Here is a 54630-nt window from a genome sequence, read left to right as displayed (position 1 = left end):
CGGCGACCGGTCAGGCGTCCGGCGGCTCGACGAGCCGGTGCCGGTAGGCCAGCGCCACGAGCTGCGCGCGGTCGCGGGCACCCAGCTTGGTCATCGCCCGGCTGACGTGCGTCTTCGCCGTGGCGTGGCTGATGGAGAGCGCGGCGGCGATGTCGGTGTTGGACAGGCCATGGGCGACCAGCCCGACGATCTCCTTCTCGCGGGCGGTCAGCTGGTCGAGCGCGTCCGCGTTCAGCCGCGGGGGCGTGGCCCGGTCGGTGAGGCGGGCGATCAGCCTGCGGGTGAGCCCCGGCGAGAGCAGCTCCTCCCCGCCCGCGACGACGCGGATGCCGCGCAGCAGCTGGACCGGCTCGGTGTTCTTGATCAGGAAACCCGCGGCGCCCGCGCCCAGTGCCTCGACGACGTACTCGTCGTGGTCGAACGTGGTGAGGATCAGCACGTGGCAGCCGGCGAGGCCGGGGTCGGCGGCGATCTCGCGGGTGGCGGCGAGCCCGTCGACGCCGGGCATCCTGATGTCCATCAGCACCACGTCGGGGCGGGTCTCGCGCGCCAGCCGCACCGCGGTGGCGCCGTCGGCGGCCTCGCCGACCACCTCCATCCCGGGCTCGCTGTCGACCAGCACCCGGAACCCGCCGCGGACGAGGGCCTCGTCGTCGGCGATGAGCACGCGGATCGGCTCGTCCACGCCGGTCATCATCGCGGACCCGGCACGGGCAGCTCGGCGTGCACCTCGAAGCCGCCCTCGGGGTGCGGGCCGGCGGCCAGCCGGCCGGACAGCGCGCGGGCGCGTTCGCGCATCCCGTCGATGCCGTGCCCGCCGGCGGTGTTCGCGCCCGCGCCGGAGCCGTCGTCGCGGACCCGCACGCACAGCCGGGACGGCTCGTGGGTGACCGTCAGCCGGACCGTGCGCGCCTGCGCGTGGCGCAGGACGTTGGTCAGCGCCTCCTGGACGATCCGATAGGCGGCCAGGTCGACCGGGGCGGGCAGCGGCCGCGGCACCCCCTCGACGCGCACCTGCACCCGCACGCCCGCGGCCTCGAGCGGGGCGACCAGCTCGTCGAGCCGGTCGAGCCCGCCGCGCGGCCCGCGCGGTTCTCCGTCCCCGGCGTCGGCGCGCAGCACCCCGAGGATCGTCTTGACGTCGGTGAGGCTCTCGTCGCACACCTTCTTGATCGCGGCGAGGGCCTCGCGGGCCTGGCCGGGCCGCTGGTCGATCACGTGCAGGCCGACGCCCGCCTGCACGCTGATGGCGGCCATGGCGTGGCCGAACACGTCGTGCAGCTCGCGCGCGATCCGCAGCCGCTCCTCGGCGGCGAGGCGGCGGGCCCGCTCCTCGCGGGCGGCGGCCTCGCGGGCGAGCTCGGCGCGGGTGGCCGCGAGCAGCGAGCGGTAGTACCCCACGGCCGTGCCCGCGCTCGCCGCCGTGGCCGCGAGCAGCACCGCGATCGGGACCACCCCGACCGTCTCGGTGTCGCCGAGCACCACCCGGATCGCGAGGATCTGCACCAGCGCGGTCGGCACGGCGACGGCGACGCCCCACCGCCAGCCGCGGGCGGCCGCGAGCGTGGCGCAGCCGACCAGCGGCACCAGCGTCACCAGGTGTCCGGCGTACCCGCCGAGGTACCAGGCGAGCGGGACCGCGTTGAGCACCGCGAACACCGCGACCGGGTACCGGCGGCGCACGGCGGTCGCGGCGGCGGCCACCAGGGCGAGGGCGACCATCCCGAGGTCCACCCGCCCGGCCTCCACTCCGGCGCCGACGAGGAGCGCGAGCGCCACGGCGCCGCCGAGGACCGCGTCGGCCACCGCCGCGCGGTCCCGGTCCACCACCCGCATGCCGTCGACCACCCTCCCGTCGGACCGGTCCCATCCTGCGCGGTCCGACCGCGGGCGCGCATCGGCGCGGCGTGGTGTCCCGCGGCTACCACCAGCGGCTGACCGTACGCCCGGCGGAGCAGCCGGGAAACACCTCCGCAGCCCGACGCGCGCGGCCCGCAGCGCAGACAGCATCGGAGCCGTCCAGCCGAACGAAGGGAACCCCGATGACCAGCTCCGTCCTGCTGTCCACCGCCGGCTACATCCTCGGCGTCGGGCGCACCGTGCCCACCACCGCCGCCGTCCTCGCGCTGGTCGGCGTGATCGCCGCGGCGTTCGCCCTCGCCCGCTCCCGCCGCAGGCCCGCCGTCCTCGGGCTCGTGCTGGGCGCCGTCGGGGTGGTCGTCGGCGGCCTGCACGGCGCCAACGCCGCGGGCGGCCTCGGCACCGGCAACGGGCTCGCCGGCGCCGTCATCGCGGTGGTGCTCGGCCTGGTCGCCGCCGCCCTCGCCGGGCTCGCGCTGGCCCGGGTCGCGGCCCGCAGCCGCGGGTGATCCCATAATCGCTGCGATCACACCGCAGACGACGGAGGGCTCGATGGCGCGCTGGCGCAACCGGCCGGAAGGTTCCACCTGGGGCGACTTCGGGCCCGACGACCACCTCGGACGGCTCAACCTCATCGGGCCCGAACAGGTCCGCAAGGGGGTGGCCGAGGTCCGCGACGGCGTCACGTTCTGCCTGTCGCTGCCACTGACCCTCCCCGGGCGAGCCGTGGTCAACCCGAACCGCCTCCCGCCGGTCCTGCGGCCCGCGCTGCGCTCCGGCGCCATCGGCTTCAACTGCAACATGAGCGTCGCCATCCCGGGGGCCAGCGACGTCATGTGCGACGACCTGGTCGTGCTGCACACCCAGTACTCCACGCAGTGGGACGCCTTCGGCCACGCGGGCTCGCACTTCGACGCCGACGGCGACGGCACCCCGGAGCGGGTCTACTACAACGGCTGGCGCGCGGACGTCGACGTGGTGGGCCCGGACGACCCGGATCTCGCGGGCATCCGCAGCCTCGGCCGCCTCGACGGCGCGGCCGACGGCGAGGCGTCGACCTCGAACGCGGGCCCGGTCGACATCAGCCACATGGCCCGCCACGGCGTGCAGGGCCGGGCGGTGCTCGTCGACCTCGAGGCCCACTACGGGACGCAGCGCACGGTGGTCGGCCACGCCGAGCTCTCCCGGGTGCTCGAGGCCGACGGCGTCGTCGTCGAACCCGGCGACATCCTGGTGCTGCACACGGGGTTCACCCGGCTGATCGCCGAGCAGGGCGGCAACCCCGACCCCGACTCCCTCGACGTGTGCGCCGTGCTCGACGGCACCGACCAGGACCTGCGCGCCTGGATCCGCGAGAGCGGGATCGCCGCGATCGCGGCCGACAACTACGCCGTGGAGTCGTTCCCGCCCGACCACGAGCTCAACGACGAGCCCGCGCTGCCGCTGCACGAGCTGTGCCTGTTCCGGCTGGGCGTGCACCTGGGCGAGCTGTGGTGGACGAGCGACCTCGCGGCCCACCTGCGGCAGGCCGGCAGGTCCCGCTTCCTGCTCACCGCCCCGCCGCTGCACCTGCCGGGTGCGGTCGGGTCGCCGGTGACGCCGATCGCGACGGTCTGACCGGGGCTTGCCCCGCGGCGCTCCGGCGGGTACGACGCTGGTCGGGGGAAGGAGCCTGCGATGACCGAGCCGGAGTACCTGCGCACGCTGTTCTGCATCGGGGTGCGGGACGCGTTCTTCGCGGCGGGCCCCGACGAGCGCAAGGCGGTGTTCGAGGCGTCGCAGGCGGCCTTCGACGACCTCGGCGGTCGGTTCGGCGTGCGGGTGCTCGGCACGATGGACGACGACCAGTCGATGGTCGGCCCGTCCCGGGGCTACCCGTGGACCTGCTACATCCTGGCCGACGTCCCGGACTACGCGACCGTCGCCAAGGTCTGCGGGATCATCCGCGAGCACCCCGTCGGCGACCACCAGCTGTGGCACTACTTCACGATCGAGGCGCGGGTGGGCCGGCCGTTGTTCTTCGGCAACGCGTGATGGGGCGGGTCGCGGTCGTCACCGGTGCGGGGCGTGGGATCGGCGCCGCCGTCGCGGCGGACCTGCACGGGCGCGGGCACCGGGTGGCGCTGATCGACGTCGACGCGGCCTCGGCGGCCGCCACGGCGGAGCGGCTCGGCGAGCGCGCCGCCGCGTTCCCGGCCGACGTGCGCGACCCCGACGCGGTCCGGGCCGCCCTCGCCGCCGTCCGCGAGCGGTTCGGCACCCCGGAGATCCTCGTGAACAACGCCGCCCGCACCGTGCCGCGGCCGGTGTGGGAGATCGAGCTCGACGAGTGGGACGACGTGCTCGCCACCAACCTGCGCAGCGTGTTCGTGCTGACCCGCGAGCTGGCGCCCGCGATGCGCGAGCGCGGGTGGGGCCGGATCGTGAACATGGCCTCGCTCGCCGGGCAGCAGGGCGGGCTCGTCGCGGGCGCCCACTACGCCTCGTCCAAGGCCGGGGTCCTCGTGCTGACCAAGATCTTCGCGAAGGAGCTGGCGGCGTCCGGGGTCACCGTCAACGCGGTCGCCCCCGCGGCCACCCGCACCCCGGTGATGGACGACATGGACCCCGAGCAACTGCGCGCCGCCGCGGCCGCCATCCCGGTCGGCCGGTTCGGCCGCGCGGAGGAGGTGGCCGGGCTCGTCGGCTACCTCTGCGGCGAGGACGCCGGGTTCATCACCGGCGCCACCTTCGACGTCAACGGCGGCGTGTTCATGCGGTAGCCCGGAACAGCGGCGGCCGCACATCGGTTGGACGAGGGGCAAGACACCGATACGAGGAGGCGATCACGATGGCGACCGAGCGCGCGATCCTGGCGGGCGGGTGCTTCTGGGGGGTGCAGGAGCTCCTGCGCTCACGGCCCGGGGTCGTCTCCACCCGGGTCGGCTACTCCGGCGACGACAGCACCCCGAACGCCACCTACCGCAACCACGGCGACCACGCCGAGGCCGTGGAGATCATCTTCGACCCGGACGTGCTGTCCTACCGGGAGCTGCTGGAGTTCTTCTTCCAGATGCACGACCCGACCACGAAGAACCGGCAGGGCAACGACATCGGCCGCAGCTACCGCTCCGCGATCTTCTACACGACCCCGGAGCAGGAGCGCATCGCCCGCGAGACGATCGCCGACGTCGACGCCTCCGGGATCTGGCCGGGCAAGGTCGTCACCGAGGTGGAGCCGGCGGGCGACTTCTGGGAGGCCGAGCCGGAGCACCAGGACTACCTGCAGAAGCACCCCTACGGCTACACCTGCCACTACGTGCGGCCCGACTGGGTGCTGCCGAAGCGGGCCGCCGCGTCCGGGCAGAGCTGAGACGTCGGCTACACCAGCTTCTCCAGCGTCGCCCGGGCACCGGCCTCGTACAGCGAGTCGAGGTGCTGCCGGTAGACGCTGGTGAAGCGCTCGTCGTCCACGAGGTCGCCGAAGACCTCGCGGTCGGCGAGGAACGCGAGCCGGTCCTCGCGCTGGCGGCGGGCGGCGGCGGTGAGCCGGTCGGCGAGGCGGTCGACCACCTCGATCGGCTTGCCCTCCTCGTCGACGCCCTCCGCGTAGCGGGCCCAGCTCGCCACCACGGCCGCCGAGCGGGTGAACTCGCCGCCGGTGGCGAGGTTGTGCCGGATCACCGGTAGCAGCCACTTCGGGATGCGGTCGGAGCTCTCGGCGCACAGCCGCGCGACCGTGTCCTTGACGTGGGCGTTGGAGAAACGGGCGATCAGGTTCGGCTTGTACTCGGCGAGGTCGACGCCGGGCACGGGCTCGAGCGTCGGCGTGGCCTCCCGGTCCATGTACGCGAGCAGGAAGTTCGCGAACAGCGGGTCCTGGCAGACGTCGTGGACGTACCGGTAGCCGGCGAGGTAGCCGAAGTAGCACAGCGCCTGGTGGCTGGCGTTGAGCAGCCGCAGCTTCATCAGCTCGTACGGCTCGACGTCGGCCACCAGCTGCACGCCCGCGTCCTCGTACGGTGGGCGACCGAGCGGGAAGGAGTCCTCCAGCACCCATTGCGTGAACGGCTCGCACACCACCGGCCAGCGGTCCTCGACGCCGAACCGGCGCGCGATCTCGGCCCGGTCGTCGTCGGTGGTGACCGGGGTGATGCGGTCGACCATGCAGTTGGGGAACGCGACGTTGTCCTGCACCCACGTGCCCAGCTCGGGGTCGCGCAGGGCGGCGAACGCGCCGAAGCTCCTGCGCGCCGCGTCCCCGTTGCCCTGGATGTTGTCGCAGGACATCACCGTGAACGGCGGGATGCCGCGCTGCCTGCGGCGGGCGAGGCCCTCGATGATCAGGCCGAACGTCGTGCGGGGCGCCGCACCGGGCTGCAGGTCGCCGACCACGTCCGGATTCTTCGCGTCGAACTCGCCGGTGACGGCGTTGAGGTTGTAGCCGCCCTCGGTGACGGTCAGCGAGACGATCCGCGTGGCCGGGTCGGCCAGCTTCTCGATCACCGCCTCGGGGTCGTCGGGGGCGAAGAGGTAGTCGACGATCGAGCCGATCACGCGCGGCTCGAACGTCCCGTCCGGGTGCTTGATCACCAGCGTGTACAGGTGGTCCTGCGCGGCGAGCGCGTCGCGCATCCGCCGGTCGCCGGGCAGCACCCCGACCCCGCAGATCCCCCAGTCCAGCGCCTTGCCCTCGTTCATCAGGCGGTCGAGGTACATCGCCTGGTGGGCGCGGTGGAAGGCGCCCACGCCGAAGTGCACGATCCCGGCCCGAACCGACGAGCGGTCGTACGTCGGGACCGCGACGCCGGGGCCGAGCGACGCCAGGGCGGCAGCGCTCAGCGCCGTCCGGGCCGGCTCCACGGACAAGGCTCCTCCTAGAGGCTGCGGAACGACTCGGATTGTTCGCACCGCGCCTGGGTGAGGTCAAGGAGAATCGTCAAATCGTGCACCGCGGTGCTCATATGAGCGGCGTCTCGCCGGCCTCTCGGCGACGCCGCACACCGTGCGGGGCCACCCCTCGAGCAGGCCGTTCGCAGGCAGGCCGCGGGCGGGCTCGAGACCAACTGGCGCGCCCCGAGCCGGGTAGGGCCCGGGTACGGCCGCCGAAGCCGACCACGGAACTCGGTGGTGAACCCGACCCAAGCCACCCGGAGCGACACAACCCCGCCACCGGGGCACTCGCGGCCGAACAGCGCTGGAAGAGCGAAGCCGGGACCGGCGAGGTGATCCGGCGCGCCCTGCCGGCCTAGTCGTCCAGGAGGTAGTCCTTGAAGTCCTCCCGGTCGGCCTTCTTGTCGCCGGTGATCACGTAGTACACCATGCCCGCGTCCGAGACGTCGCCGTTGCCGACGAGGTCGAGCCGGGAGTACAGCCACTCCCAGTTGTCGTCGCCGCTGTCTTCGAGGAAGTCCCAGAAGTCCATGTCGGTCGGCCCGAGCCCGTTGTTCTGGTCGGGGATCTCGACGCGCTCGCAGCCGAGGTCGATCAGGTCCTCGTAGTCGTGGCCGCCGTGGTCGGTCTTCGCGTGGGTCTGGTTGAAGCTGTCCTCGCCGTGGGTGATGCACTCGACGTGCTCGACGGCGTCGGGGTCGGCCCTGTCCAGCGCCATCCAGACCGTCTCGATCGGGCCCGCCAGGGCGATCGACAGCTGGTCGTCCTCGGTGGAGGCGTTGATCTCGTTCACCAGGTTCTGGATGCCGGCCTCGAGCTGCTCGGGGTCGCTGTCGTCGAAGAACCGGGACTCGTCGAAACCGAAGCGCCTGGCGCCCTCCTGGACGCTCTCGGTCATGTTCTCGAGGTGCTCGTCGGAGGAGTCCCAGATGTGGTTGTTGTAGTCGAAGTGCACCAGGTTGGGCTGCAGGTTGCGGTGCGCGATGATCGCCAGTGCCATCGGCGCCGAGGCCCAGTCGTCGTTGTCGTGCTGGTTGCCGTCGGCGGAGATGGCGATGCGTCCGACCTCGGGGTCGTAGGTGCTCTGCCCACCCCCCTGGGCCTCGCCCGGCGACGCGGTGCCCAGGCCCCCGTCGGCGCACTCCTCGGTGCCCGGCTTGTACACGGTGCAGCGGTTGCCGCCGTTGCTGGGCTCCTGGCTGCCACCGCACGCCGCGACGACGGCGGTCGCCGTGAGCACGGCCAGGACCGCGGCGAGACGGTGGGACCGACGACGGACGGGCAACGTGCCTCCATACCTGCGTAGCGATGGTGTCGGAGCGAAGGTGGCACAGCCTCCCTGTGAGGGCGCTGAAACTCCACCTTCCCGTGATCTGTTGGGATGGCGAGGTGCGGATGAACCCCTGGACGGTCGGGGCGAGCGAGTCCCCGATCGGTACGGCCCACGCCCTCGTCGAGCGCAGGGCGGGAAAGCGCGAGCTGATCGACCTGTCGCAGGCGGCGCCCCAGTACCCGGCCGCGCCCGAGGTGCTCGAGCACGTCGTCGCGACCGCCCGCGACCCGCGCGGCGGCGACTACGTGCAGATCGCGGGCCTGCCGCACCTGCGCGAGGCGTTCGCCGCCGAGCTGTCGGAGGCCTACCGCGGACAGGTGCGGACCGAGCAGGTGATCATCACCGCGGGCTGCAACCAGGCGTTCTGCCTCGCCGCGTCGGCGCTCGCCGCGCCCGGGGACGAGGTGGTGCTCACGCTGCCGTACTACTTCAACCACGACATGTGGCTGAAGATGTCCGGGATCACACCCGTGTACCTCGAGCCGGGTCCCGACATGGTGCCCACGCCGGAGGCGGCGGAGGCGATCATCACGCCGCGGACCCGGGCCGTCGTCGTGGTGACGCCCGGCAACCCGAGCGGCGCCACCGCCTCCCCGGAGCGGATCGCGGCGCTCGCCGAGGTGGCGGCGCGGCACGACGTCGCGCTGGTGCTCGACGAGACCTACCGGTCGTTCCGCGACACCGAGGAGCCGGCGCACGCGCTCTTCGCCGACCCGGGGTGGGACCGCACGGTCGTGAGCCTGCACAGCTTCTCCAAGGACTTCGCCATCCCCGGCTACCGGGTCGGCGCCCTCGTCGCCTCCCCCGAGCTGGGCCGGGAGGTCACGAAGCTGCTCGACTGCGTGGCGATCTGCGCGCCGCGGATCGGGCAGGAGGCCGCGTGGGCCGGCCTCACCAAGGCCGGGCCGTGGCGACGGGAGCGGGCCCGCGAGATCGCCGAGCTGCGCCACTGGTTCACCGCGCTGATGGCCGACCGGCCCGGCGGGTTCGAGCTGCTGTCCGTCGGCGGCCTGTTCGGCTGGGTCCGCCACCCGTTCCCCGGCCGCCCCACCGAGGACGTCGTGCGCGAGCTCGTCGTGGAGTACGACACCCTGGTCATCCCGGGCACCGCGTTCCTCCCCGACGACCGAGGCACCTTCCGCGTGAGCCTCAGCAACGCCGACCGCGACGCGCTCACCGACTTCGCCGAACGCCTCACCGCGCTCAGCGCGCGATCAGCTCGCTGATCCGCTCCGGGGCCAGGACGAGGTCGGCCAGCAGCAGCGCGCTGCCCACGAGGCCCGCGCCGGCGCCGAGCCGGCTCGGCACGATCTGCAGCCGGGCGGTGGCGAGCGGCAGCGACCGCCGGTAGACGTGCTCGCGGATGCCGGCGAGCAACGGGTCGCCCGCCCGGGCGGCGACCTGGCCGCCGAGCACGACGACCCGCGGGTTGAGCAGGCTCACCGCCTCCGCGACCGCGCCCCCGAGCAGCCGGCCCGCGCGGCGCAGGAACCGGGTGGCGTCCGGGTTGCCCGACGCGGTCAGCTCCAGCGCGTCGTCGACGCTCTCCACGTCGTGGCCTGCCGCGCGCAGGTCGCGCACCAGCGCCCACCCGCCCGCGTACGCCTCGAGGCACCCGACGTTGCCGCAGCGGCACACCGGCGGCGGCTCGTCCCCGTGCCCGGCGAGCTGGACGTGCCCGATGTCGCCCGCCGCCCCGTCGGCGCCGCGGTAGACCTGGCCGCCCGCGACGATGCCCGACCCGATCCCGGTGCCGACCTTGAGCATGAGCAGCGCCTCGGCGTCGGGGTGGACGACACGGTGCTCGCCGAACGCCATCGCGTTCACGTCCTTGTCCACCATCACGTGGCACCGGTAGCGGGGCGCGAACCAGCCGCGGATGTCGAACCGGTCCCAGCCGGTCATGATCGGCGGGCTGACGACGAGGCCCGCCGCGAAGTCGACCGGGCCCGGTACGTCGAGCCCGATGCCGTGCACCGCGTCCGGCCCGCGCCCGGCCTCGGCGAGCATGTCGCGGAAGAAGCCGTCGATCACCTCGAGGACCGCGTGCGGGCCCTCCGCGACGTCGATCTCGCGGGTGCGCTCGACGGTGACGGTGCCCGCGAGGTCGCACAGCGCGGCCCGCAGGCCGGTGGCGCCGACGTCGGCGACGAGCAGCACACCGCGGCCGCGGTGGAAGACGAACGTGCCGGCGGGCCGGCCCCGCCCGGGTGACTCCTCGCGCTGCTCCCCGGCCGGGACGACGAAGCCGTGCGCCAGCAGCGCGTCGAGGCGCTGGTTCACCGTCGACCGGGACAGGCCGGTGCGGTGCATCACGTCGGCCCTGGTCTGCGGCCCTCCGCTGCGGAACAGCGCGAGCACATCCCCCACCGACTGCACGGCGCCAGGCTAATAGAGCATCCGTCAGTCAGAAACCCCCCGATTTTCGGTTGACAGAAGTCATAAATCGCGGTCTCATGCGGGGGTCGGTCACAGCGGTCCGGCTGGGAGGAACAGTGATCCAGATCCGAGCGATGCGCCCCCGGAGGCCCGCCCTGGCCGCCGCGGCGCTCACGGCAGGTGTCGCGATGGCGCTGTCGGCCTGCGGCGGCGGTGACGGCGGGGGCGCGGGCGAGGGCGCCGGGGAGGAGCCCGCCTCGGTCGCCGCGGTGATCAAGGGCCTGGACAACCCGTTCTTCCAGGCGATGGAGAAGGGCATCACCGACGGGGGCGCCGCCGCGGGCGTGCGCACCGAGGTGCAGTCGGCCACGTCGATCACCGACACCACCGGCCAGGCCGACAAGCTCACCGCCCTCGCGGGCCAGGACTTCGACTGCTACATCGTGAACCCGATCTCCGGCACCAACCTGGTGCAGGGCCTCGCCCAGCTCGCGGCGTCCGGCAAGCCGATCGTCAACATCGACAGCCCGGTCGACCCGGCGGCCGCCGAGGCGGCGGGGATCAGGCTCGCGACGTACATCGGCACCGACAACTTCGCCGCGGGACAGCTCGCGGCCGAGCAGATGGCGAGGCTGCTGCCGGACGGCGGCTCGGTGGCGATCGTCGGCGGCATCTCCGGCGACGTCACCAGCTCCGAACGCGTCGAGGGCTTCCGGTCGGGCCTGCCCGAGAACATCACGGTGCTGCAGGAGGTGGCCGCCAACTGGGAGCGCCAGGAGGCGCTCACCCAGGCCACCACGATCATCGGCGCCAACCCGGACGTGAAGGGCTTCTTCGCCGCCAACGACGACATGGGCCTCGGCGTCGCGCGCGCCGTCGCCAACGCGGGCAGGACCGGGCAGATCTCCGTGATCAGCGTCGACGGCAACCCGGACGCCCTCACCGCCGTCGCGAACGGGGAGCTGGCCGCCACCGTCGCGCAGTACCCGTACGTGATCGGCAAGCTCGGCGTGGACGCCTGCGCCGCCGCGGCCCGAGGCGCAGAGCTCCCGCAGGAGGTCGACGCGCCGGTCCAGCTCGTGACGAAGGACAACGTGCAGCAGGCGATCGACTCCGCCCCCGAGCCGCCCGCGCCCTACGACAACCCGTTCGCGTCGAGGTGACAGCGGCAGGATGACCGGCACTGCGGAGATGACCAGCACCCGAACCGCGCAGCGAACGGGCATCGCGGCGTTGCGCGACCCCGCGCTGTGGGCCGACCGGGCCGCCGCCGTCGGCCTCGTGGCGCTCGTGCTCGTGTTCCAGCTGCTCGACCCGGGGTTCCTGGCCATCGGGAACGTCCGCTCGATGCTGCTGGCCTCGGCGATCCTCGTCGTGCTCTCGATCGGGCAGGCGTTCGTGGTCGCGACCGGTGGCATCGACCTGTCGGTCGCCTCGACGATGACGTTCGCGGCCGCGCTGTTCGGCTACGGCTTCGCCCACGGCTGGGGCCTCGCCCTCTGCTGCGTGGTCGCGGTCGCCGGCGGCGCCGTCGTCGGCATCCTCAACGGGATCCTGATCGGCTACGGGCGGATCACCGACTTCGTGGTCACGCTCGGGGCGCTGTCGGCGGCGTCCGGGGCCGCCCTGGTCATCGCCGACGGCAAGCCCGTCACCGTGGTCGACGCCGGGCTGCTCGCGCTGTCGGCGCGCGGGATCGGCCCGATCGGCTGGTCGGTGATCGTGGCGGCCGTGCTCGCCGTCGTCGGCCACGTGGTGCTGTTCCGCACCCGCATCGGAACGCACGTGCTGGCCGCTGGGGGCAACCCCGAGGCCGCCACGGCCACCGGCATCAGCGTCGCGCGGATCAAGGTCTTCGTGTACGCCGCGAGCGGGCTGCTCGCGGGCATCGCGGCGATCCTGCTGGTCTCGCGGGTCGGCGCGGCCGAACCGGCGTCGAACACGTCGTTCCTGCTCAACTCCGTGGCCGCGGTGGTGCTCGGCGGGGTCAGCCTGGCCGGCGGCCGCGGCGGCATCGTGGGCCCGGTGCTCGGCGCGCTGCTGCTCACCGTGCTGTCCAACGGGCTCACGATGCTCGGGGTCTCCCCCTTCTACCAACCCGTCGCCGTCGGCGTGGTCGTCGTGGCGGCGGCGTTCCTCACGAGGTGGCGCCGATGACCCCCATCCTCGCCGTCGAGGACCTGTCGCTGGCGTTCGGCAGCGTCCAGGCCCTGCGCGACGTGACGCTCCAGCTCGCGCCCGGTGAGATCACCGCGCTCGTCGGGGACAACGGCGCGGGCAAGTCCACCCTGGTGCGCTGCCTGTCCGGCGTGTACCGGCCCGACAGCGGCCGGATGCTGCTCGACGGCACGCCGGTGCAGTTCCGCTCCGCCGAGGACGCCCGGCACGCGGGCATCGAGACCGTGCACCAGAACCTCGCGCTCGTCGAGGACCTCACGGTGTGGCAGAACCTGTTCCTCAACCGCGAGCTGACCCGCGGCCCGTTCCTCGACCGCGCCGCGATGCGCAAGCGGGCGCAGGAGATGGTGGCCGAGCTCGCGGTCAACGTGCCCGCCGTCGGCGCCCGGGTGCGGCGGCTGTCGGGCGGGCAGCGCCAGGCCGTGGCCATCTGCCGGGCCGCGGGCTTCGACTCCCGGCTCGTGATCATGGACGAGCCGACGGCGGCGCTGGGCGTGCAGGAGACCGAGCGGGTCGAGAACCTCATCCGCGGCCTGCGGGACTCCGGCCGCTCCGTCCTGCTGATCAGCCACGACTTCCAGCAGGTGCTGCGGCTGTCCGACCAGGTGTGGGTGATGCGCGCGGGCCGCTGCGTCGCCGGCAGGCGCACGAAGGACACCACCGGCGAGGAGATCGTCTCGCTGGTCACCGGCGCGCTCGCCGCCTGATTTTGAAAGGATCTTCCCCGTGACCAACCCGATCGGTGTGCACGCTCTGGTGTGGGTGGGCGACACCACCCCCGAGGCGATCAGCGAGGCGGTGCGCCGCACCAAGGAGGCCGGCTACGACCTGCTGGAGCTGTCGCTGCACGACGCGAAGCGGCTCGACACCGCCGCTGCGCGGGCGGAGCTGGAGGCGGCGGGCCTCGGGATCGCGTGCTCGCGCGGGCTCGCGTTCGACGCCGACATCTCGAGCACCGACCCCGCCGTCGTCGACCGGGGGGCTCAGCTGCTCGCCGACTCGCTGACCACCACCCACGAGCTCGGCGCCACGATCCTCACCGGGGCGCTCTACAGCGCGCTCGGCAAGTACTCCGCTCCCCTGACCGACGCCGGGCGGGCCAACGTCGTGCGGGTCCTGCGCGACCTGGCCGCGGAGGCGGCGAAGCTGGGCATGACGCTCGGGCTGGAGATCTGCAACCGCTACGAGACCCACGTGATCAACACCGCGCACGACGCGCTGCGGCTGGCCGACGACATCGGCGCCGACAACGTGGTGATCCACCTCGACACCTACCACATGAACATCGAGGAGGACGACCTCGTCCGCCCGGTGTACGAGGTCGGCGACCGGCTCGGCTACGTGCACATCGGCGAGAACCACCGCGGCTACCTCGGCTCGGGGCACCTCGACTTCGGCGCGTTCTTCCACGCCCTCGCCGACGTCGGCTACGACGGCCCGATCACGTTCGAGTCGTTCTCGTCGGCCGTGGTCTCGCCGGGGCTGTCGAGCGACCTGGCCGTGTGGCGGAACCTGTGGTCCGACGGCGCTCACCTGGCCGCACACGCCCGCTCGTTCATCGCGGGCCAGCTGGCCGCCGCCCGGCCGCGGTGAGGTTCTCCGACCTGGTCGCCCGGGCCGCCGCGCTCGCCGAGGGCCCGGGCCGGGCGATCCTCGGGATCACCGGCAGCCCCGGTGCGGGCAAGTCGACGCTGGTCGAGGCGCTGCTGCGCGAGCTCGACCCGGAGCGGGTGGCGCACGTGCCGATGGACGGGTTCCACCTCGCCGACGTCGCGCTGCGCGCCATCGGGCGGCTGGACGCGAAGGGCGCGCCCGACACGTTCGACGTCGGCGGCTACGTCGCCCTGCTGCGGCGGATCCGCGCCGACGCCGAGGACGTGATCTACGCGCCCGCGTTCGAACGCGACCTGGAGCAGCCGCTCGCCGGCGCGATCGCGGTGCCGCGCAGCGCCCGGCTCGTGCTCACCGAGGGCAACTACCTGCTCGTGCCCTCCGGCCGCTGGCCCGAGGTGGCCGAGCAGCTCGACGAGGTGTGGTTCTGCGACCCGCGCCCCGAGGTGCGGCTCAACCAGCTCGTCGCCCGGCACGTCCGGTTCGGCAAGGCGCCCGACCAGGCGAAGGCCTGGGTCGCCTCGGTCGACGAGCCGAACGCGCGGCTCGTCGAGTCCACCCGGGACCGCGCCGACCTGGTGATCCCCGCCGAGGTCCTGGAGAAGCTCACGCCCGCCTGAGCCCGCCCCGCGGCGCGGTCACGCCTCGCGGTCGGCCGCGGGCAGGCGCTGGCGGGGCAGGTCGTCGCGCAGGTCGTCGTCGGCCGCCGGCACGGTCGTGGCGAACACGGCCGCGCGCCGCTCGGCCTCCTCCCGCGTGTCCGCGTAGGCGACGTGGTCGGCCACCCCGGGCACGAACGTCCGCGCGCCCAGGGTGAGGACGGGGGCGAGGGCGTCGCCCACCCCGGTGCGCTGCCACCCGACGACCCGCCCGATGTGGGGCTCCATGCGGCCCGCGACGACCACGATCGCGAACAGCGGGTACGGCTGGGTCACGAAGTCGCGGATCACGACGGGGTGGCGCAGTTGCGTCGCTGGGCTCGGATGGTGGTGCTCCCTTCTCCCGTCGGCGGTGGTGCGCCCGGCCGCTCCCCAGACCGATTCGGCGCGAAACCTACCCCGGCGCCGAACGCCGCCGACGGCTAGCACGAACTCCGCAATCCGGTGCTCCGATCGGAGCCGCGCCGCCGAGCGGCCCGTACTGTGGGCGCATGTACCTGCAGCTCGCCGTCGCGCTCGCGCTGGCCTCGGCGGTCTGCTACGCGCTCTCGGCCGTGCTGCAGCAGCGGGAGGCGTCCCGGCAGCGGGCCGGCGGGGTCACGCTCGTCGTGCGGTTGGTCCGCCGCCGGCCCTGGTGGGCCGCCATGGCGGCGACGGTCGCGGGCGCCCTGCTGCACCTGGGCGCGGTGGGCGCCGGACCGCTGGTCGTCGTGCAGCCGCTCGGGGTGTCCACGCTGGTCGTCGCGCTGCTCATCGGGTGGTGGCTGAGCCGCACACCCGTGCCGGCCCGGTCGTGGGCGGGTGCCGCCTGCGTCGTCGGCGGGTTGCCCGCGGTGCTCGCCGCGGTGCCCCACGAGGGGCTGCCCGCCGGGCAGCCGACCGGGGCCGCCCCCGGGTTCTGGCCCGTCGCGGCCGTGCTGGGGGCGGTGATCGCGGCCGCGCTGACCGCCGCGCTGCTGCTGGGCGCCGGCCGCCACCCGCGCGGGGCGGCGATCGCCTACGCCGTGGGCGCCGCGACGTGCTTCGGGTTCACCTCGGCCACGGCGAAGACGATCTGGCTGGGCCAGTTGGGGGTAGCGCGGATCGCGATCGGGTGCGTCGCGGTCGGCCTCGGCGTGGTGCTCGCCCAGCACGCCTACCGCGACGGTGGGCTGGGGGCGCCGCTCGCGGTGCTGACCCTCCTCGACCCGTTCGTCGCGGGGTCGGTGGGCGTGTTCGTGCTCGGGGAGCCGTTCGGCACCACGCCGCTCACCCTGGCGATCGGGGTCGTGGGCGCCGTCGCCACGTCGATCGGGGTCGCGCTGCTGTCGGCCCGACCGGCCCCGGCCCGAACGGACGCACCGCCGCGGGAGCCGGTCGGGGAGGCCGACGAGCTCGCCGCGTGATGCCCTCGATCGGCTGAATCCGCGCCCGTCCGGCCCTCGGCACCGGCGCGGCCACCGGGACGGGACGTACGGTCCGCGCGCGGACACCGTCGGTTCGCGGAGGGATTCGGCGATGACCACGTTCAGCAGGCGCAGGCTGCTGGGGGCGGGCGCAGCGGCCGCGCTGTCCCCGGCCCTGTCCGCGGCGCTGTCCGCGTGCAGCGGCCCCACGCCCGACCGACGCCCGTCGAGCGGCGCGCAGACCGGGCCGGAGGAGACGCGCACGCTCGACGAGCTCCACGCCGACGCCGTCGCGGAGGGCGGCCGGCTCGTCGTCTACGCGGGCGGGGACACCGCGACCCAGTACGACGCGACCGTGCGGGCGTTCCGGGCCCGCTTCCCCGGCGTGGTGCCGGAGGTGGTCGTCGATTACAGCCGCTTCCACGACGTCAGGATCGACAACCAGATCGGCACCGGCTCGCTCGTGCCGGACGTGGTGCAGCTCAACGCGCTGCACGACTTCCCCAGCTGGAAGGAGGAGGGCCTGCTGCTGCCGTACGAGCCGGCGGGCTTCTCCGCGCTGCACGACGGCTTCAAGGACCCGGACGGCACGTGGGTCGCGATCTCGGTCGACGCCTACAGCTTCTCGTACGACGCGGCGAGCGTCGGCGCCGCCGCGCCCCGGACGCCCACCGACCTGCTCGACCCGCGCTGGCGGGGCCGGATCGCGGCCGCCTACCCGCAGGACGACGACGCCGTGCTGTTCCTGTACCGGCAGTACGTGCACGAGTACGGCTGGGACTTCGTGGCGGGGCTCGCTGCGCAGGACGTCCGGTTCTCCCGCGGCGCGGCCACGGCGGCCGCCGCGGTCGCCGCGCGGCAGAAGGCCATCGCGATCGGCGTTGCGGGCTCGCCGATCGCGGCGCCGGGCGCGTCGACCCGGTGGGTCGCCACCGAGGAGACCCCGTTCCTGGCGTGGGGCCAGCGGGCGGCGATCCTCGCCGGCGCGGCGCACCCGGCCGCGGCGAAGCTCTGGCTGAACTGGCTGCTGTCCCCCGACGTGCAGCGCGCCTCGACCACCGGCTGGTCGGTGCGCACCGACGTCGCCCCCGCGGACGGGCTCCGGCCGGTCTGGGAGTACCCCAACGCCCACGTCGAGCAGTACGACCAGTTCCTGGCCGACCGCGCCGAGGTCGAGCGCTGGCGGCAGACGTTCACGCTCCACTTCGGGGAGCCGCAGGGCCCGCCCAGCCCCGGCCGGCTCGGGCTGCACCCGGGGCGGCCGGTCGCCTGACGCCGGGCGGCCCCGGTCAGGCGCCGACCCGGGCCCGGGCCTCGGCCGCCATGACGATGATCTGGGTGCAGTCCTCCAGCGGGATCTGCGTGCTGTCGAGCACCAGGTGGTAGTGCTTCGGCGACGCGGGATCGGTGCGGTAGAAGTGCTTGACGTAGGCGGTGCGGGCTCGGTCGTTGCGCTCCATCGCCTCCCGGGCCTCCCGCTCGTCGACCCCGAGCATGGCCATCGCCTGCCGGACCCTGCGCTCGGGCGGACCGTCCAGGCGCACGTGCAGGGCGGTGGGGTGGTCGCGCAGCACGATCGCGGCCGCCCGCCCGAGGATCACCCCGCCGTGCTCGCGGATGCCCGCCCGGATGGCGCGCTCGGTGCACGCCTGGAACTGCACGTCGGGCAGCAGCGCGCCGGGCGGCGGCGTCACGCCGATCATCCAGTCCGCCGACGCGGGCGCCGCGGCCGACAGGACCCGGGTCAGCCAGCCCTGCACCTGCTCGTCCCGGCTGAGGGCGTCCTCGATCGGGACCTGGAGGTCGTTCGCCACCGCGACGGGGATCGCCCGGTCCAGGAATGGCACGCCGAGCTTCTCGGCGACCGCGGGACCCACGACCGCGCCACCGGCGCCGTAGCTCGCGGAGATCGTGACGACGTGGCGCATGCCGGCCTCCCCGGAAGACCTGGGAGGACAAGGCTAGAGCACCGGGCGGCGCCCGGCAGTCGACGACGTAGCCCGCCCGGGCGAACCGGCCCACCGCCCGGCCTCGAGGTCCTCGGAGAGGTCGCGCTGGTGGGTCGGGTTGATCAGCAGCTCCTCGACGACCGCGCGCTGCGGGAGGGACGCGGCGAGGAGCACGGCGGCCGCGACGTCCTCGGGCAGCAGCATCGTCGCGCGCTCCTGCGCCGACGGCCGCTTCGGGCGGTTGTCCAGGATCGGGGTGTCGACCTCCCCGGGCAGGATCGCGGTCGCCCGGACACCCTCGTTGCGGTAGGTCGCGTTGAGGTACTGCATGAAGTTCACGACGCCCGCCTTCGCAGCGCCGTAGGCCGGGCCGCTGAGCAGGCCGGGTCGGATCGCCGCCACCGACGACACGGTGATCACGGTGCCGGCGCCGCGCGCGAGCATGTCCGGCAGCACCGCCCTGGTCAGCGCGAACACCCCGGTCAGGTTGACCCGCACGACGTGGTCCCACTCCTCGTCGGACAGCCACTGGGCGTTGCGCACCTTCGACGCCACCCCGGCCACGTTGACCAGCACGTCGACCGGTCCGACGCGCTCACGCACCCCGTCGACGAGCGCGGCCACCTGCGCCGGGTCGTCGACCGACGCGGGCTCGACGTGCGCGGTGCCGCCCGCGGCCGCGATCGTCGCCGCGACCTCCTCCAACGGTTCGCGACGCCGCCCCACGAGCACGGTCACCGCGCCCTCGGCGGCCAGCGCGACGGCGGTGGCCGCCCCGATCCCGCTGCCGGCCCCGGTGACCAGGCAGACCGTGTCCTTCAGCCCGTCTCTCAGCGCATTCATGGTTCCCTCCACCTACCGTCGCGCGGATGGCCATTCGAACAGATCACCGCACGGTGAACCGCCGCGCACTGGCCGTCGGCGCGGGTGTGATCGTCCTCGCCGGTGGCCTGGTGTGGCTCGTCCTGGCCGTGCTGCGGCCCGCGCCGCAGGCCACCGCGACCGCGATCGACCTGCGGAGCTGGAAGCTCACGCTCCCCGTGGCCGGCGAGGACGGCGACGCCGAGGAGGTCGAGCCCGCCGCCGTCACCGAACCGTGGCTGACCGCCGGCCCCGACGGCAGCCTCACGTTCTGGGCGCCCGCGGCGGGGGCGACCACGAAGAACGCCAAGAGCCCCCGCACGGAGCTGATCAGCCTCGAGGAGTTCTCCGCGGGCGAGGAGCGGCGCAGCCTCACCGCCTCCCTCGCCGTGTCCCAGGTGCCGTCGGACTCCGAGGAGATCATCCTCGGGCAGATCCACGGCGCGGGCGAGATCAAGTCGGTGCCGTACGTGATGCTCCGCTACACCGCCGGCTCGCTCGAGGTCGAGGTCAAGAAGGAGCAGAAGGGCGATGCGAAGCAGACGTTCCCGCTGCTGTCCGGGGTGCCGCTCGGCGAGCGCTTCGACGTCGCGCTCACCGACAACGGCGACGGCTCCATGACGTTCACCGCGAGCCACGGCGGCACCACCCGGGAGGCCACCGCCGAGGTGCCCGACGCGTTCCGCGGGGAGCCGGTGCGGTTCCAGGTCGGCGACTACCAGCAGGCCGAGTCCGCGACCGGCGCCGACGACGGCGGGCGGGTCACCTTCTCCTCGATCGCCCAGAACTGATCACAGGGCCCGGCGATGAGTTCCGGGCGCGGCCCGGGTCAGGACTCCATGACCGCACAGGAGCCCACCGCCGTCACCAACCTCGACAGCTACGGCCACGGGCCGCTGCCGTGGCGCCGGCCCCGCGACCTCATGCCCGAGGCCTTCACCAAGGTGGAGACACCCGTCTTCCTCGGCACCGCGGGGCCGGACGGCCGCCCGCACGCCGCCGGCATCGGCCCGGCCTGGCACGACGGCGGGATCTACTTCGTGAGCGGGCCGGGCACGCGCAAGTCGCGCGACCTGGCCGCCAACCCGGCCTGCTCGATCTCCGTGCGGCTGCCGGGCATCGACCTGGTGCTGGAGGGCGAGGCGCACCGCGTCACCGACGCCGCGGTGCTCGAGCGGGTCGCCGCGGTCTACGCGGCCGGGGGCTGGCCCGCCGAGCCCGACGGGGAGGGCGGGTTCACCGCCCCGTTCTGCGCGCCGAGCGCCGGGCCGCCGCCGTGGCACCTGCACCGGTTCACGATCCGCACGGCGGTGGGCGTGGCCTTCGTCGAGCCGCACGGCGCGACGAAGTGGATCTTCTGACCGGCGCCGGCTCAGGTGAGCACCGCGACGATGCCGAACAGCACCGGCACGCTGGCGAGCGTCGTGCTCAGGGCGGCGTCCCGCCCGAGCACGACGCCCTGCTCGAACCGCACGGCGTAGGCGAACACGTTCTGCGCCGTCGGCAGCGCGGCGCAGACGACCACGGCGAGCAGCGCGTGGCCCTCGAGCCCGAGCAGGAGGCCGACCAGCAGCGCCAGCACCGGGTGCACGACGCACTTGAGCAGCAGCACCGTCGCCAGCAGCGGCGCGGTCTCCCCCGCGCCCGGCCGCTTCGCCCCGCACAGCGAGATCCCGAACGCGAGCAGCATGCCGGGCACCGCGAGGTCGGAGATCAGCTCGATCGGGGCGAGCACCGGCTCCGGCGGGAGCACCCCGGTGGCCGACGCCGCGAGGCCCGCGGCGGTGGCCAGGGCGATCGGGTTGCGCAGCGGCGCGGTCACCAGCCGCCAGCGCGGCGTGCGGGCGCCGTCGACCCGCTCCGAGAGCACCCCGAGCACCGTGGTGAAGAACGGGGTGAGCACCGCCAGCTGGAACACCAGCACCGGGACGACCTCGGTGACGTTGCCCAGCGCGTAGGTGGCGACGGGCAGCCCGAGGTTGCCCGCGTTGACGTATCCGCTCGCCATCGCGCCCACCACCGTCTCGCCCGCCGGCCTGCGCAGCAGCAGCCCGACGGGGAGGTACAGCAGGCACGCCAGCACGCTCGTCACCGCCGTGACGACGAGGCCGGCGGAGAACACCGCCGTCACGTCCGTGCGGGCGAGCGTGCTGAACAGCAACGCGGGCGAGGCGACGAAGAACGCCGCCCGCGAGAGCACCTGGGTCGCCGCGGGCCCCAGCACCCCGGTCCGGCCGACCACGTAGCCGACCGCGACCACGACCCCGATCACGATGAAGGCGTCCAGGACGCCGTTCACACCACAGTCACGTCTGACCAGGGTAGGGCTGTGACGGGGGTCAAACGACGCCGCGGCCCGGGCGCCGGTGGATCAGCCTCCCCAGATGTCCTCCAGGAACCGGTCCCGGGCGCGCATGTCGACGAGCCAGTCCTGGGCCTGCGCGGACGTGGCGCCCGTGTGCTGCCGGTAGATGTCCGCGAGCGCGGCCCGCACGCCCGGCGCCATGGTGTTGGCGTTGCCGCACACGAAGATCGCGGCGCCGCGCTCGACGAGGTCCCAGACCTCGTCGTGGCGGTGCAGCATCTCGTGCTGCACGTACTTGCGCCCGTCCTCGGGGCGGGTGGAGAACACGGTGCGCACCGTCGTCCCCGCGAGCTTGGCCAGCTCGCGCAGCTCGTCGGCGTAGAGCTGGTCGTGCTGCGGGTCGCGGCAGCCGAAGAACAGCATCGAGGGCGCCACCGCGGTGCCCTGCTCGGCCGTGGCGGCGCGGTCCTGGAGGAACCCCCGGAACGGCGCGAGCCCCGTGCCCGCCCCCACCATGATCATCGGGACGGCCGGTTCCGGTGGCCGGAACGGGATCGTGGGCTCCCGGACGAACGTGAACACCGTGCTGTTCGGCGCGAGCGAGGCGAGGTGGTTCGAGCAGATGCCGCGGAACTCGCCGCCGCCCCCGCGCGCAGGCGCGCGCAGCACGCCGGTGGTGATGCTGCAGACCCGGTCGTCCACCAGCGGCGAGGACGAGATCGAGTAGTACCGGGGCCGCAGCGGCGGCAGCATGTCGAGGAAGGCCTCGAACGGCAGTGCGCAGGACGGGTACTGCTCCAGCAGGTCGAGCTGCGAGCGGTACGGGTGGAACACCTGCTCCCGGTACCTGCGAGTGCTCTCCTCGTCGTCGCCGACGAGGGCGAGCAGCTCGGCGCGCTGGGCCGGGTCCTCGGTGTGGCGCGCCATCGTCTCGATGTCCGAGCGGGACGCAACGTCCTGCAGCTCGACGCAGCTGCCGAGCACGCCGAGCAGCGGGGCGGGCTCCTCGATCGGCAGGTGGGTGTGCGAGCCGCTGTTCGGGATGATCGTCACGTACATCCCGGCGTCGAGGGTGAACCGGCGCATCACGCGCTGGATGAGGTCGATGCTGTTGCGCGGCAGCACGCCGAGGTGGTCGCCGGTGCGGTAGGTCGTGCCCTCCGGCAGGGCGACGTCGATGTGCCGGGTGGACCGGGGCGCGGTGAGCCCGGCGAGCTCGCGGTTGGCCCGCACCACGGACGGCTGCGCCCGGTAGGACATGATCACCGGGTTGGTGAGCTGCCGGTTGACCAGCGAGACGGTGAGCCGCGGCCCGGCCGACACCGGGGCCGCTACGGCGTCGGGCAGCGAGAACGCCCGCGCCAGGTCGGCCCACAGCCCGCCGTGCCAGCCCCGGTAGGCGGCGTCGAAGTCGGAGCGGGCGTCGCCCTCGCCCCGCGGGTGCACCCGCTGCGCGCCGAGCGCCTCCAGCCGGCCGTCCACCGCGGTCGGCACCGCCTGGTAGGTGGTGGCCCACTCGCTGTTGCCGCAGCCGAAGACCGTGTAGCGCACGCCCGCGCAGGCGTCCGGCTCCCGCGCCGGGTCCTGCAGCCAGGCGCAGAAGCGCGCGGCGTTCTCGGGGGGCAGCCCGTTGTACGAGGCGCAGACCACGATCGTCGCGCCGTCGGTGGGCAGCCCGGAGACGTGGTCGTCCAGGGCGCCGACGGTCACCGCGAAGCCGCGCTCGGTGCCCTCCCGGCCGAGCTTCGTGGCGATGCCCTCGGCCGTGCCGAGGTTGGAGCCGTACAGCACGTACAGCGGGGTGTCGTGCCGGTCGACGGCGAGCACCGCGGGGGCCTCGGTGGCGGCGGGTGCGGTGACCCGCCGGCCGGTCGGCGCCTCCGCGGGGTGGTCGATCGGGCGATCCGACCGGGGCCGCACCTGGATGTGGAAGTCGTCCGGCTTGATCGTCAGCGTGGTCTTGATCTTCAGCTGGTAGTGGTGGGGGTCGGCGAACTCGAACCGCTGCAGCAGCATGCCCAGCACCAGGACGGCCTCCTGCAGGGCGAACTGGCGGCCGATGCACGCCCGCTGTCCGGTGCCGAACGGCTTGAACACGTTGGGGCCCAGCGCCGCGAGCCGCTCCGGTGCCACGTGGTCGGGGTTGAACTCCTCGGCGTCGTCGCCCCACACGCTCCGCGCCCGGTGCAGCACCGGGATGATCGTCGTGATCGGCGTGCCGGCCGGGATCGCGTAGCGCCCGCCGATCACCGTGTCCTCCCGCGGCGCGCGGGTGAACGCGGGGGCGGTCGGCCACAGCCGCAGGGTCTCGTTGAGGATCTGCGACACGTAGCGCAGCCGGTGCACCTGCTCGAACGTCGGCCGCAGCGTGCCGCCGAGGACCTCGTCGACCTCGGCCCGCGCCCGCTCGACGACCTCGGGGTGGTGGAGCAGGTGGTAGAGCGCGAACGACAGCAGCCCGCTGGTCGTCTCGTGGCCCGCCACCAGGAAGGTGATGCACTGGGCGCGGATGTTGTCGTCCGGCAGGCGCTCCCCCGTCGCCGGGTCGACGCCGGAGAGCATCCGGCCGAGCAGGTCGCGGGTCTCGGCCGACTCGCCCTGCGCGCGGCGCTCCGCGATCAGCTTGTCGACCAGGTCGGCCATGAACGCCTGGTCCTCCGCCAGCTGCCGCTGCGCGCGGATCCTCAGCCGGGTCTGGATCGGCAGCTCGGCGGCCCGGCGCTGCGACTCCTCGAGCGTGCGCACCATCGCCGAGACGAACGGGTGCGGGGTGTCGCGGTAGAAGGAGTTGAACCGGTAGCCGAACCCGCAGAGCGCGATCGTGTCGAGCGTCAGCCGGGTCATGTCGCCCGGGACGTCGACGTCCTCGTCCGGGTTCAGCCGCTCCCACTTGGCCATCAGCTGCTCGGCGATGTCGAGCATCATCGGCATGTAGTCCTGCATCGACTGCAGGCTGAACGGCGCGAGCAGGATGTTGTGGGCCCGGTGCCAGAGCGGATCGTCGGTGTCGGCGGTGAACAGCCCCGCCCCGCCGCCGCTCTCGCGCACGGCCCTGACGCCCGCGGCGACCTTCTTGTCGAAGCGGGTGTCGTCGCACACCTCGTCCACCAGCTCCGGCCCGCTGATGATCACGCGCGGGCCGGACGGGGCGATCAGCCGGACGATCGGCCCGTACTGTTCGGCCAGCTCCATCAGGGCGAGGAACGGGCTGGCGGAGTCGATGTCGAGAAGGTTGCCGATCAGGGGCCGGGCGGGCGGGCCGGGCAGGTCCTCGACGGCGATCGGTGTGGTCATGGGGTCAGTTCCCGTCCGTGTTGGCGCTCGAGATGGCACTGTGCGCCGCCCCTGCGCGAAGGAGCAGGGCGATGCTCACGACCACCACCCACGCCGGGAACACCAGCAGCACCACCGGGTGGTACGTCGTGGTGACCAGCAGGAACGCCGCCGCCAGGTAGCCGACGACGGCCAGCCAGCGCGGCAGGAGGCCCGCCGCGCCGGCCATGCCGGTGGTCGTGATCATGTACATGCCGGCCACGCGGACGCCGAAGATGAACATCAGCCCGTAGCCGACGGCTGCCAGCGCCCGCGCCACGTCCGGCGCCGGCAGCGGGGTCACATCGAACACGCTGAGCAGGGCCACCGCGGCGACGGCGGCCGAGCCGACGAACATCATGCAGAGGAACAGCAGGCCCGAGGCCATCTGCAGCCAGGTCTGCACCGGCGAGTACCGCCGCGGCACCGCGCGCAGCATCGCCCTCGTCGCGGAGAGGTGCCACAGCAGGGCGAGCCCGACGAACGGCACCACGTGGATCCCGAGCGTCGCGAGCGCCTCGCCGCCACCCGCGTAGAACCGCGCGTACGCCTCGTCGGGGTCACCGAGCCTCGGCGCCTGCCGCAGGAGCAGCATCGCGACCACGAACAGGGCGGCGAACACGATCCCCGACGCGGCGCTCATCCGACCGAGGGCGCGGGCCTGGCGCCAGCGCGCCTCCGCGACCGCGTCCGCGCCGGGATCCGGGCGCCGCGGGATCTCGCCCATGTCGCCTCCCGACAGGTCGTCCGTCGGGTGTAGCGCTGGTCAGAGGGCCGGTCAAGGCAATCAGGCCACGTGGCCGCGCGGGTATCCGCCGGTCAGCCGCGTGCCGCGGAGCAACTGCCCGACGGCGCGCGGAACGCCGTCGGCGTGAGCCCGGTGAACGCGCGGAACTCCCGCACCAGGTGGGGTTGGTCGGCATACCCCGCCTCCGCCGCGATCCGCTCCCACCCCGGGGCACCCGGCCGCCCGAGCGCGCGCAGGACGCGGTCGAAGCGCACCAGCCGGGCCACCGCCTTCGGGGCCAGCCCGACCTGCTGGGTGAACCTCGTGATCAGGTGCTTGTGGCTCCACCCGACCTCGCGGGCGAGCTCACCGATCCGCGCCGTGCCGCCCGTCGCGGCCAGCCGCTGCAGCACCCGAGCGACCTCGGGCGCCGGGCGCGGGCCCGCGTCGAGCCGCCCTCGTCCTGGAGGCGGTCACCGGCCGGGGCGAGATCCTCACCTGCTCGCGGTACGAGCACCCCGAGCTGTTCGACGCGGTGCGCGCCGGCCTGGGGCAGGTCGCCGTCGTCACGCGGGCGACACTCGCCCTCGCCCCGGCCGCCGACCACGTGCACCGCCACCTGCTCGGCTACTCCGATCTCGCCACGATGCTCGCCGACCAGCGCCTCCTCGCCCGTGACGGCCGGTTCGCCGCCGTGCAGGGGCCGTGCTCGCCGACCCCGGGGGCGGGTGGGCGTTCCGGCTGGTCGCCGTCGCCGACGGCGACCCGGTGGACGACGTGCTCGCCGGCCTGTCCCGACGAGCGGGAACGGGCGCAGGTCGTCCCGATGCCCCAGCTCGACCACCTCGACCGGCTCGCCCAGCTCGAACGGGCGCTGCGCGGGAACGGGCAGTGGCGGCTCCCGCACCCGTGGCTCTCCACGTTCGTCGGCGACGGGCGGGGCGAGGACGTCGTCGCCGCCGAGCCGGACCGGCTGGTGCCGTCCGACCCGGGGCCGTTCGGCCAGGTCACGGTGTCCGCCGTCGACCGGGGGGCGATCACGGCTCCGCTGCTGCGGCTGCCCGACGGCGAGCTGTGCTTCGCGGTCGACCTCGTCCGCATCCCGGCCACCGCCGAGGGCGCCGACCGGCTCGTCACCGACAACCGCGCCGCCTACGAGCGGGTCCGCGCCGCGGGCGGCACGCTCTACCCGCCGAGCGCGCTGCCGATGTCGCGCGCGGACTGGCGGGAGCACTTCGGGCCGGCGTTCGCCGGGCTCGGCGCGGCCAAGCGGCAGCACGACCCGGCCTGCGTCCTCACGCCGGGCTACGAGGTCTTCTGAGCCGACAGGGCCCGGTCGGCGAGCACGGCCGGGACGCTGGCCAGCGCCAGCGCGGCGCCGATCCACGGGACGGCGCCGACGCCGGCGCCGCCGGCGAGCGCGGGCGCTGCGAACAGCGGGACGAGGCTGATGCCGAGCTGGAACGCCGACACCGCGGTGGCGCCCGCGAGGGTCGGGGCGGCGGACGCGATCGTGAACACCCGCCCGTAGATGGCGGGGTTCAACACGAAGCCCGCCATCCCGAGGACCGCGACGAGCGCGACCACGACAACGGCCTGCCCGGCGAACACCGCGAGGCCCGCCGAGGTGAGCGCGATCCCGGCCGCGCCGGCCAGCAGCGCGTGGAACGGACGCCGGTCGGCGACCCGGCCCCCGACCGACAGCCCGACGAACGCGCCGACGCCGAACAGCGTGAGGATCGGGGGGACCCAGACCTCGGCGGTGCCGGTGCTTCCGGTCAGGAAGGCCGCCAGGTAGTTGTAGGTGATCATGTAGGCGGCGGTGCTGGTGAGCGTCGCGGCGTAGACGAGCCAGAGCTGGGGGCGCGCCACCGCACGCAGCTCCCGCCGCACCGCCGGCGCGGCGCCCGCCCTGGTCTCGGGCACCGCGGCGAGGGTTGCCACCGCTCCGACCGCGGTGAGCGCGACCACCGCCCAGAACCCGCCGCGCCACCCCGTGAAGTGGCTGAGCAGCGCGCTCGCCGGCCCACCGGCGATCATGGCGAGGCTCAGGCCGCTCACGACCACGCCGGACGCGCGCGCCGCGCGTTCGGGGGTGACGAGCCCGACGGCGGTGACCGCGGCGGCGGCCCAGAAGCCGGCGTAGGCGAGGCCGGCGACGAACCGGGTGACCAGGATGACGCCGTAGTGGTCGACGAGCAGGCCGGCCGCCACCGACGCGGCGAACAGGGCCTGCGCAGCCACGAGCGTGGTCCGGCGCGGCCGGCGCAGGGTCGCGACGGCCAGCACCGGCCCGCCGACGACCACCCCGACCGCGAAGGCCGAGATCATCGCCCCGGCGGCGGAGAGCGGGATGCGCAGGTCGGCGGCGATCGCCGGCAGGACGCCCGCGACGAGGAACTCCGCGCTCCCCATCGCGAACAGGCTGAACGCGAGCAGGTGGACCGCCACGGGCAGCCGTCCGCGGGCCACCGCCCGCGCGTCGGATCGGACGTTCATGCGCCACAGGCTTCATCCGCCCGCGGGGCACCACCAACGATCGTTGCCGTTACCGGGACGGGCCCCGGCTACCCGGCCTTCCCGCTCCTGGTCCGCAGCAGGCGCTGCAGCTCGGCGAGCACCAGGTCGTCCTCACCGGGCTCCAGGGTCTGCGGGTTCAGCGCGATGGCGCGGGGGCCGTCGGGGGCGACCGCGATCGCGGGGTCGTTGCGCCACAGCGCCCCGATCAGCTCGTCGCGGCTCCATCCCGACTCCGGCCCGATCTCCACGATCGCCCGCCCGTGCGGCTGGCCCGCCTCGCTCGGGAAGCCGCGGCTGACCGTCACCCCGTCGAGCCCGCTCAGCCCGACGATCCACTTCTCGACCGTGGCCTCGTAGGAGGCGATCAGCTCCGGCTCGTTCTGCTCCAGGGTCCACTCGACCGCGGCCAGCAGCCCGAGCATCTCCTCCTTGCCGACCTTCATCCCGCGGCCGAGCGAGTGGAACGGAGCCCCGTTCGCCCGGGCCGCCGCGATCAGCCACTCCTTGCCGACCATGAGGCCCGTCGACTGCGGGCCGCGCAGGCCCTTGCCCCCGCTGAAGATCGCCCCGTCGGCGCCGACCTCGGTGGTGAAGTGCCACAGCGACGACACCGGCGGGATCTGGGCGGCCGCGTCGACCAGCACCGGAACCCCGGACCTGTGGGCGATCTCCACCACCTGCTCGATCGGCAGCGCTCCGGCCGCGAAGTGGGCGCCCGCGAACCAGAGCACGCACACCGTGCGCTTGTCGATCGCCGCCTCCAGCTCGGCGGGCTCCGGCCCCACCTCGACGATCCGCACGCCGACCTGGCGCACCGCGTAGTCGTACGGGTTGCGCTGGCTGCGGAACATGATCACGGTCTTCTCGCCGGTCTTGTCGAGGTAGGGCAGGTCCTGGAGCACGAAGGGCCCGCCCTTCGACCTGGCGATGCAGGCGATCACCCCGAGCGTGATCAGCGCGGCCGCGCCGTTCGAGACGTACGCCGCCTCGTTGCGGGTCTTCTCCGCCAGCCGCCGCCCGACCGCGCGCCCGAGCTCGACGACGTCGACGAAGTTGCGGGCGGCCGCGGCCATCGCCGGCAGCACCGGCGGCGCCACCAGGGAGCCGCCGAGCCTCGTCAGGGTGGCTGCGGCGTTCACCACCGGGCGCACGCCCAGCTCGGTGTAGATCTCGTTCTGGTACCGGTTCTCGATCGTGGTCATCCCGCCGCCCTGGTGACTCGGCCCGTCGCCGGTCGTACCCGCGGACCCGGCGACTGGTTGTTCATGGTCAGGATGGTCCCGCAGTGCTGATCGCCCGCCCTCGCAGGGGGGCGTGAACCGCTCGCCACCCGGCCACCGGTCGAGCAGCAGGAGCCCGCGCTCCGCGCGTCAACCGACGAGCGCGCCGCTGGCGGGCTCGTCGCTCACGATCCGGCCGTCCTGCAGCCTCACCACCCGCCGCGCCAGCGCGGCGACGCTGCGCTCGTGGGTGATCAGCACGATGGTGTGGCCCTCGTGGTTGAGCTCGCAGAACAGGTCCATCACCTCGGCCGTCGCGACCGAGTCGAGGTTGCCGGTCGGCTCGTCGGCGAGGATCACCCGCGGGTCGGTGACGAGGGCGCGCGCGATCGCCACGCGCTGCTGCTCGCCACCCGACAGCTGGTTGGGCAGGTGGTGGGCCCGGTCGGCGAGCCCGACCCGTTCCAGGGCGGCGCGGGCGCGGCGCCTGCGCTGGTGGGCGCCCGCGTAGACCAACGGCAGCTCCACGTTGGACAGCGCGTCGGTGCGCGGGACCAGGTTGAACGACTGGAACACGAACCCGATCCGCGAGCTGCGGATCCGCGCGAGCTGGTTCTCGCCGAGCGCCGTGACGTCCGTCCCGTCGAGCCGGTAGACCCCGGACGTCGGCAGGTCCATGCAGCCGAGGATGTTCATGAGCGTCGTCTTGCCCGACCCGGACGCGCCCATGATCGCGACGAACTCGCCCTCCGCGATGGAGAGGTCCACGCGGTCGAGCGCGCGCAGCTCGACGGGACCGGAGCGGTAGACCTTCGAGACGGACTCGAGCTCGATCATGGACTTTCTCCTCGTCGAGAAAGTGCGTGACCAGCATGGTCCGCCCCGCCGGCCGGCCCGTCAAACGGCGTCGGGTCGGTCCGCGGGCAGCGGGCCCAGCGCCTCGAGGCCGTAGCGGCCGCCGATGTCGCGCAGCGCGTCCGGCGTGAGCCCGCCGCTCTCCGTGACCGCGTGCACGTCGGTGAAGAAGCCCTCCGGGCCGCCGGGGACGAGCAGCGTGAGCTTGCGCCCCGCCGAGACGCAGCGCAGGCCGTGCGCCACCCCGGCGGGGACGAACACGAACCCGCCCGGCCCCACGTCGAACCAGCGGCCGTCGACGTAGTAGCGGTACTCGCCGTCCAGCACGTACCAGGCCTCGGCGACGTCGTGGCGGTGCACGATCGTCGAGAAGCCCGCCTGGTCGACGCCCTCCAGCAGGCCGAACAGACCCGCGGTGTCGGCGGCGGCCGCCTTGACCGACATCGCCCCGCCCTCCGGGGCCCGGGCGGGCGCCCCCTCGCCCGCCATGAGCGTGTACGGCACCGGCTCGTCCGCGCGCATCGGCCCCCCTACGGCTCCGCCCGCTGCCCCCGGAGCTCGGCCAGCTCCGCGCGCAGCCGTTTGATCTCCTCGAGGATCATCCGGTTCGCGATCTGCTCCTCGGCCGCGTGCTCCTCCTCCTGCGCCCTGACCTCGGCCATGACCTGGCTCTCCATCGCGCTCACCACGACCGCGATGAACAGGTTCAGCACCATGAAGGAGCTGATCAGGATGTAGATGACGAAGAAGATCCAGGCCAGCGGGACCTCGGCCATGACCTCCCTCGCCACGTCCGGCCAGCCCTCGCCCGTCATGGTCTGGAAGAGCGTGAAGAGGGTGGTGCCGAGGTCGCCGAACCACTCCGGCGCGACCGTCCCGAACAGGTTCGTCCCCAGCACGCCCGCCACGTAGAGGATCAGGGTGAGGAGCGCGGCGATCGACACCATGCCGGGTATCGCGGCCAGCAGCCCGCCGACCACCCGCCGCATGCTCGGCACCACGGAGATCAGCCGCAGCGCCCGCAGCACGCGCAGCGCGCGCAGCACCGAGAACGGCCCGGACGCCGGGACGAGCGCCACCGCGACGATCAGGAAGTCGAAGATGTTCCAGGGGTCGGTCCAGAACCGCCGCCCGTAGGCCACGAGCCGGAGCACGATGTCGATCACGAAGATCGCCAACGTGATGCGGTCGACGGCGTGGAGCAGCCCGCCGACGGACTCCATGACCGCCGAGGACGTCTCCAGCCCGAGCGTCACCGCGTTGGCGATGATGACGGCCATCACCGTCGGCTGGAACGCAGGGTGCTCCACGATCGTGCGCGCCGCCCGCACGCCTTTCTCGATCACGCGTCCGACTGTAGGAGCCGGCCCGGCCGGGTCGCCCACCCGCCCGAGCCGGCCCCGCGCGGGTCACCCCACGCGCCTCGCGACCACCTCGTACAGGCTCGTCCAGTTGTCCTTGCCGTGCCCGGCGGCGATGGCGCGGTCGTAGAGCGACTTCACCGCCTCCGGCAGCACCGTGTCCAGGCCCGCGGCCGTGCTGGCGGCGACGATGTGGTCGGCCGTCGCCCCCATCATCGTGGCCGTGCTGAGGTCGCCCGGGTACGAGCGGTCGTCGACGTGCTGGGCGGTCTCGTCGACGAACTGCGCGGCCAGGTCGATGGTCTCCCGCATGTAGGGCGCGAACTCCTTCGCCGTCACACCGGCCGACCCGACCAGCGCGGTCCCTTGCAGCTCACCGGCCAGCACGGTGAGGAACACCGCGAGCAGGGCCTGGTAGTAGAGCTGGGCCAGCGCGGGGTCCTCACCCCGGTAGTCCGGCCGCCCGATCACCGCGAGCGTGGACTCGTGCGCCTCGAACACCGCGCGTGGCCCGCTGTAGAAGACGTACGCGCCCTCCTCCCCCACCATCGGCGCGGGCACCATCACCCCGCCCGCGAGCAGCTGAGCACCGCGCTCGGCCAGCCACTCCGCGGCCTCGCGGGTCCGCTGCGGGCTGTCGGAGCTCAGGTTGGCGACGACCCGGCCGGTGAGCGCCTCCTCCGCCCGGCCGAGGATGTCGTACATCGCCTGGTAGTCGGTGAGGGAGAGGATCACCAGTTCGCTCGCCGCCACCGCCTCCGCGGGCGTCTCCGCCCGCACGGCCCCCGCCGCGACGAGCGCGTCCGCGCGGCCGGGGGTGCGGTTCCACACCGTCGTCGGGTGGCCGGCGGCGAGGAACTCGCGCACCATCGCCTGGCCCATCGGGCCGAGGCCGATCAACGTCACCGGGTTCTTGTGAGTGGTCATGCGGCCAGGCTGGGGGCGGGCGCGCACGGTCCGCTGGTGGTCGGCGCACGGTGGCCTGAAGCTGCCTCACTCCCAGGTTGCGCGGAACCTGCTCGCGGCTTCTCCGCGTGCCTGGGTTCAGGGCGGCCTCCTGGCGGCGCCGCGATCGTGCGAGGCGGCTTCTCACAGGTCGAGGGCGTCAGGCGTCCCTTGCCCGGCAAGCCCCTGCGGCCCCGTTTCGGGCAGGCTTTCGCCGGGCAGGCCCGCGCGCCTGCCCGGATGTGTCGCGGCGCCACCACGAGGCGGTTCTCCTCGCCGGTTCCGCGGAACCGGCGGGCCCCGAAGCCCCCCTCAGCGGGGCGCGATGTTCTCGACGTCCTCGAAGACCAGCGACGTGCGGGTGGCGATGACCTCGGGGATGGCCTGCAGCTGGTTGAGCACGACGTCGCGCAGTGCGGCGTTGTCGGCGGCGCGGACCAGCAGGATCACGTCGAACTCGCCGCCCACCAGCGCCATGTGGTGCACCTCCGGGATGGCCTGCAGGCGCGCCTTGAGCTCGCGCCACGAGTTCTGCCGCACGGTGAGGGTCACGTACGCGGAGGTGCCGAGGCCGATCGCGGCCGGGTCGACGGTGGCGGTGAAACCGGTGATCGCGCCGGAGGAGGTCAGCCGCTCGAGGCGGGTGTAGGCGTTCGCGCGGGAGATGCGGACCTGCTCGGCGAGAGCGCGCACCGACAGCCTGCCGTCGCGGCGCAGCGCGTCGATGATGCGCCGGTCGATGTCGTCGAGCTGAACGGCCACCTGTCTCGCCATCCCCCTCCAGGAGGGCCGATCCTGAACGATCGGCTCGGAGAAGCCCACCCTAGCGGCAACTCGTCTCGATATCCTCCTCTCAACTGGTGATCTGTAGTCGATCCGCCGGACACTCCGATCCAAATGTTCACGAGGAGGTGCGGGCGATGGCCCAGCTGGTGCGGCTGATCGACGAAACGGGCGCGGTCGTCACCGACGACCCGCCGCTACCCGCCCCGGAGGTCCTCCTCGACGGGTACCGGCGGCTCGTGCTCGCCCGCAGGCTGAACGACCAGGCGAGCGCGCTCGTCCGGCAGGGCCGGCTCGCGGTGTACCCGTCGTCGCACGGGCAGGAGGCGTGCCAGGTGGCCGCGGCCGCGGTGCTGGCCGAGACCGACTGGCTCTTCCCCACCTACCGCGACGCGGCGGCGATCGCGGCCCGCGGCGTGGACCCGGCCGAGGTGCTCGTGCTGCTGCGCGGCGACTGGCACTGCGGCTACGACCCGATCGCCACCCGAGTCGCCCCGCAGGCCACGCCGCTCGCCACGCAGCTGCCGCACGCCGTCGGGGTGGGGCACGCGGCCCGGCTCAAGGGCGAGGACACGGTGGTGATGGCACTCTGCGGCGACGGCGCGACGAGCGAGGGCGATTTCCACGAGGCCCTCAACTTCGCCGCGGTCTTCGCCTCCCCCGTGGTGTTCCTCGTGCAGAACAACAAGTACGCCATCTCGGTGCCGCTCACGCGGCAGACGGCGGCGGAGTCGCTCGCGGCGAAGGGCACCGGCTACGGCGTGCCCGCGGTGCGGGTGGACGGCAACGACCTCGCGGCGCTCACCGTGGTGCTCACCGAGGCCGTCGCCCGGGCCCGCCGCGGCGAGGGGCCCACGCTGGTGGAGGCCGACACCTACCGGATCCAGGCGCACACCAACGCCGACGACCCCAGCCGCTACCGCGACGAGGCGGAGGTCGAGCAGTGGCGCCCGCGCGACCCGCTGCTGCGGCTGCGCGCGCACCTCACCACCACCGGTGTGCTCACGCCGGAGCGGGAGGCCGAGATCACCGCGGCCGCCGAGGAGATGGCCGCCCGGCTGCGCGAGCGGATGGGCCGCGACAGCGCCCCCGACCCCGCGGAGCTGTTCGCCCACGTCTACTCCACGCCGACGCCGCAGCTGCGCGAACAGGCGGCGCAGCTCGCGGCCGAGCTGAGCGGGGTCGGGTCATGAGCGAGAAGCCGACGATGATCCAGGCGCTCAACCGGGCGCTGCACGATGCGATGGCCGCCGACGACTCGGTGGTGGTCTTCGGCGAGGACGTCGGCCCGCTGGGCGGCGTCTTCCGGGTCACCGACGGGCTGACCGAGACGTTCGGCGAGGGGCGCTGCTTCGACACGCCGCTCGCCGAGTCGGGCATCGTGGGCATGGCCGTCGGCATGGCGATGAACGGGATGCGGCCGGTCGTCGAGCTGCAGTTCGACGCGTTCGCCTACCCGGCCTTCGAGCAGATCGCGAGCCACGTCGCCAAGATCGGGAACCGGACGCGCGGCCGGGTGCGGCTGCCGATGGTCATCCGCATCCCGTACGGCGGCGGGATCGGCGGCGTCGAGCACCACAGCGACAGCTCGGAGGCCTACTACGCGCACACGGCGGGCCTGCTCGTCGTCACCCCGGCCACCAACACCGACGCGTACGGGCTGCTGCGGGCCGCGATCGAGCACCCCGACCCGGTGGTGTTCCTCGAGCCGAAGCGCCAGTACTTCACGCGCGAGGAGCTCGAACCCGGGCCCGTGCCGCCGATCGGGGAGGCGGTGGTCCGCCGGGACGGCGCCGACGCCACGCTGATCGCGTACGGCCCGTCGGTGCCGGTGGCGCTCGCGGCCGCCGAGCAGGCCGCCGCCGAGGGCCGCGACCTCGCCGTCGTCGACCTCCGCTCGATCGTCCCGTTCGACGACGAGACCGTCACCGCGTCGGTGCGGCGGACCGGCCGCGCGGTGGTCGTCGCCGAGGCGCCGGGCTTCGCCTCCGTCGCGTCCGAGATCGCGGCGCGGGTGTCCGAGCGCTGCTTCCACCACCTGGAGGCGCCGGTCCGCCGGGTCACCGGGTTCGACGTGCCCTATCCCCCGCCGCGGCTGGAGCAGCACCACCTGCCCGGGGTGGACCGGGTCCTCGACGCCGTCGACGACCTGCAGTGGGAGGACGCGTGAGCGGCATGGTCTTCACCCTCCCCGACCTCGGGGAGGGGCTCACCGAGGCCGAGCTGGTGAAGTGGCTGGTGCAGCCCGGCGACCAGGTCGCCGTCGACGCCCCGGTGGCGGAGGTCGAGACCGCGAAGGCGACGCTCGAGGTGCCCTCCCCCTACGCCGGGATCGTCGCGGAGCTGCACGGCGCGGAGGGGCAGACGATCAAGGTCGGGGCACCGCTGATCACGGTGGAGCAGCAGGAGGAGGAGCGCACCGGCTCGGGCAACGTGCTCGTCGGCTACGGCACCAGCGAACCGCCCCGCAGGCGGCGGCCGCGCAGGCCGGCGCAGGCCGCCGCCGAGCGCCCCAAGATCGTGTCCCCGATCGTGCGGCAGATGGCCCGCCGGGCGGGCATCGACCCGGCCACCCTCGTCGGCACCGGGCGCGACGGGCTCATCACCCGCGCCGACGTCGAGCGGGCGATCGCCGCCCGCCGGGCGCCGGAGACCCGGCGGACGCAGGACGCACCGGCCGTCGACGGCCGCACCGGCCTGCCCGTGCGCACCCGGGTGCCGCTCACCGGCGTGCGCGGCCAGATCGCCCGCACCCTCACCCGCAGCCGGGCGGAGATCCCCGAGGCCACCACCTGGGTCGACGTCGACGCCACCGCGCTGCTCGCGCTGCGCGAGGACATGCGCCGCGACGACTGGAAGCCGTCGCTGCTGGCCCTGCTCGCGCGGTTCGTCGTGGCCGGGCTCCGCGAGTTCCCGGCGCTGAACTCCCGGGTGGACGTCGAGCGGGAGGAGGTGGTCCACCTCGACGGGGTCAACCTCGGGATCGCGGCCCAGACCGACCGCGGGCTCCTCGTCCCGGCGGTCCGCGGCGCCGACCGGCTGAGCATCCGGGCGCTGGACGCCGAGATCCGCCGGCTCACCGCCGCCGCCCGCGAGGGCACGGCGACCGCGACCGAGCTGTCCTCCGGCTCGTTCACGCTGAACAACTACGGCGGGTACGGCGTGGACGGCAGCGCGGCGATCATCAACCACCCGGAGGCGGCGATCCTGGGCATCGGCCGGATCCACCCGCGCCCGTGGGTCGTCGACGGCGAGGTCGTGCCGCGGCGGATCGCGCAGCTGTCGTTGGTGTTCGACCACCGCGTGTGCGACGGCGGCACCGCGGGCGGTTTCCTGCGCTTCGTGGCCGACGCGGTGGAAGCGCCGCTGCGTGCGCTCGCCGACGTGTAGGAACCGTCCCTCAGCCCTGGGTGAGCTTGAGCGAGACGTAGGCGTTGATCCCGGTCCGCCGGGTGTGCTCGGCGGGCACCCGCCGGTACTCGACGAACCCGAGCTTGCGGTAGAGGGAAAGCGCGGCGGTGTTGACGTCGGCGACGGACTCCAGGAGGTACTCGGAGTACTGCGAGATCGAGGAAGTGCTCGATGAGCGCGGTGGCCACGCCCCGGCCGCGGAACCGGGAGGCGGTGCCGACGAACTCGATCGACGCCGTCCCGTCGGTGGCGCCGGGCACGCCGCGCGAGAACTCCCGCCCCAGCCCGACCGCGGCGATGGTGCCCTTCACCAGCCCGAGGTGGCGCCGCAGGTGCCGCGCCTGCGGCACCGCGCTCGGCCGCGTGCCGTCGGTGCAGGCGGCGATGCCGGCCGGCTCGCCGTCGAGCAGGGCGAGGTGGGACACGTCGGGCACCAGCATGTGCTCGAAGGCGTCGGCCAGCGTGCGGGGGTCGCGGGAGAAGTAGGCGAAGTCGGGCCCGAAGGCGTCGACGAACACCTCGGTGATCCGGCGCCGGTCGCTCTCCCGCGCGGGGATGATCTCGATCACTTCGTGCTCCTCGTGAGGATCCCGGTGAGCGTCGCGGGGTGGGGCGCGACGAACCGGTCGCCGAGGGCGGCCCTCATCGTCGCAAGCCCGCTCACCGCGGCGAACCAGCACGTCGCGAGCTCCGCGGCCGGGCCCGCGCGGAACTCGCCCGCCCGCTGCCCGCGCCGGATCAGCGCGACGGTGGCGTCGACCAGCGCGAGGTGCTGCTCGACGAGCGCCTCCACCGGCGCCGACGCGAGCCGCGACACGAGCGCCTGGTTCATGATCAGGACGAACCCGGCGTACCCGCGCACGCGGTCGATGCCGTCGAGGAACTCGTGCGCGAACGCGCCGAGGAGCTCCGCGGGCGATCCCTCGCCCGCGAACCGCTCGGCGACCCGGCGCAGACCGGCGGTGGCCTGGTCCGCCAGCGCGGAGAACAGGTCGTCCTTCGACGCGTAGTGGCGGTAGATCAGGCCGGTGCTGATGCCCGCCTCGCGGGCGATGTCGCGCATGGTCGTGGCGGCGAACCCGCGGCGGGCGAAGAGGGTGATGGCCGCGGCGTGCACCTTCTCCACGGTCGCGGTGCGCATGGCCTCGTACTGCGCGCTGCTCCTCGGCACGGCACCCCATTTTTGAATGAACAGATGTTCATCCTCACACGGCGCCGGGCGTTGGTGGATCATTCGGGGATGCGCGTGATCTCCCTCGGCAACCGCACGCCCCGGGTCGACCCGTCCGCGTGGGTGGCCGACTCCGCGACCGTCGTCGGCGACGTCACCGTCGGGGCGCGGGTCGGCATCTTCTACAGCGCCGTCCTGCGCGCCGACCTGGAGTCGGTGACGGTCGGGGCGGGCAGCAACATCCAGGACGGCGCCGTGCTGCACGCCGACCCGGGCTTCCCGGCCCGGCTCGGCGAGGACGTGAGCGTCGGCCATTGCGCGGTGCTGCACGGCTGCACGGTGGAGGACGGCTGCCTGATCGGCATGAACGCCACCGTGCTGAACGGCGCCGTCATCGGCGCGGGGTCGCTGGTGGCGGCGAACGCGCTGGTCCCGGCGGGCGCGGTGATCCCGCCGCGATCCCTGGTCGCCGGCGTGCCGGGCAAGGTCCGCCGCGAGCTGTCCGACGCCGAGGTCGAACAGAACCGCGCGAACGCGGCGATCTACCGGGAGCTCACCGAGACCCACCGGGCCGCCACCGCGACCTGAGCGCCTCAGCCTGTACTCAGGTGGCCCGGGCAAGATCGGGTCGTGACGCACGAGCGGCCGCACCGGCGGCTGGGATCCCGCTGGCTCGCGCTGCCGTTCGTGGCGGCCGTGGCCGTGCTCGCCCTGCCCGACCTGTTCGGGCTCGACGTGGCCACGCCGCTCGCGCAGCTGGTCTCCTTCCGCCCGTACCTGCTCGCCGGGCTCGCCGCCCTCGTGGCGGTGCTGCTGGTGCTCGGGCGGTGGGTGCGCGGCGCCGTCGCCGCGGCGTGCGGGGTGGCCGTCGTGCTGCTGGCCGCGGGGTTGATGGTGGCCCCGCGCGCGGTCGCGACGCCGGTCCCGGCGGGCGGGCGCACGTTGAGCGTGGCCACGTTCAACACCTACGGCGGCGAGGCGGACGTGGCCGAGGTGGCGGCCCTGATCCGCGACGAGCGCCCTGACCTCGTGTCGCTCGTGGAGGCGGGTGCGCGGTATCGGGCGGAGCTGGCCCCGCTGGTCGAGCCGCTCGGCTACCACCTGGTCACGGCGATCGGCGAGCCCGACGGCGACCTGGGCGGCGTCACAGCCGTCGTCGCCGAGCACCTCGGCGACGTGCGCGCGCGCACCCACGTCGCCACCCCGTTCCCGCGGGTCGAGTTGGAGGGCGGCGGGCTGGGCGCGCTGCGGTTCGTCGCGTTCCACTCCATCGCGCCGCGGCGCGGCGACGTGCCGCAGTGGCGGTCGGACGTGGGCCTGGTGGCGCAGTGGTGCGCAGGAGCCCGCCCGGCGATCGTCGCCGGGGACTTCAACGCGACGTTCGACCACTCGGTGTTCCGGCAGGCCACGGCGGGGTGCGGGGACGCGGCGGCCCAGCGCGGCACCGGCCTCACCCCGACGTGGCCGGCGTGGCTGCCGCCCTGGCTGGGTCTGCAGATCGACCACGTGCTCGCCACCGAGCCGATCGTGGCCGAGGGCTTCGCGGTGCGGGAGATCTCCGGCAGCGACCACAGGGCGGTCATCGCCCGCCTGCGGATCCCCGACGACGTGCTCGCGCCCGCACCGGCCGGTGGTTCCGCGGCACGGTGACGCTCAGGCGGGGGCGCTCGAGCCGTTGCCCGTGGTCCGGCGCCTGCCGCCGAGGCCGGCGATCCCCTCGAGATGGGTGCGGATCTCGCTCGTCTCGACGGGATCGTCGACGAGGATCCCGCGCTCGGTGAGGTGGTCGGCGAGCAGCTCGCCGACGTTGCGGATGTGCGCGGTCATCGCGTCGCGCGCGGTGCGCGGGTTGCGGTTGCGCATCGCCCGCAGCAGCGGCAGGTGGTCCTCGGGCGCGGCCTGCGCCCACCCGGTCACCGAGGACCAGGCCCGGAACGGCGCGTGGCGGATCGTGAGGCGCAGCAGCCAGCGCAGCTTGTTCGCCCGCGCGGCCCGGTTGATCAGCGTGTGCAGCTCCCACTCGATGCGCTCGGCGGCCTTGTCGCCCCGCTCGATCGCCTCGATGATCTGCGCCTGCATCGCGTAGAGCTGCTCGACCTCCTCGTCGGTGAGGTGCAGCGCGGCCCGCCCGGCCAGCTCCCCGGCGAAGTAGGCCTGGGCGTCGTAGATGTCGATGAAATCCTGGCGGCTCATCTGCACGACGCGGAAGCCACGGCCCGGCCGCAGCTCGACGAGCCCCTCGCCGGACAGCGACATCAGCGCCTCGCGCACCGGGGTGGCGCTCACGCCGAAGCGCGCGGCGAGGTGTTCGGTGCGCAGCGGCGAGTTCCCGGGCGCCTCGCCACTCATGATCATCTCTCGGATCCGGAGCGCGACCTGCGGCGTCAGCCGCTTGGCCGGATCGATCGCGAGGTCAGCGGCGGCCGGGATGCCACCGGACTCCGGCTCCACCTCGGTCACGTCCCACCACGCCCTCTCCTCGGCCGACGCCCGTCAGCGTAGTGACCACGCTCAGCCGTGGTCGTGAACGATGATCCCGCGCACGTTCGCGCCGTCGAGCAGGTCGTCGTAGCCCTCGTTGACCTCGTCCAGCCGGTACCGGCGGGTGATCAGCTCGTCGAGCGCCAGCTCGCCGGACCGGTACAGCGCGAGCAGGCGCGGGATGTCGGTCGTCGGGTTGCAGTCGCCGAAGAGGCTGCCCTTGATGGTCTTCTTCCACAGGGTCGCGACCTGGGCGGGCAGCTGGATCGTCCGGTCGCGGAACCCGCCGCCCATCGAGGTGAGCACCAGGGTGCCCGCCTTGCCGATGATCGCGAAGGCGCGGTCGACCACCTCGGACCCGGTCCGCCCGACCGCGACGATCGCCTTGTCCGCGCCGACGCCCAGCGTGAGCTCCTGGACGATGGCGTGGGCCTGCTCCGCGTCGGCGGTGGCGTGCGTCGCGCCGAGGGCGAGCGCGGTCTCCCGCTTGAGCCGCACGGGGTCCACGGCGACGACGTGCCGGGCGCCCGCGAGCCGGGCGCCCTGCACGGCGTTGATCCCGATGCCGCCGACGCCGTAGACGACGACCGTCTGGCCCGGTCGCACGTCCGCGGCGTTGACCGCCGAGCCCCACCCGGTCGGCACGCCGCAGCTGACGAGCGCGGCGACCTCCAGCGGCACGTCGGGGTCGACCTTCACCGCCGAGTACTGGTGGATCACGCCGTACCGGCTGAACGTGCCGAGCATGCACATCGCGCCGTAGCGCCCGGCGGACCCGGACAGCGGCCAGCGGTCCCCGGGCAGGCAGCCGCGCATCGTGCCCGCGCCCCAGTCGCAGATGGCCTGCTGCCCGGTGGCGCACCAGTGGCAGGAGCCGCAGCTGGGGACGAAGGAGCAGACCACGTGGTCGCCGGGGGCCACCCGCGTCACGCCCGGCCCGACGTCCTCGACGACGCCCGCGCCCTCGTGGCCGAGCACCATCGGCAACCAGCCCGCGATCTCGCCCTGCATGACGTGCAGGTCGGAGTGGCAGAGCCCGGCGTGGGTGAACCGGACGAGGACCTCGCCCTCCCCGGGGCCTTCCAGGTCGAGCTCCTCGATCTCGAGCGGCTTGCCCGCCTCGTGCACGACGGCCGCGGTGGTCTTCACGAGCGGTCCTTCGCGGCGTCGCCGGTGCCGGCGGTGCGCCGTTCGCGGCTCGCCTCGGCCGCGGCACGGGTGGCGTCCTTGTGCGCGGCCGCGCGGGCGGCCAGCTCCTTGTAGGTGAGCGGGCGCCGCTCGAACGCTCCCTCGTGGGCCGCGATCGCCTCGCGGCGCTCGGCGTGCTCGGGGTGGCGCGCCTCGAACTCCTGGCGGCGCTCCACCTCATGCCGCCACTTCGTGATCAACTCGCGGTTGCCGTGGCCCACCCCCTCCCAGGACTTCGGGGCGGCCGACATCGGGGGCGGTGGTGCCACGCTCCCGATCACGGCGGGCGCCGGCGGGCGGCGGGACGTCGTCTGGCCGCACTCGGGGCAGCTCGGCGCGCGGCTCGACCACGAGGGCACGAGCACCTCGAACCGCACCCCGCAGGCGCAGGCGTAGTCGTAGAGCGGCATCGGGGACCTCCTGGTCGGGGCGGAACGCGCCCGCCGGGGCCGGTGGAGGGGACCGCAACCCCGGCGGGCGCCTTCGGGGAGCTGGTCAGGTGTAGTACTCGTCCGGGCCGAGCCGCAGCTCCTGGAGCTGGTCGGCCGAGTGGCCGAACACCACGGTGGCGCCGGTCCTCTCCTCGATGGAGCGGATCTTCTCGACGGAGCGGAACCAGGCGACGGTGTCGTAGACGATCCCGGCCGCGATCGGCGGCGGGCCGTAGGACTCCTTGAGGTACAGCGAGTCCGAGGCGAAGATCATCGTGCCGGAATCGGCCAGGTCGACCTGCAGGCTCATCGTGCCCCAGGTGTGGCCAGGGGTCCGCAGCAGCGTGATGCCCGGGAGGATCTCGGTGTCCTCGTCGACGGTGTCGAGGGTGAGCCCGTCGTAGTCGGACTTGATGTGGGCGCCGAGGTTGTAGCCGTCGAAGGAGAAGGCCCCCTTCTTCTCCTCGGCGTCCACGATGATCTTCGTGCCGGTGTCCTGCCAGAGCTTGGCGTTGGCGGCGTGGTCCAGGTGCAGGTGCGACAGCACCAGGTAGTCGATGTCGCCGGGCTCGACGCCGAGCTGCTCGAGCCGCGAGTCGAGCCACATCTCCTCGGTGGCGGCGTCCACCGGGAAGAACTGGTCGAGCCCCGTCGGGCCCCAGCGGGTCTCCCAGTCGCGGGGGACGCCCGCGTCCCAGATCAGCTTCTTGCCGCTCGGGTGCTCGATGTAGACCACGTGCGTGGGCACCTCGACCCAGTCCCGCTGCTTCTGCGGCTGCCGGCGGGTGGCCATCCGGCCGGGGTCGATCAGCAGCCAGGTGAGGTCGGCGTGCATCGTCCCCGTGGGCAGGATCCGGAGCTTGATCTTGTTCTTCTCGGACAACTGTTCTCCTCGTCGAGCGGTGTGCGGGAGCGTGGGTACGGGGCTCAGGCGCCGACCGCGCCGAGCTTGGTCCGGGCGAGGTCCAGCCCGCCCTCGGCGACGACGCCGCGGATGGCCTTCTTGTCGTACTTCCCGACGCTGGTCTTGGGGACCTCGGGGACGAACAGGAAGGTGTCCGGGATCCAGAACTTGAGGAAGCCCTGCTCGAGCAGGTGCGTGCGCAGCTCGTCCTCGGTGAGCGACGGGTCGGAGGGCACGACGCACGCGAGCGGCCGCTCGAGCCACTTGTCGTCCTCGATCCCGACGACGGTGGCCTCGGCGACCTTCGGGTGCAGCATGAGCGCGTTCTCCAGGTCGATCGTGGAGATCCACTCACCGCCCGACTTGATCAGGTCCTTGCTGCGGTCCTTGAGCAGCACGTAGCCCTCGGGATCGATGCAGCCCACATCGCCGGTGCGCAGCCAGCCGTCGATCATCGAGTCCTTGGTGCGTTCGTCGCGGTAGTACTCGCTCGCCGTGAACGGGGAGCGCACGTAGAAGTCGCCGATGCTCGTGCCGTCCCAGGGCAGCTCCTCGCCGGTCTCCTGGCTCACGACCTTGATCTGCAGCAGCGGGATGGGCAGCCCCTGGGTCTGGCGCAGCGCGTAGATCTCGTCCTCGGTGCCGTTCTCCAGGGTCGACTTGAGCGCGAAGAAGCAGATCTGCGGGCTGTTCTCGGTCATGCCGTAGCCCTGCATGACCTCGCAGTCGTACTCCTCGCGGAACCACTTCATGATCGCCTTCGACGGCGCCTGCCCGCCCAGCCACAGCGTCGACAGCGACGACAGGTCCCGCGGCCGGTCGCTCGCGCGCACCGCGTCGCGGATCATCGTGCCGATGGTGACCGCGGCGTTCATGCCGGTGACGCCGAGGTCCTCGATGATGTCGACGTAGTCGCCCGCCGCCGGGTGCGCGCCGGGCAGCACCAGCGTGGCGCCCTGCAGCAGGGCGGTGTGCGGGATGTTCCAGCCGTTGCAGTGGAACATCGGTGCGACCTCGAGCCACACCTGCCGCTCGCTCATGTTGAGCTTGTCGTGCATGGCGAGGCACATCGCCTGCAGCACCATCGCGCGGTGCGAGTAGACGACCCCCTTGGGGTCGCCGGTCGTGGCGCTGGTGAAGCACATCGCCGACGCGGTCTTCTCGTCGAACTCGCCGAACTCGAGGTTCTCGTCGCCGCCGGCGAGCAGCTCCTCGTAGGAGTCGACGGGGACCGTCGTGATGCGGTGCTCGGGCACGTCGTCGGTGAGCACGACCACCCGCTCGACGGTCGGCAGGCCCATGTCCACGAGCTGCGCGACGAGGTCGAGCTGGTCGGGGTCGACCAGGAGGCTCCGGTCCTCGGCCTTGTCGATGGTGAACTTCTGCTGCGCGGGCGAGAGTCTCAGGTTGATCGTGTGCAGGACCGCCTGGATACCGGGCACGCCGAAGTAGGTCTCCATGTGGCGGTAGTGGTTCCAGGCCAGCGTGCCGACGCGATCGCCCGGTCCGATGCCCAGCTTGCGCAACGCGTCCCCCAGCCGCCGCACGCGCTTGCCGAACTCGCGGTACGTGTAGCGGTGGTACCGCTGCGGCCCGAGCCGCGTGACGATCTCCTTCTCGGCGAACAGCCGCTCGGTCCGCCAGAGCAGCGAGTGCAGCAGCAGCTGGCTGTCGAACATCAAACCCTGCATCGACCCCTCCGCGATGAGTTGGCCTGGGATGTCCGAGCAGCATGGCTTACTCTATAGAGAGTCGCAAGGTCTCCCCCGCACTTCGCCCGATCGTTGCCCATCGAACTGGGGATATTGATGTACACGCGGACAGCTCTCTACAGAAACGGTGCCTGGGTCGCCCCCTCGTCCTCCGAGCGGATCGAGGTGGAGAACCCGACGACCGAACAGGTGCTGGGCACGATCCCCGCGGGGACGGCCGAGGACGTGGACGAGGCGGTGCGCGCTGCGCGCGCCGCGTTCCCGGCCTGGTCGAGCACCCCCGTCGCGGAGCGCGCCGACGTGCTGCGGCGGATCCGCGACGGCCTCGCCAAGCGCCAGGACGAGATCGCCGAGACGATCGCCACGGAGATGGGGTGCCCGCTGCGGACCTCCACCAAGATCCAGGCGGCGCTCCCGCAGACGGTGGTCGGCGGCTACGCGGACCTGCTGGAGTCGTACGAGTTCGACACGCGCGTCGGCAACACGATCGTCGCCCGCGAGCCCGTCGGCGTGGTCGGCGCGATCACGCCGTGGAACTACCCGCTGCACCAGATCACCTGCAAGCTCGCGCCCGCGCTCGCCGCCGGGTGCACCGTCGTGGTCAAGCCGAGCGAGATCGCGCCGTACGTCGCGTACCTGCTGTTCGACGTGCTGCACGAGGCCGGGCTCCCCGACGGCGTGGTCAACCTGGTCACCGGCCACGGGCCCACCGTCGGCGAGGCGCTCGCCGCGCACCCGGGCATCGACGCGGTCTCGTTCACCGGTTCGCTGCGCGCCGGCAGCCGGGTCGCCGAGGTGGCCGCGCGCAACATCACCCGCACGACGCTGGAGCTGGGCGGCAAGTCCGCCAACGTGCTGCTGCCCGACGCCGACGTCTCCACCGCCGTCAAGGTCGGGGTGGCGAACGCGTTCCTGAACGGCGGGCAGACCTGCACGGCGTGGACGCGGATGCTCGTGCCCGCCGACCACTACGACGAGGCCGTCGACCTCGCGGCGTCCACCGCTGCCGGCTACCGGCCCGGCGACCCGCTGGATCCGGCGACCAAGCTGGGGCCGGTGGTGTCGGCGGCGCAGCGCGAACGCGTCCGCGGCTACATCCGGACCGGGATCGAGGAGGGCGCCCGCCTGGTCACCGGCGGCGCGGAGCCGCCCGCCGGGTTCGAGCGCGGCTACTACGTCGCGCCGACCGTGCTCGCCGACGTCGACCCGAACTCCACCGTCGCCCAGGAGGAGATCTTCGGCCCGGTCCTCTCGGTGATCCGCTACACCGACGAGGAGGAGGCCCTGGAGATCGCGAACAACTCGCAGTACGGCCTGTCCGGGGCGGTCTGGTCGGCCGACCAGGAGCGGGCGCTGGCGTTCGCGCGGCGCGTGCGGACCGGCTCGATCGACGTCAACGGCGGCCGCTACAACCCGCTCGCGCCGTTCGGGGGGTACAAACGCTCCGGCATCGGCCGGGAGATGGGCACGGCCGGGCTCGAGGAGTTCCTCGAGATGAAGGCGATCCAGATCTGAGAGGAGCACGCGTGGAGCAGGTGGACCGCAGCGAGGCGTTCCGCGACGTCCCGGCCGGGGCGCGGGTCGTCGCGGGCGCCGGGTGCGGCACCCCGCTCACCCTGCTGGCCGAGCTGGCCGAGCACGCCGAGCGCGCAGGCGGCGCCACCCTCACCGCCGGGATCCTGTTGGGCGACCCGCCGCTCGAGCGCGCGGTGCGGTCGGGTGCGCTGCGGGTGCGCAGCTGGCACGTGCACGGCGCGCTGCGCCGCCTGCGGCGCGAGGGGCTGGTCGACTACCTCCCGATGCGCCTGCTCGACGTCTCCCGGTTCGTGCTCCCGGAGGCCGACGTCGCGCTGGTGCGCGTCGGTCCTCCGGACGCGGCCGGGTTCTGCAGCCTCGGCGCGTCGACGGGGTTCACCGCCGACGCCGTCGAGCAGGCGGGGCTGGTCATCGCCGAGGTGGCCCCCGACGTGCCGCGCACCCGCGGAGCCGCCGCGGTGCACGTCTCGCAGATCGACCGGTTCGTGCGCTCCGAGACCCCGATGCCGCAGCACCCGCCGGTCACGCCGGACGAGCTGAGCCGCGCCGTCGCCCGCAACGTGGTGGACCTGATCCCCCACGGGGCGACCCTGCAGCTGGGCCTCGGGGCGGTGTCGGAGGGGCTCGCCGTCGAGCTGGCGCCGCTCGCGGCGGAGCGGTCGCTCGGCCTCCTCGGGTTGGTGACGACGCCGATGATCCCGCTCGCCGAGGCCGTCATCGCCGCGGGGCGCGGGCCCGTCCGCGCGGTGGAGCTCATGGGCGACGAGCGGCTCATGACGTGGGCCGACAACAACCCGGGGCTCGAGATGGGCAGCTCGCAGCAGCTGCACCACCCGGCCGTGCTCGCGGCCGAGCCGGCGCTGGTGTCGGTGAACTCCGCGGTCGCCGTGGACCTGCGCGGGCAGGTCGTGGCGGAGTCGGTGCGCGGCACCGAGATCGCCGGCGTCGGCGGCAGCGCCGACTTCTCCGAGGGCGCCCACCTGTCCCCCGGCGGGCTGCGGATCATCGCGCTGCGCTCCACCACCCGCAGCGGCGCGTCCACGATCGTTGCCGCCCACGACCCCGCCGACGCCGTCACCGCCCCGCACCACTCCGTCGACGCGGTGGTCACCGAACACGGCTGCGCCTGGCTGCGCGGGCGGACGGCCGCGCAGCGGCGCAGCGCGCTGCTCGAGGTGGCGGCGCCGGAGCACCGGGATCAGCTCGCCCGCGGTGGTCGCTGACCGGGCTGCGCGGGACCCGCCGAACCGCTAGGAGCCGCCGGCGAAGTGGTCCCGCAGGGCGGCGATCCCGCCGGCGTAGACCTGGTTGGCGAAGAAGTCGCTGAGCCGCTCCTCCTCGGCGGCGTCGGCGTCGTACTCCGCCCACCACTCGACGAACGCCTCCCCGGTCGCCGTCACCGGGGCGACGCGGACGGTGGCGAGGTAGCGGCGGACGTTGAACGGGTTCTCGACGAACTCGTAGGTGAAGCGCCGCTCGGCGTCGTTGAGCTCCACGAGCCGCTCGACCACTCCGCCGCCGTCACCGAGGTCCAGCTTCCGGACGGCGCCGACCTCCGCGCCGGAGCCGCCCTCGGTCAGCTCGCTGCCCTTGATGGCCGGGTGCCAGCTCGGCAGGCCGTTGAAGTCGCGGATCAGCGACCACACCGCGTCGGCGGAGGCGGGTACGACACCACTGGCGTACGGGCGGGGCATGGGTGCTCCTCACTTCGCGAGACGGGTCTTGAACGCGCGGGTCTGTTCGGTCATGGCCTTCTCGGTGGGGAGCCGTTCCATCGACGAGGCGCCGTAGAAGCCGTGGCAGTACTTGGTGCGCGACAGCACGTGCGCGGCGTCGTCGGGCATGGCGATCGGGCCGCCGTGGCAGAGCACGAGCACGTCGTCGCGGACCTCGCGGGCGGCGGCTGCCCACTCGTCGATCAGGGTGACGCAGTCGTCCAGGGACTTCGCGGTCTCGGCGCCGATCGAGCCGCCGGTGGTCAGCCCCATGTGGCAGACGATGATGTCGGCGCCGGCGCGGGTCATGGCCCGGGCGTCGTCGGCGGAGAAGACGTACGGGGTGGTCAGCAGGTCGGCCTCGTGGGCGGCCGCGATGAGGTCGACCTCGAGGCCGTAGCCCATGCCGGTCTCCTCCAGGTTGGCCCGGAAGACGCCGTCGATGAGGCCGACGGTCGGGAAGTTCTGGATGCCGGAGAAGCCGAGGTCGGCGAGCTCGCGCAGGAACCTGTCGGTGATCATGAACGGGTCGGTGCCGTTGACGCCCGCCAGCACCGGGGTGTGCTTCACGACGGGCAGCACCTCGGCCGCCATCTCGACGACGATCTCGTTGGCGTTGCCGTAGGCGAGCAGGCCGGCGAGCGAGCCGCGGCCCGCCATGCGGTAGCGGCCGGAGTTGTAGATGACGATGAGGTCGATGCCGCCGGCCTCCTCGCACTTGGCCGACAGGCCCGTGCCGGCGCCGCCGCCGACGATCGGCTCACCGCGCCGGGCCATGTCCTGGAACTTCTCGAGGAGCTCGGCCCGCGCGAACCGTCCGGTCACTTCTGCACCTCCCGCCACGCGTCCACCAACGCGTCGGCGAACTCGGGATCGTTGATGTGGTGGGCCACGCGCTCGACCCGCCGCCGCTCGGTCTGGCGCACCTCGGACTCGAGCGTGGCGAACAGCGCCTCGTCGGCCTCCGGGTCCCAGAACGCCTGCCCCGGCGCGTCCAGCGCGGACACACCGCCGGTGGGCAGCAGGAACCGCACCGGCCCGTCGCAGTCGTTCAGCTTGCGGGCGATGAACCGCGCGATCTCCACGCACTCGTCCGGGGTGGTGCGCATGAGCGTCACCTGCGGGTTGTGCTCGTAGAACCGCCGGGCGGCGAACTGCGACGGCACCGTGTCCGGCGCCCCGAAGTTGACCATGTCGAGCGCGCCGCACGAGCCGACGTACGGCACGCCGGTGCGTGCGATCGCGCCGAGCCGGTCCTGCGTGGCCGGGAAGACGCCGCCGACGAGCAGGTCGCAGACCTCGGTGGTGGTGATGTCGAGGACCGACCCGACGAGGCCGTCGTCGACGAGCTTCTCCATGGCCCGCCCGCCGGTGCCGGTGGCGTGGAAGACCAGCGGGTCGACGGCGTCGCCGAGCCGCTCGGTGACCGCGGTGACGCACGGGGTGGTGACCCCGAACATCGTCAGCCCGACCGCGGGGCGGTCGTCGCCGGCGGGGATCTCGTGCGTGACGAGGCCGGCGAGCGCGTGGGCGGCGTTGCCGATCACGCGCCGGGAGATCCGGTTGAGGCCCGCGACGTCGGTGACCGCGTACCACATCGCGATGTCCGACGCGTCGACGTACGGCGCGACGTTCCCCGACGCGACCGTCGACACCATGATCTTCCCGACGCCGACCGGCAGCGCCCGCATCGCCGGGGTGATCAGCGCGGTGCCACCGGAGCCGCCGAGCCCGAGGACGCCGCCGACGTCCGAGCGGCTCAGCAGGAACCGCTCCAACGCGACCGCCATGGCGGCGACCGCGGTGCCGCGGTCCCCGGTGAACACCGCGTCGGCGCCGTCGGGGTGGTGGGCGGCGACCTCGTCCGGCGGGACGTCGGCCTGCCCGCCCCGCGCCTGCGTGGACACGTCGACCGTGACGACCTGCGCGCCCGCGGCGCGCAGCCGTTCGGCGGCGTAGGTCAGCTCGGCACCCTTGGTGTCGAAGGTCCCGACGACGTAGGCGAGGCCCATGCATGGTTCATAGCGCACCCACCGCCCTCGAGGCGAGGGTCAGATCTCGATCTCACCCCGGATGGAGGTGACGGCGTCGCCGCCGATCCACACCGTCCCGTCGGCGTCCTGGTCGACGTGCACCCGCCCCGCCCGGCCGAGCGCCGTGCCCTGCGATGCGACGTAGGGGGCGGTGAGCCGGCCGGTGCGCAGCAGCCACTGGGCGAGCCCCGCGTTGAGGCTGCCGGTCACCGGGTCCTCCACGCTCAGGGGGCCGGCCGGGAAGAAGGCCCTGACCTCGACGGCCTCGGGCGATCCTTCCGGGTAGGGGCCGACTATGCCGAGGGTGAGGTCCTCGGCGTTCGGGGTGATCCCGAGGACGGTCTTCGCGTCGTCGAGCAGGACGGCCACCCAGCCGGGCCCGTTGTCCACCCAGCGGGCGTCGCGGATCGCGGACCGGTCGATGCCCAGCAACCGCGCGATCCGCGCCTGCAGCTGCTCGTCGACCGGTTCGTCGCGCAGCAGCGGCGGGGCGGCGAACGCCAGCCGGTCGCCGGTGCGGCGCAGGGTGACCAGGCCCGCGCCGCACTCCTGCACGACCGTGTCGCCGGGGTGGTCGGTGGTCGCGAGCCACGCGTGACAGGTGCCGATCGTGGGGTGCCCGGCGAAGGGCAGCTCCTCGGTCGGGGTGAAGATGCGCACCCGGTAGTCGGCGGCGGGGTCGGTCGGCGGGAGGACGAAGGTCGTCTCCGACAGGTTCGTCCAGTTCGCGACCTGCTGCATCTGTTCGGTGGTGAGGCCGGCGCCGTCGAGCACGACCGCGACCGGGTTGCCCCGGTACGGGACCGCGGAGAAGACGTCGACCTGGGCGAACGGGCGGCTCGTCATGCGTCGAGGATCGGCGGGGGCGCGCCGGGCCACCACGGCCAATCCGCAGGCGGTGGCCCGGTCCGGGGACGGTCGCGGGTCAGCGGGTGAGCTCGGCGATCCGCGCGGCGGCCGCGGGGTAGGCGGCGGTGAGCGCGGCGCGGTCGCCCAGCTCGAAGCCGTCCCAGTCGAAAGGCGGGGCCGTGGTCGTGCCGACGAGCGTCCACTCGCCGGTGGAGCTGGAGCCCTGCCACGTGCCCGCGGGCACCACGAGCTGCGGCCGCTGCCCGGCCGCGAGGTCGGCGCCGAGCACCGGCTCGTCGACCCGCCTGTCGGGGCCGAGGAGCAGCAGCCGCAGGGGCGAGCCCGCGTACCAGTGGTAGGTCTCGGTGGCGGTGAGCCGGTGCATCGCCGAGAACTCGGGCGCGATCAGCAGGAAGTAGATCGCCGACGAGTGGGCGTCGACGTGCGTGCGCCGGAACAGCCCGCCCTCGTCGGGCAGCGGCTCGAGCCCGAGCAGCCGCGCGATCCGCTCGCCCTCGCTCACCACGCCGGCACCACCGCCATCCCGCCGTCCACGACGAGGTCGTGGCCGGTGACGAAACGAGCCATCGGCGAGGCCAGGAACACGCACGCGTCGGCGACGTCCCGCGGCTCGCCGAGCCGCCGCAGCGGGGCCGCGCCCTCCCAGCGCGCGACGCCCTCCGGCCAGTCCGAACGCAGCCCGGGCCGGCTGATCAGGCCGGGCGAGACCGAGTTGACCCGCACGCCGTCGGGGCCGTACTCCAACGCGGCGGCCCTCGCCAGCATGATCGTCGCCGCCTTCGCCGCCGCGTAGTGGGCGTGGCCGCGCGCGGGCCGGGATCCCTCGACGGACGCGATCAGCGTGATCGAGCCACCGCGCCCGCGCAGCACGCCCGCCGCGGCCTGAACGGTCGCGAACGCGCCGGTCGCGTTGCCGTGCAGCACCGCCCGCCAGGCCTCGACGGGCATCCCGGCCAGCCTGGCGACGGGCTGGACGCCGGCCGCGGCCACCACGGAGTCCAGCCGGCCGAACCGCTCGACGGCGAGCTCGACGAGACCCTGCACCGCCTCCCGGTCGGTGACGTCGGCCTGCGCGGCCACCGCCCGCCCACCCGCCGAGGTGATCTCCTCGACCACCGCGGCGGCCCGCTCGGCGCCGGTGCGGTGGTGCACCACGACCGCGGCGCCCGCCTCGGCGAACCGCCGCGCCACGCACGAGCCGATGCCCCCGCTCGCGCCCGTGACCAGGGCGACGGTTCCGTCCAGGGAGGGGAGACTGCCGCTCACGCGACCAACGTAGCGACCGTGATCGCCACCGCGAGCAGCGTGTCGAGCACCGCGCAGAATTCGGCGAGGGACCGGGTGACGACGCGTCCGGTGCGGTGGTGGTGGACGTCCCACACGGCGTGGCCCAGCAGCCCGGTCGCCACGAGGTGGGCGCCCAGCTCGGGGCTCACCACGAGCGCGAGGGCGGCCGCCCCGCCGAACCCGGCCGTCGCGACGGCCTGCAGCGGGAGCCCGCGCACGACCCCGCGCAGCAGCCCGTAGCCGGCGAGGAGCACCGCCGCGCCCAGGAGGGCCCAGGTGGCGTACGCGCCGGCGACGGCGAGCACGGCGAACGCGCCGAAGAACAGCGGCCACGCCGCCCGCGGTCGCCCCAGCGCCGCGGCCCCCAGGTAGATCACCGCCGAGGCGGCGAGCACCGGCGCCAAGCCGACACCGCCGTCCTCGGCGACGTCGAACCCCGCTACCGCGGCCACCCCGACGCCGGCGGCCGCCGGCCACCAGCGCAGAAGGTCCCGGGGGGCGCGGGCCTGCACGGTCGCTGTCATGACATCCCCTCGGCTCGCTCGGTTCCAGCCGAGCCTGCGCCGGGCGGCCGTCGGGCCACACCCGCGCGCTGTCACGTGCCGACCGTGCAGATCGCACGGGTCAGCCGGGCGTCAGGTGCACCAGCGGCAGCTTCGCGAGCCTCCCGGGCGACAGCGCGGCGGCCTCGTCGAGCACCGCGCGCTGCCGCTGCTGCATCCGCGCGTCCACCCGACCCGCGAGCAGGTAGGCGAGCCGGCCGAACAGGCGCACCGACGCCTCCTCCACCTGCGGGTGCGTGCTGGAGACGACCGCGATCCCGGTGGGGGTGCCGTCGTTCGCCTGGGCCGCCCCGATCGTGAACGTCTCGCGCGGGTTCACGTGGCGGGACGCGAGGTGGTCGCGCAGCTTCAGCAGCGCGGCGTGCAGCTCGCCGAACTCGGCCCCGTCCTCGAGCCCGTCGAGGTCGGCGGCGGTGAGCCCGGCCCGGCGCGCCGAGAAGCAGCGGGCGTAGGCGAGCAGCGCGGCGGTCCACAGCGCCTCGACCAGCACCGGGTCGGGGTCGCGCCGGCCCAGCTGCGTCACGAGGTGCTCGCAGCAGCGCAGCGCGTACTGCAGGTCCTCGAAGACGGCGGCGAGGCCGGCGAGCTCGGTGGCGCCCGGCGTGTCGAGCCGCCGCACCGAGGTGGGTTCGGCGGCCGCGGTCACGACTGCACCTCCGGGAACATCCGGGCCCGCAGCTCGGCGAGGTGGGCCTGCATCGCCGGGGCGGCCGGGCCCTCGTCGTCGCGCCCGGGCTCGATGCCGAGCGCCTGCAGCAGCGCCGCCGCCGGGACCGCCGGGTCGCCGGTCTCCCCGAGCACCGGGTGCAGGCCCGCCTCGGCGAGGTGGTCGAAGACCAGGTTCACCACGGTCCAGGGGTTGTAGGTCTCGGTGCTCACGGCGATCCGTCCGCCCGCGGGATCGGGTGGCCCCGCAGGTCGCGCTCCGGCCGCCCGAGCAGCGCGTCGATGCGGCCGAGGAGCCGCGCCGAGACGGCGTGCTGCAGGGCCTCCGCCTCGGCCGGGGCGTCGGCGGGGGCGAGGTCGAGCACCCGGACCAGGAACAGCTCGACGAGCGCGTACCGGCGGGCCAGGTCGATCGGGGTGAGCGCGGGTGCCTCGATCGTGGTCACGACGAGACCACCTCCTCGGGGTAGCGGGCGGCCAGCAGGTCGCGGCAGGTGTGGGTGTTGGCCTCGATGCCGACCCGGGTGAGCCGGGCCCGCCGCAGGTGCAGCGGCACCTGGTCGGCGGCCACCGGGGCGCCGTCGGGGTGCAGCAGGAGCGGGGCATCGGGGCCGTGGGGCAGGCCGACGGCGGCGCGGCGGCGCCGCAGCCGGTCGAGGTCGGCCGACGACGGGAGGTCGCCGAGCCGGGTGCCGGCCAGGTCCTCGGGCGCAGCGCCCGCGTCGACCAGCGGCCGGGCGATGCGGTCCTGCCCGGCGAGCGCGGCCTTGCGCAGGAACACCATCCGCAGCTCGTCCAGCTCCGACTGCGCCTCGCCGGGGAACGCCGCGACGAACCCGGCCCGCGCGGCGACCCCCTCGTTGATGGTGGCGGCGGCGAAGTGGTCGTCCAGCACGATGTCGGCCCGGGTGACGCCCGGTACCGCGCCGACGGCGTCGTGCGCGTCGGCGACCATCAGCCACGCGAAGTTGGGCGCGCAGAAGAAGGTGGGCAGGCGCAGCCGCACCGAGGCCACGCCGTCGTCGGACACGGTGCACGACGCCACGAACTCCAGCTCGGTGATGGGCTGGTCGAGTTCGGGGTCGTGCACCGTGCCGAGCGCCGCCCACACCGCCTCGGCGAGCGCGGTGGTCGGCGCGGTCACGACGAGCCGGCCGCCGCGGCCTCGGTCACCAGCTGCTCACCCGGCTGGTCCTGCTCACCCGCCGACGTCGCGAGCTGGTACTCGGGCGGCACCGGGATGTCGTAGAGCTTCGCCGCGTTGAGCCCGAGGATCTTCTTCTTCGTGGCGGTGGTGAGCTTCGGGTAGTCGGTGAGCGCCTCGTCGTCGGGCATCTGCCAGTCGACGAACCCCTCCACCTGCCACTTCGGCACCCAGATGTTGTAGTCGCCGCCGAAGAGCATCTTGTCCTCGCCGACCCAGAACAACAGCTCGCCCATCACCTTCGCGAAGAACTTCGGGCGGGCGTGCATCAGGCCGCCGATCACCACCGACAGGCCCGCGTAGACGTTGGGCTCCTGCACGGCCATGAAGCAGAAGTCCTCGA

60 protein-coding genes and 1 pseudogene are annotated in these 54630 nt (G+C 73.8%); 23 read left to right on the top strand and 38 right to left on the bottom strand.

The genetic code is table 11. The features are described 5' to 3' along the window. Positions 1-10 precede the first annotated feature (10 nt). Both VKZ81_RS15795 and VKZ81_RS15790 read right to left on the bottom strand, forming a co-directional pair. Positions 11-685, bottom strand: a complete 675-nt coding sequence (locus VKZ81_RS15795; protein WP_324242320.1) for a response regulator transcription factor — start codon at positions 683-685, stop codon at positions 11-13. Positions 686-693: 8 nt separating this feature from the next. Then, a complete protein-coding gene (locus VKZ81_RS15790; RefSeq protein WP_324242319.1) occupies positions 694-1836 on the bottom strand; it encodes a sensor histidine kinase in 1143 nt (380 codons plus the stop codon). A 206-nt stretch (positions 1837-2042) separates the two neighbouring features. Here VKZ81_RS15790 and VKZ81_RS15785 point away from each other — a divergent pair, with 206 nt between their 5' ends. From VKZ81_RS15785 to msrA, 5 genes are all read left to right on the top strand, one after another. Continuing rightward, the gene (locus VKZ81_RS15785) at positions 2043-2369 is read left to right on the top strand and encodes a DUF6223 family protein (RefSeq protein WP_324242318.1); all 327 of its coding nucleotides are present in this window, start codon (positions 2043-2045) and stop codon (positions 2367-2369) included. A gap of 43 nt (positions 2370-2412) precedes the next feature. Next, on the top strand, positions 2413-3477 hold the full coding sequence (locus tag VKZ81_RS15780; protein WP_324242317.1) for a cyclase family protein: 1065 nt from the start codon (positions 2413-2415) through the stop codon (positions 3475-3477). A 60-nt stretch (positions 3478-3537) separates the two neighbouring features. Further along, entirely contained in the window at positions 3538-3894 is a 357-nt protein-coding gene (locus VKZ81_RS15775) for a hypothetical protein (protein ID WP_324242316.1), read from the top strand. Next, positions 3894-4622: an SDR family NAD(P)-dependent oxidoreductase gene (locus tag VKZ81_RS15770; RefSeq protein ID WP_324242315.1), complete on the top strand. Its 729-nt coding sequence runs from the start codon at positions 3894-3896 to the stop codon at positions 4620-4622. The genes VKZ81_RS15775 and VKZ81_RS15770 overlap by 1 nt, the downstream gene beginning before the upstream one ends. Positions 4623-4690: 68 nt before the next feature. Next, positions 4691-5212, top strand: coding sequence for a peptide-methionine (S)-S-oxide reductase MsrA (gene msrA, locus VKZ81_RS15765; protein ID WP_324242314.1), 522 nt, complete (start codon positions 4691-4693; stop codon positions 5210-5212). Positions 5213-5220: 8 nt separating this feature from the next. On the opposite strand, the gene VKZ81_RS15760 is transcribed toward msrA, so the two are convergent. Together VKZ81_RS15760 and VKZ81_RS15755 are read right to left on the bottom strand one after the other, a co-directional pair. After that, positions 5221-6702 carry a mannitol dehydrogenase family protein gene (locus tag VKZ81_RS15760; RefSeq protein ID WP_324242313.1) on the bottom strand — a complete coding sequence of 494 codons (1482 nt, stop codon included), beginning with the start codon at positions 6700-6702 and terminating at the stop codon, positions 5221-5223. Positions 6703-7087: 385 nt separating this feature from the next. After that, positions 7088-8017: a hypothetical protein gene (locus VKZ81_RS15755; protein ID WP_324242312.1), complete on the bottom strand. Its 930-nt coding sequence runs from the start codon at positions 8015-8017 to the stop codon at positions 7088-7090. A 110-nt stretch (positions 8018-8127) separates the two neighbouring features. On the opposite strand from VKZ81_RS15755, the gene VKZ81_RS15750 reads away from it, so the two are divergent. Further along, positions 8128-9291 carry an aminotransferase gene (locus tag VKZ81_RS15750; RefSeq protein ID WP_324242311.1) on the top strand — a complete coding sequence of 388 codons (1164 nt, stop codon included), beginning with the start codon at positions 8128-8130 and terminating at the stop codon, positions 9289-9291. Here the strand turns inward: VKZ81_RS15750 and VKZ81_RS15745 are convergent. After that, a complete protein-coding gene (locus VKZ81_RS15745) occupies positions 9269-10444 on the bottom strand; it encodes an ROK family transcriptional regulator (protein WP_324242310.1) in 1176 nt (391 codons plus the stop codon). The genes VKZ81_RS15750 and VKZ81_RS15745 overlap by 23 nt on opposite strands. Before the next feature lie 116 nt (positions 10445-10560). Here VKZ81_RS15745 and VKZ81_RS15740 point away from each other — a divergent pair, with 116 nt between their 5' ends. From VKZ81_RS15740 to VKZ81_RS15720, 5 genes are read left to right on the top strand one after another with little or no spacing between them, the layout of a single operon-like run. Continuing rightward, positions 10561-11607: a substrate-binding domain-containing protein gene (locus VKZ81_RS15740; RefSeq protein WP_324242309.1), complete on the top strand. Its 1047-nt coding sequence runs from the start codon at positions 10561-10563 to the stop codon at positions 11605-11607. A 10-nt stretch (positions 11608-11617) separates the two neighbouring features. Then, the gene (locus tag VKZ81_RS15735; protein ID WP_324242308.1) at positions 11618-12601 is read left to right on the top strand and encodes an ABC transporter permease; all 984 of its coding nucleotides are present in this window, start codon (positions 11618-11620) and stop codon (positions 12599-12601) included. Continuing rightward, complete coding sequence (locus VKZ81_RS15730; protein WP_324242307.1) at positions 12598-13329, top strand: ATP-binding cassette domain-containing protein; 732 nt, start codon at positions 12598-12600, stop codon at positions 13327-13329. The genes VKZ81_RS15735 and VKZ81_RS15730 overlap by 4 nt, the downstream gene beginning before the upstream one ends. Before the next feature lie 19 nt (positions 13330-13348). Then, positions 13349-14215: a sugar phosphate isomerase/epimerase family protein gene (locus VKZ81_RS15725; protein WP_324242306.1), complete on the top strand. Its 867-nt coding sequence runs from the start codon at positions 13349-13351 to the stop codon at positions 14213-14215. Further along, a complete protein-coding gene (locus VKZ81_RS15720) occupies positions 14212-14853 on the top strand; it encodes a nucleoside/nucleotide kinase family protein (RefSeq protein ID WP_324242305.1) in 642 nt (213 codons plus the stop codon). Before VKZ81_RS15725 ends, VKZ81_RS15720 begins: the two co-directional genes overlap by 4 nt. An 18-nt stretch (positions 14854-14871) precedes the next feature. Here the strand turns inward: VKZ81_RS15720 and VKZ81_RS15715 are convergent, their stop codons facing one another. After that, the gene (locus VKZ81_RS15715; protein WP_324242304.1) at positions 14872-15168 is read right to left on the bottom strand and encodes a hypothetical protein; all 297 of its coding nucleotides are present in this window, start codon (positions 15166-15168) and stop codon (positions 14872-14874) included. Between the two features lie 215 nt (positions 15169-15383). Between VKZ81_RS15715 and VKZ81_RS15710 the strand changes: the two genes are divergently transcribed. Both VKZ81_RS15710 and VKZ81_RS15705 read left to right on the top strand, forming a co-directional pair. Beyond that, complete coding sequence (locus VKZ81_RS15710) at positions 15384-16277, top strand: DMT family transporter (protein ID WP_324242303.1); 894 nt, start codon at positions 15384-15386, stop codon at positions 16275-16277. A gap of 112 nt (positions 16278-16389) precedes the next feature. Continuing rightward, positions 16390-17550, top strand: a complete 1161-nt coding sequence (locus VKZ81_RS15705; RefSeq protein ID WP_324242302.1) for an ABC transporter substrate-binding protein — start codon at positions 16390-16392, stop codon at positions 17548-17550. A gap of 16 nt (positions 17551-17566) precedes the next feature. Here the strand turns inward: VKZ81_RS15705 and VKZ81_RS15700 are convergent, their stop codons facing one another. Both VKZ81_RS15700 and VKZ81_RS15695 read right to left on the bottom strand, forming a co-directional pair. Beyond that, positions 17567-18205, bottom strand: coding sequence for a cytidylate kinase-like family protein (locus VKZ81_RS15700; RefSeq protein ID WP_324242301.1), 639 nt, complete (start codon positions 18203-18205; stop codon positions 17567-17569). 33 nt (positions 18206-18238) lie between these two features. Next, the gene (locus VKZ81_RS15695) at positions 18239-19069 is read right to left on the bottom strand and encodes an SDR family oxidoreductase (RefSeq protein ID WP_324242300.1); all 831 of its coding nucleotides are present in this window, start codon (positions 19067-19069) and stop codon (positions 18239-18241) included. Between the two features lie 26 nt (positions 19070-19095). Here VKZ81_RS15695 and VKZ81_RS15690 point away from each other — a divergent pair, with 26 nt between their 5' ends. Together VKZ81_RS15690 and VKZ81_RS15685 are read left to right on the top strand one after the other, a co-directional pair. Continuing rightward, positions 19096-19878, top strand: coding sequence for a polysaccharide lyase family 7 protein (locus tag VKZ81_RS15690; protein WP_324242299.1), 783 nt, complete (start codon positions 19096-19098; stop codon positions 19876-19878). A gap of 48 nt (positions 19879-19926) precedes the next feature. Continuing rightward, positions 19927-20448 carry a pyridoxamine 5'-phosphate oxidase family protein gene (locus tag VKZ81_RS15685; RefSeq protein ID WP_324242298.1) on the top strand — a complete coding sequence of 174 codons (522 nt, stop codon included), beginning with the start codon at positions 19927-19929 and terminating at the stop codon, positions 20446-20448. Positions 20449-20459: 11 nt separating this feature from the next. Here the strand turns inward: VKZ81_RS15685 and VKZ81_RS15680 are convergent, their stop codons facing one another. From VKZ81_RS15680 to VKZ81_RS15665, 4 genes are all read right to left on the bottom strand, one after another. Continuing rightward, positions 20460-21386 carry an AEC family transporter gene (locus tag VKZ81_RS15680; protein WP_324242297.1) on the bottom strand — a complete coding sequence of 309 codons (927 nt, stop codon included), beginning with the start codon at positions 21384-21386 and terminating at the stop codon, positions 20460-20462. A 72-nt stretch (positions 21387-21458) separates the two neighbouring features. Next, positions 21459-24686 carry a bifunctional cytochrome P450/NADPH--P450 reductase gene (locus VKZ81_RS15675; protein WP_324242296.1) on the bottom strand — a complete coding sequence of 1076 codons (3228 nt, stop codon included), beginning with the start codon at positions 24684-24686 and terminating at the stop codon, positions 21459-21461. 4 nt (positions 24687-24690) lie between these two features. Beyond that, on the bottom strand, positions 24691-25431 hold the full coding sequence (locus VKZ81_RS15670) for a hypothetical protein (protein ID WP_324242295.1): 741 nt from the start codon (positions 25429-25431) through the stop codon (positions 24691-24693). A gap of 92 nt (positions 25432-25523) precedes the next feature. Further along, entirely contained in the window at positions 25524-25844 is a 321-nt protein-coding gene (locus VKZ81_RS15665; RefSeq protein WP_324242294.1) for a helix-turn-helix domain-containing protein, read from the bottom strand. Between the two features lie 122 nt (positions 25845-25966). Between VKZ81_RS15665 and VKZ81_RS15660 the strand changes: the two genes are divergently transcribed. Continuing rightward, complete coding sequence (locus VKZ81_RS15660; protein WP_324242293.1) at positions 25967-26752, top strand: hypothetical protein; 786 nt, start codon at positions 25967-25969, stop codon at positions 26750-26752. Here VKZ81_RS15660 and VKZ81_RS15655 read toward each other — a convergent pair. The 7 genes from VKZ81_RS15655 to VKZ81_RS15625 all read right to left on the bottom strand — a co-directional run bounded on the left by VKZ81_RS15655 (position 26737) and on the right by VKZ81_RS15625 (position 33106). After that, positions 26737-27930 (bottom strand): MFS transporter, encoded by a 1194-nt coding sequence (locus VKZ81_RS15655; protein WP_324242292.1) that lies wholly within the window; start codon positions 27928-27930, stop codon positions 26737-26739. The two genes, VKZ81_RS15660 and VKZ81_RS15655, sit on opposite strands and share 16 nt — an antisense overlap. 68 nt (positions 27931-27998) lie before the next feature. Further along, positions 27999-29153 carry an aminotransferase class V-fold PLP-dependent enzyme gene (locus tag VKZ81_RS15650; protein WP_324242291.1) on the bottom strand — a complete coding sequence of 385 codons (1155 nt, stop codon included), beginning with the start codon at positions 29151-29153 and terminating at the stop codon, positions 27999-28001. A 168-nt stretch (positions 29154-29321) separates the two neighbouring features. Beyond that, positions 29322-30008, bottom strand: a complete 687-nt coding sequence (locus VKZ81_RS15645) for an ABC transporter ATP-binding protein (protein WP_324242290.1) — start codon at positions 30006-30008, stop codon at positions 29322-29324. Between the two features lie 60 nt (positions 30009-30068). Then, positions 30069-30548: a cupin domain-containing protein gene (locus tag VKZ81_RS15640; RefSeq protein ID WP_324242289.1), complete on the bottom strand. Its 480-nt coding sequence runs from the start codon at positions 30546-30548 to the stop codon at positions 30069-30071. A gap of 8 nt (positions 30549-30556) precedes the next feature. After that, complete coding sequence (locus VKZ81_RS15635; RefSeq protein WP_324242288.1) at positions 30557-31372, bottom strand: ion transporter; 816 nt, start codon at positions 31370-31372, stop codon at positions 30557-30559. Positions 31373-31435: 63 nt separating this feature from the next. Beyond that, on the bottom strand, positions 31436-32314 hold the full coding sequence (locus VKZ81_RS15630) for an NAD(P)-dependent oxidoreductase (RefSeq protein WP_324242287.1): 879 nt from the start codon (positions 32312-32314) through the stop codon (positions 31436-31438). Between the two features lie 330 nt (positions 32315-32644). Beyond that, positions 32645-33106 (bottom strand): Lrp/AsnC family transcriptional regulator, encoded by a 462-nt coding sequence (locus VKZ81_RS15625; protein ID WP_324242286.1) that lies wholly within the window; start codon positions 33104-33106, stop codon positions 32645-32647. A gap of 146 nt (positions 33107-33252) precedes the next feature. Between VKZ81_RS15625 and pdhA the strand changes: the two genes are divergently transcribed. Genes pdhA through VKZ81_RS15610 form a run of 3 tightly spaced genes read left to right on the top strand, consistent with a single transcriptional unit; the run spans position 33253 to position 36505 of the window. After that, positions 33253-34308 carry a pyruvate dehydrogenase (acetyl-transferring) E1 component subunit alpha gene (gene pdhA, locus VKZ81_RS15620; protein ID WP_324242285.1) on the top strand — a complete coding sequence of 352 codons (1056 nt, stop codon included), beginning with the start codon at positions 33253-33255 and terminating at the stop codon, positions 34306-34308. Then, a complete protein-coding gene (locus VKZ81_RS15615) occupies positions 34305-35285 on the top strand; it encodes an alpha-ketoacid dehydrogenase subunit beta (protein WP_324242284.1) in 981 nt (326 codons plus the stop codon). Before pdhA ends, VKZ81_RS15615 begins: the two co-directional genes overlap by 4 nt. Positions 35286-35290: 5 nt before the next feature. Next, on the top strand, positions 35291-36505 hold the full coding sequence (locus tag VKZ81_RS15610) for a dihydrolipoamide acetyltransferase family protein (protein ID WP_324242326.1): 1215 nt from the start codon (positions 35291-35293) through the stop codon (positions 36503-36505). 227 nt (positions 36506-36732) lie between these two features. On the opposite strand, the pseudogene VKZ81_RS35150 reads toward VKZ81_RS15610, so the two are convergent. Next, a pseudogene (locus tag VKZ81_RS35150) lies at positions 36733-36966 on the bottom strand (GNAT family N-acetyltransferase); the annotation flags it as partial. Between the two features lie 125 nt (positions 36967-37091). Then, entirely contained in the window at positions 37092-37697 is a 606-nt protein-coding gene (locus tag VKZ81_RS15600; RefSeq protein ID WP_324242282.1) for a TetR/AcrR family transcriptional regulator, read from the bottom strand. 69 nt (positions 37698-37766) lie between these two features. Between VKZ81_RS15600 and VKZ81_RS15595 the strand changes: the two genes are divergently transcribed. Continuing rightward, a complete protein-coding gene (locus VKZ81_RS15595; protein WP_324242281.1) occupies positions 37767-38285 on the top strand; it encodes a gamma carbonic anhydrase family protein in 519 nt (172 codons plus the stop codon). A gap of 42 nt (positions 38286-38327) precedes the next feature. After that, positions 38328-39347, top strand: coding sequence for an endonuclease/exonuclease/phosphatase family protein (locus VKZ81_RS15590; protein WP_324242280.1), 1020 nt, complete (start codon positions 38328-38330; stop codon positions 39345-39347). Positions 39348-39350: 3 nt separating this feature from the next. Here VKZ81_RS15590 and VKZ81_RS15585 read toward each other — a convergent pair whose 3' ends face one another. The 5 genes from VKZ81_RS15585 to VKZ81_RS15565 form a co-directional block, all read right to left on the bottom strand. After that, the gene (locus tag VKZ81_RS15585) at positions 39351-40157 is read right to left on the bottom strand and encodes a GntR family transcriptional regulator (RefSeq protein ID WP_324242279.1); all 807 of its coding nucleotides are present in this window, start codon (positions 40155-40157) and stop codon (positions 39351-39353) included. A gap of 51 nt (positions 40158-40208) precedes the next feature. Continuing rightward, complete coding sequence (locus tag VKZ81_RS15580; RefSeq protein WP_324242278.1) at positions 40209-41327, bottom strand: Zn-dependent alcohol dehydrogenase; 1119 nt, start codon at positions 41325-41327, stop codon at positions 40209-40211. After that, positions 41324-41776 carry an FmdB family zinc ribbon protein gene (locus VKZ81_RS15575; protein ID WP_324242277.1) on the bottom strand — a complete coding sequence of 151 codons (453 nt, stop codon included), beginning with the start codon at positions 41774-41776 and terminating at the stop codon, positions 41324-41326. The genes VKZ81_RS15580 and VKZ81_RS15575 overlap by 4 nt, the downstream gene beginning before the upstream one ends. Before the next feature lie 85 nt (positions 41777-41861). Further along, positions 41862-42680: an N-acyl homoserine lactonase family protein gene (locus VKZ81_RS15570; protein WP_324242276.1), complete on the bottom strand. Its 819-nt coding sequence runs from the start codon at positions 42678-42680 to the stop codon at positions 41862-41864. A gap of 44 nt (positions 42681-42724) precedes the next feature. After that, complete coding sequence (locus tag VKZ81_RS15565; RefSeq protein WP_324242275.1) at positions 42725-44392, bottom strand: long-chain fatty acid--CoA ligase; 1668 nt, start codon at positions 44390-44392, stop codon at positions 42725-42727. A 117-nt stretch (positions 44393-44509) separates the two neighbouring features. On the opposite strand from VKZ81_RS15565, the gene VKZ81_RS15560 reads away from it, so the two are divergent. Together VKZ81_RS15560 and VKZ81_RS15555 are read left to right on the top strand one after the other, a co-directional pair. Then, positions 44510-45928: an aldehyde dehydrogenase family protein gene (locus tag VKZ81_RS15560; RefSeq protein ID WP_324242325.1), complete on the top strand. Its 1419-nt coding sequence runs from the start codon at positions 44510-44512 to the stop codon at positions 45926-45928. A gap of 11 nt (positions 45929-45939) precedes the next feature. Continuing rightward, positions 45940-47172: an acetyl-CoA hydrolase/transferase family protein gene (locus VKZ81_RS15555; RefSeq protein WP_324242274.1), complete on the top strand. Its 1233-nt coding sequence runs from the start codon at positions 45940-45942 to the stop codon at positions 47170-47172. Positions 47173-47199: 27 nt separating this feature from the next. Here the strand turns inward: VKZ81_RS15555 and VKZ81_RS15550 are convergent, their stop codons facing one another. The 12 genes from VKZ81_RS15550 to VKZ81_RS15495 all read right to left on the bottom strand — a co-directional run. Continuing rightward, complete coding sequence (locus tag VKZ81_RS15550; RefSeq protein WP_324242273.1) at positions 47200-47643, bottom strand: SRPBCC family protein; 444 nt, start codon at positions 47641-47643, stop codon at positions 47200-47202. A gap of 9 nt (positions 47644-47652) precedes the next feature. Then, a complete protein-coding gene (locus VKZ81_RS15545; protein ID WP_324242272.1) occupies positions 47653-48489 on the bottom strand; it encodes a phosphoenolpyruvate hydrolase family protein in 837 nt (278 codons plus the stop codon). Then, the gene (locus tag VKZ81_RS15540) at positions 48486-49676 is read right to left on the bottom strand and encodes a Tm-1-like ATP-binding domain-containing protein (protein WP_324242271.1); all 1191 of its coding nucleotides are present in this window, start codon (positions 49674-49676) and stop codon (positions 48486-48488) included. Before VKZ81_RS15540 ends, VKZ81_RS15545 begins: the two co-directional genes overlap by 4 nt. A gap of 39 nt (positions 49677-49715) precedes the next feature. Next, positions 49716-50543 carry a PhzF family phenazine biosynthesis protein gene (locus tag VKZ81_RS15535; RefSeq protein ID WP_324242270.1) on the bottom strand — a complete coding sequence of 276 codons (828 nt, stop codon included), beginning with the start codon at positions 50541-50543 and terminating at the stop codon, positions 49716-49718. A 79-nt stretch (positions 50544-50622) separates the two neighbouring features. Further along, a complete protein-coding gene (locus VKZ81_RS15530; protein ID WP_324242269.1) occupies positions 50623-51069 on the bottom strand; it encodes a cupin domain-containing protein in 447 nt (148 codons plus the stop codon). Continuing rightward, positions 51066-51833 (bottom strand): SDR family NAD(P)-dependent oxidoreductase, encoded by a 768-nt coding sequence (locus VKZ81_RS15525; protein WP_324242268.1) that lies wholly within the window; start codon positions 51831-51833, stop codon positions 51066-51068. Before VKZ81_RS15525 ends, VKZ81_RS15530 begins: the two co-directional genes overlap by 4 nt. Beyond that, on the bottom strand, positions 51830-52378 hold the full coding sequence (locus tag VKZ81_RS15520) for a hypothetical protein (RefSeq protein ID WP_324242267.1): 549 nt from the start codon (positions 52376-52378) through the stop codon (positions 51830-51832). Before VKZ81_RS15520 ends, VKZ81_RS15525 begins: the two co-directional genes overlap by 4 nt. Before the next feature lie 100 nt (positions 52379-52478). Beyond that, positions 52479-53063, bottom strand: coding sequence for a hypothetical protein (locus VKZ81_RS15515; RefSeq protein ID WP_324242266.1), 585 nt, complete (start codon positions 53061-53063; stop codon positions 52479-52481). Then, positions 53060-53296 (bottom strand): hypothetical protein, encoded by a 237-nt coding sequence (locus VKZ81_RS15510; RefSeq protein WP_324242265.1) that lies wholly within the window; start codon positions 53294-53296, stop codon positions 53060-53062. Before VKZ81_RS15510 ends, VKZ81_RS15515 begins: the two co-directional genes overlap by 4 nt. Further along, on the bottom strand, positions 53293-53529 hold the full coding sequence (locus VKZ81_RS15505; protein ID WP_324242264.1) for an iron dependent repressor, metal binding and dimerization domain protein: 237 nt from the start codon (positions 53527-53529) through the stop codon (positions 53293-53295). Before VKZ81_RS15505 ends, VKZ81_RS15510 begins: the two co-directional genes overlap by 4 nt. Further along, a complete protein-coding gene (locus tag VKZ81_RS15500; RefSeq protein WP_324242263.1) occupies positions 53526-54227 on the bottom strand; it encodes an iron-sulfur cluster assembly protein in 702 nt (233 codons plus the stop codon). The genes VKZ81_RS15505 and VKZ81_RS15500 overlap by 4 nt, the downstream gene beginning before the upstream one ends. After that, a partial coding sequence (locus tag VKZ81_RS15495; protein ID WP_324242262.1) for an amidohydrolase family protein occupies positions 54224-54630 on the bottom strand: 407 nt, incomplete at its 5' end. The genes VKZ81_RS15500 and VKZ81_RS15495, both read right to left, overlap by 4 nt.

The organism is Pseudonocardia sp. (genome assembly GCF_035305885.1).
Classification (GTDB): domain Bacteria; phylum Actinomycetota; class Actinomycetes; order Mycobacteriales; family Pseudonocardiaceae; genus Pseudonocardia.
This window is presented reverse-complemented; position numbering and strand designations above follow the sequence as displayed.

Bases quoted from the DNA above. Each gene is read 5' to 3' on its own strand.
- VKZ81_RS15790 (WP_324242319.1), bottom strand. From the start codon at position 1,836: ATGCGGGTGGTGGACCGGGACCGCGCGGCGGTGGCCGACGCGGTCCTC.
- VKZ81_RS15785 (WP_324242318.1), top strand. From the start codon at position 2,043: ATGACCAGCTCCGTCCTGCTGTCCACCGCCGGCTACATCCTCGGCGTC.
- VKZ81_RS15780 (WP_324242317.1), top strand. From the start codon at position 2,413: ATGGCGCGCTGGCGCAACCGGCCGGAAGGTTCCACCTGGGGCGACTTC.
- VKZ81_RS15775 (WP_324242316.1), top strand. From the start codon at position 3,538: ATGACCGAGCCGGAGTACCTGCGCACGCTGTTCTGCATCGGGGTGCGG.
- VKZ81_RS15770 (WP_324242315.1), top strand. From the start codon at position 3,894: ATGGGGCGGGTCGCGGTCGTCACCGGTGCGGGGCGTGGGATCGGCGCC.
- msrA (WP_324242314.1), top strand. From the start codon at position 4,691: ATGGCGACCGAGCGCGCGATCCTGGCGGGCGGGTGCTTCTGGGGGGTG.
- VKZ81_RS15750 (WP_324242311.1), top strand. From the start codon at position 8,128: ATGAACCCCTGGACGGTCGGGGCGAGCGAGTCCCCGATCGGTACGGCC.
- VKZ81_RS15735 (WP_324242308.1), top strand. From the start codon at position 11,618: ATGACCGGCACTGCGGAGATGACCAGCACCCGAACCGCGCAGCGAACG.
- VKZ81_RS15730 (WP_324242307.1), top strand. From the start codon at position 12,598: ATGACCCCCATCCTCGCCGTCGAGGACCTGTCGCTGGCGTTCGGCAGC.
- VKZ81_RS15710 (WP_324242303.1), top strand. From the start codon at position 15,384: ATGTACCTGCAGCTCGCCGTCGCGCTCGCGCTGGCCTCGGCGGTCTGC.
- VKZ81_RS15705 (WP_324242302.1), top strand. From the start codon at position 16,390: ATGACCACGTTCAGCAGGCGCAGGCTGCTGGGGGCGGGCGCAGCGGCC.
- VKZ81_RS15700 (WP_324242301.1), bottom strand. From the start codon at position 18,205: ATGCGCCACGTCGTCACGATCTCCGCGAGCTACGGCGCCGGTGGCGCG.
- VKZ81_RS15695 (WP_324242300.1), bottom strand. From the start codon at position 19,069: ATGAATGCGCTGAGAGACGGGCTGAAGGACACGGTCTGCCTGGTCACC.
- VKZ81_RS15690 (WP_324242299.1), top strand. From the start codon at position 19,096: ATGGCCATTCGAACAGATCACCGCACGGTGAACCGCCGCGCACTGGCC.
- VKZ81_RS15685 (WP_324242298.1), top strand. From the start codon at position 19,927: ATGACCGCACAGGAGCCCACCGCCGTCACCAACCTCGACAGCTACGGC.
- VKZ81_RS15675 (WP_324242296.1), bottom strand. From the start codon at position 24,686: ATGACCACACCGATCGCCGTCGAGGACCTGCCCGGCCCGCCCGCCCGG.
- VKZ81_RS15670 (WP_324242295.1), bottom strand. From the start codon at position 25,431: ATGGGCGAGATCCCGCGGCGCCCGGATCCCGGCGCGGACGCGGTCGCG.
- VKZ81_RS15655 (WP_324242292.1), bottom strand. From the start codon at position 27,930: ATGAACGTCCGATCCGACGCGCGGGCGGTGGCCCGCGGACGGCTGCCC.
- VKZ81_RS15650 (WP_324242291.1), bottom strand. From the start codon at position 29,153: ATGACCACGATCGAGAACCGGTACCAGAACGAGATCTACACCGAGCTG.
- VKZ81_RS15645 (WP_324242290.1), bottom strand. From the start codon at position 30,008: ATGATCGAGCTCGAGTCCGTCTCGAAGGTCTACCGCTCCGGTCCCGTC.
- VKZ81_RS15640 (WP_324242289.1), bottom strand. From the start codon at position 30,548: ATGCGCGCGGACGAGCCGGTGCCGTACACGCTCATGGCGGGCGAGGGG.
- VKZ81_RS15630 (WP_324242287.1), bottom strand. From the start codon at position 32,314: ATGACCACTCACAAGAACCCGGTGACGTTGATCGGCCTCGGCCCGATG.
- VKZ81_RS15625 (WP_324242286.1), bottom strand. From the start codon at position 33,106: ATGGCGAGACAGGTGGCCGTTCAGCTCGACGACATCGACCGGCGCATC.
- pdhA (WP_324242285.1), top strand. From the start codon at position 33,253: ATGGCCCAGCTGGTGCGGCTGATCGACGAAACGGGCGCGGTCGTCACC.
- VKZ81_RS15615 (WP_324242284.1), top strand. From the start codon at position 34,305: ATGAGCGAGAAGCCGACGATGATCCAGGCGCTCAACCGGGCGCTGCAC.
- VKZ81_RS15610 (WP_324242326.1), top strand. From the start codon at position 35,291: ATGGTCTTCACCCTCCCCGACCTCGGGGAGGGGCTCACCGAGGCCGAG.
- VKZ81_RS15595 (WP_324242281.1), top strand. From the start codon at position 37,767: ATGCGCGTGATCTCCCTCGGCAACCGCACGCCCCGGGTCGACCCGTCC.
- VKZ81_RS15575 (WP_324242277.1), bottom strand. From the start codon at position 41,776: ATGCCGCTCTACGACTACGCCTGCGCCTGCGGGGTGCGGTTCGAGGTG.
- VKZ81_RS15565 (WP_324242275.1), bottom strand. From the start codon at position 44,392: ATGCAGGGTTTGATGTTCGACAGCCAGCTGCTGCTGCACTCGCTGCTC.
- VKZ81_RS15560 (WP_324242325.1), top strand. From the start codon at position 44,510: ATGTACACGCGGACAGCTCTCTACAGAAACGGTGCCTGGGTCGCCCCC.
- VKZ81_RS15550 (WP_324242273.1), bottom strand. From the start codon at position 47,643: ATGCCCCGCCCGTACGCCAGTGGTGTCGTACCCGCCTCCGCCGACGCG.
- VKZ81_RS15540 (WP_324242271.1), bottom strand. From the start codon at position 49,676: ATGGGCCTCGCCTACGTCGTCGGGACCTTCGACACCAAGGGTGCCGAG.
- VKZ81_RS15535 (WP_324242270.1), bottom strand. From the start codon at position 50,543: ATGACGAGCCGCCCGTTCGCCCAGGTCGACGTCTTCTCCGCGGTCCCG.
- VKZ81_RS15520 (WP_324242267.1), bottom strand. From the start codon at position 52,378: ATGACAGCGACCGTGCAGGCCCGCGCCCCCCGGGACCTTCTGCGCTGG.